This is a genomic window from Aeromicrobium sp. REDSEA-S38_B2 (assembly GCF_001628525.1).
In the GTDB taxonomy this organism is placed as follows: domain Bacteria; phylum Actinomycetota; class Actinomycetes; order Propionibacteriales; family Nocardioidaceae; genus Aeromicrobium; species Aeromicrobium erythreum.
In genome coordinates, this window is record NZ_LUNH01000014.1 from 1 (window position 1) to 48,986 (window position 48,986).

A 48,986-nucleotide genomic window follows, 5' to 3' on the forward strand; every position below is an offset into this window, starting at 1 on the left:
GACAATCGCTGGTCGAGTAGCGCGGAGCCGCGAGGCACGAGCGTGCTCCGGGCGTATGGAGACCATTCCACGCAGACGCCTGGGGGTTGGCCCGCGCTGAGCCGTTGCCGGGTGGTCTCGATACGGCGCCTCGGCGTTCGTTCCTCACGTGCGGCGCCTACTCGACCAGCGGGACCGCCTCGGCCAGCGGGACTCGCTTCGACCAGCGGGACCCGCCTCGACGAGCGGGACTCGCTTCGACCAGCGGGACCTCGCGTGGGGGCCGCGCACGGTGGGGTGGCCTAGGGTGAGGCGCACTGTCGATCGAGGGGGAAGACCGTGGAAGTCGTCCACACCGCCATCGCCATCGTGCTCGTGGTCGGGCTGATCATCTGGGCGAAGGTCGACCCGGTGATCTCGCTCGTGATCGCCTGCCTCTACCTGGGGCTCGCCGCGGGCGTGGGGTTCGAGGGCACGGTCACCGCCATCACCGGCGGGTTCGGCGAGATCATGACGAAGGTCGGGCTCCTCATCGGGTTCGGCGTGCTCATCGGCGCCCTCCTGCACTCGTTGGGCACGTTCCGCAAGCTCGTGCGGGCGCTGCTGTCGGTCGTGGGGGCGAAGCGGCTGCCCTACGCGCTCACCGGCGCCATGTCGACGGTGTTCCCGTCCATCTACGTCGACGTCCAGGTGGTACTCGCCGCGCCGATCGCGCGGTCGTCGGCGCGCCACGTCGGTCCCCGCGGGCTCGCGCACCTGGCCGGCGCGATCGGCACGGGCATCTTCGCGGGCTACGTGTTCGTCGTGCCCGGCCTGGCCGCCGTCACGATCGCGGGGATCCTCGAGATCCCGCTCGGCACGTACATGATCGCGGGCATCGTCCTCGGTCCCGTCACCGCGCTGCTCACCACCTTCCTGTTCGGCCGGCTGCTCCGCCTCGGCTGGTGGAAGCCCGAGACCGACGAGGCGCAGGACGAGCCGCTCGACGGCGACGGCGTGGAGCAGAACACCGCCGGCACCGGTCCTGGCGAGGGCGCGAGCCGCAGCGACGTCGACGTGCCGCTGCCGGTGGCCCTCCTGCCGATCCTCGTGCCCCTGCTGATGATCGCCGGAGGTGCGTTCGCCGACCTCGCCGACGTGACGAACGGGTTCGTCGCGTTCCTCGGCAACCCGAACGTCGCGCTGTTCGTGGGCCTGCTCGGCGCCTACCTGCTCGCGCGTGCCGCGACCGGCGTGGAGCGCACCGACAAGGCGCTCAAGACCGGCTTCCACACGACGGGCGAGATCCTGCTCATCACCGGCATCGGCGGCTCGCTCGGCGCGGTCATCGAGGCGACGGGCCTCGACCAGACCCTCGCGTCGCTGTTCTCGGCCAGCGAGGGTGCTGCCGTGGTCACCAGCATCCTGCTGGCGTGGTTCATCGCCGCGGTGCTGCACCTCGCGATCGGCTCGGTGTCCGTGGCGGCCATCGCGGCGGCCGGCATCATCAGCCCGGTGCTGGGCTCCATCGACGTCGCACCGCTCGCGATCGGCCTGGCCGTCGCGTCGGGGTCGATGTTCGCGCTCACCGTGAACTCGAACTTCTTCTGGATGTTCAAGTCGCTGCTCGGCCTGACGACGAAGGGCGCGCTGAAGACGATGACCCTGGTCACCAGCATGGCCTCGTTGGTGTCGTTGCCGATGGTGCTCGCCGTCGCGTTCCTGGCCTGACGTCAGGGCTCGACGCGGTAGCGACCCTCGAGCGCCATCTCGATCGTCTGGATCCTCGGCAGGTCGAGGCACCGGCTGACGACGCCGAGCACGACCCGGTCGGGCTGCACGTCGACCTCGACGTCGTACCCCGACGGCACCGCGGCGCGCACGGCGTCGGCCAGGCCCGGCGGTGGCGCCGACGCGAGGTCGAGCGTGGCGTCGACGCGGTGCACGACCGCGTCGCTGCCCCGACCCGGGCAGCGCTGGGTGTCGGCCCGGCCGGACAGGGTGTCGTCGGGTGCCAGCGTCACCCGGTCGCCGACGGCGACCAGCGCCGACCGGGCGGCCTCGTCCGCGCGGTCGCGCCACCGTGCGGCTCCGTCGACGTCGACGGACTGCGCGCACCCCGCCGTCAGCAGGGCGAGCGCGGCCAGGGTCGTGCCGAGGCGCCGGGGCGTCACTGCTTCAGGAGCATCGCGGCGCCGAGGGTCTCCTCGGGCACGCCCAGTCCCTCGACGAGCGTGAGCAGGTGCGGGCGCAGCTCGGCGAGCTGCTCGTTGAGCAGCTGCGTGACGGCCTTGGCGCGCTGGTCGGAGATGCGGTTGTGTGCCATGAACCAGGCCAGGTCGTCCTCGATGACGCTCAGTGCGTACACGGTGCACACCTGGCGTAGGAGGTTCGCGGCCTCCTCGTCCTCGCAGCGGGCGATGCCGGCGGTGAACGCCTCGAGCACGACGCGGTCGACGTGCGCGCGACCGCAGCGGATGAGGTGGTCCTGCGCGTCGTTGAAGATGCGGAACGCCTCCTCGCCCTTGGCCTTCGCGGCCCGCTGGAGGCGTCGGGCGGCCGTCTCGATGAGGTGCTGCTCGCGGTCCTCGAACAGGCTCAGCTGCGTGCCGCGGTCGAGCAGGTCGTGCGCGTCGCCGCCGGCGGGTGCCGCGTCGATGAGGCGCTGGATGAGCTGGCTGGCGGCGGTCCGCTCGCGGACCGTGTCGGCAACCGTCTCGGCGACGAACCGGACCATGCCGAACGGGTCGAGCCCGCCGACCTCCTTGGCGTAGGAGGTGAGCAGCTCCTTGCTGAGCAGCTGCAGCATGACGTGGTTGTCGCCCTCGAAGGTCGTGAACACGTCGATGTCGCCGCGCAGGACCGTGAGCCGGTTCTCGGCGAGGTAGCCCGCGCCGCCGCACATCTCGCGCGACTCGTTGATCGCGCGGGACGCGTGCCAGGTCATGATCGCCTTCAGCCCGGCGGCGCGGCCCTCCAGCTCACGCTGCTGCTGCGCGTCGGGCTCGGTGGCGCGCTGCAGCCGGTCCATGCGCGAGACCTGCTGGTTCTGCGCGAAGCGGTACGCGTAGGAGCGGGCGAGCAGCGGCAGCAGACGACGCTGGTGCAGGCGGTAGTCGGCGAGCAGCACCTCCGGCTCGCCGTCCTGGCCGAACTGGCGACGCTGCAGCGCGTAGCGGCCGGCGATGCTGAGCGCGACCTCCGCCGCCGCGAGCGCCGACCCGCCGACGCTGATCCGTCCGCGCACGAGCGTGCCGAGCATGCTGAAGAAGCGTCGGTTCACGTCGTCGATGGGTGAGGAGTAGGTGCCGTCCTCGGCCACGTCGCCGTACTTGTTGAGCAGGTTGACGCGGGGGATGCGCACCTGGTGGAACGCCAGACGTCCGTTGTCGACGCCGCCCAGGCCGCCCTTGTGGCGGTCGTCGCCGACCTCGACGCCCTCGAGCACCTGGCCCTGCTCGTCGCGGAGCGGCACCAGGAAGCAGTGCACGCCGTGGTTCTCGCCGCGGGTGACGAGCTGCGCGTACACCGCGGCCACGGTGGCGTGCGCGGCGGCGTTGCCGATGTAGTCCTTCGTCGCCGACGGCGTGGGGGAGTCGACGACGAACTCCTGCGTCTCGGCGTCGTAGGTGGCGGTCGTCTCGAGGTGCTGGACGTTGCTGCCGTGGCCGATCTCGGTCATCGCGTAGCAGCCGACGAGGTCGAGCTCGATGAGCCGGGGGATCAGGTCGCGGTGCCGCTCGGTGCCGAGGTTCTCGACCGCGCCGCCGAAGAGACCCCACTGCACCCCGGCCTTGACCATGAGCGACAGGTCGAACTGGGCGAGCATCTCGATGCCGGTGACCGCCATGCCGGGGTCACCGCCGCCTCCGTGCTCGGTGCGGAAGCCGGCCGCGGGCACGCCGGTCGGCACGAGGCCGTGCAGCTGGCGCAGGGTGCGCTCGCGTGCGGCGTCGATGTCGAGGTCGAGGTCGTAGGCCAGCTCCATCGCCGCGAGCTCCGTGCGCGACTGCTCGCGCACGTGCCGCCACTTTCCGTCGAGGGCGATGCGGACTTCGTCGGACAGCGTCATGGGCCGAACGCTACTCGCGCTCGGGGGTCCCCGCAGTGCTGTGAGCGAGCCGTCCGCGATCAGGCCGGGGCGACGAAGATCGCGGCTGCGGCGACGTGCCCCAGGTCGCGCTGCGTGCCGTCGAGCTCGACGGCCAGGGTGCCCGCGAAGTCGTGGCGCTCGACGAGCCGCAGCGTCACGCCGAGCGTCATACCGAGGTCGACGAGGTGGCGCAGCAGGGCGGGGTCCTCGTCGGAGACCCGCACGACCCGCAGCCGCGCGGGCGCCTCGACGTCGACGAGGGGGCGTGCGTCGAGGGCGGGCAGGCGGCCGTCCGCGGTCGGGATGGGGTCGCCGTGCGGGTCGAACTCGGGGTGCCCGAGGCGGGCGGAGAGACGCTCGACGAAGTCGTCGCTGACGGCGTGCTCGAGCACCTCGGCCTCGTCGTGCACCTCGTCCCAGGCGTAGCCCAGGTAGTCGACGAGAAAGGTCTCGACGAGGCGGTGACGTCGGACCATCGCGAGCGCGGCCGCGCGGCCGGCGTCGGTGAGGGTGGCGGTGCCGTAGCGCTCGTGGTCGACCAGCCCCGCGGCGGCGAGCTTCTTGAGCGCCTCGGACACGGTCGACGGGGAGACGCCGAACCGCTCGGCGAGCGCCCGCGACGTCACGGGCGAGTCGTCCCACTCCTGGGTGGTCCAGATGACCTTCAGGTAGTCCTGCATCGAGGACGACAGGGCGGAGGCGGGCACCGCTCCAGGGTAGGGGAGGGCGGACGCGTCCCGGGGGCTCACGACCTCCCGCGCGAGTTCGGTCCACCGAACTTGTGTGTTCTGCACCGGGTGGTAGCGTGTCGGGCATGGCGAACATCGCGCACTCCGGCTCCTCGCGGCCGGCCGCTCCGCGGCTCGACGCCGTGCAGCTGCGGCTCCTGCGCTCCGGCCTGGCGCGCACCGTGCTGTTCGTCGGCGGCTTCGTCGCCGTCGTCGCGGTGGGCGGCCAGGTCGGCTGACCCGCCCGTGGTGGTGCGCATAGGGTCGTGGTGCACCCCGACCCGGAGGACCCCATGACCGGATGGACCACGCCCGACCTCTGCGACGACCACCACCCCGACCGTGTGTCGGTCGTGCAGCCCGGGCTTCTGCGCGGCTTCGGTGGACGGGAGGCCTTCGCCGGCCCCGTCGAGACGGTCTCCTGCTTCGAGGACAACTCGCGCGTCAAGGAGCTGGGCGAGCAGCCCGGTGAGGGACGGGTCCTCGTCGTCGACGGCGGCGGCTCGCTGCGCCGGGCCCTCCTCGGCGACCTCATCGCCGCCCGCTACGTCGAGAACGGCTGGGCCGGTCTCGTCATCCACGGCGCCGTGCGCGACGTGGAGGTCCTGCGCGACCTCGACCTCGGTGTCCAGGCCCTGGCGCCCACGCCCGTGCGCACCGAGCGCCGCGGCCTCGGCGACGTCGGCGTCGAGCTGGCCTTCGGGGGCGTCACCGTGCGGCCCGGACAGTGGGTCTACGCCGACGCCACCGGCGTGCTCGTGGCCGAGGGCCGCCTGGACGCGGTGTGAGCGCGGTGCTGGTCGCCCGAGGGGGACCCTTCGCCTGAGATCCCGGTCTCAGCCCTCGCTCCGCGACGGGAGCGGGTGGTACCGTCCGCCTGTCAGTCGACACCATCACTCCACGTGCCTGCCTGCGGGGAAGCCGGTCGAAGTCCGGCGCTGACCCGCAACCGTAGCCCCTGCCGCCCGGCGTCGGGGGGAGCCGGAACACCGCACCGGGCACCCGACCGAATCACGCTGTCGTGGTCGCAGCGGGTCTCCCCCCGAGGGGCGCCCCTGCTCTTTTGCAGCGGGTGAGGACCCCCATGAAGCACCCCCTCCGTCGCGGCATCGTCGCGACCGCCGTCGTCGCCCTCGGCGCCGGCCTCCTGGGCGCCGCCCCGGCCGCCCAGGCCGCTCCGAACTCCTACGCCTACTCCGCGGCGCGGTGGCTGGACGACCAGCTGACCGACGGCGTCGTGCACAACGAGCAGTACGACTTCGACGACCTCGGCCTGACCATCGACGTCTTCCTCGCGCTGCACGACCTCGAGACCCGGACCGCCACGCAGCAGCGCATCGTCGAGGCGCTGGCGTCGAAGGTCGACGAGTACACGACCGGCGGCTCGTTCGCCCCCGACGATCGCTACGCCGGCGCCACGGGCAAGCTCGCCAGCGCGGTCCAGGAGGCGGGCCAGGACGCGACGAGCTTCGGCGGGGTGAACCTGGTCCAGCGCGCCGAGGAGCGCGTGGTCACCGAGGGGACGTCGGCGGGCCGCGCCTCCGACCTGTCGGAGTACGGGGACTTCTCGAACACGATCGGCCAGGCCTGGGTCGTGCGGGCGCTGTCGACGGCGTCGTCGAGCCGCGCGGCGTCGACGGTCGAGTACCTCCTGAAGCAGCAGTGCGCCGACGGTGGGTTCCGGGTGAGCATGGCCGACGAGCAGTGCGGGACGCCTGGTGCCGAGCAGGGCCCGACCGTCGACGCCACCGCCTTCGCCCTCCAGGCCCTGGGGGTCGCGCGCGAGCACGGGATCAGCGGTCTCGACGACGACGTCGCCGAGGCCACCGACTGGCTCCTGCGGACGCAGGCCGCCGACGGCTCCTTCAGCGACGGCGGGACCGCCAACACGAACAGCACGGGCCTGGCGGCCGCGACGCTGCGCGCGGTCGGCCAGGTCGGTCGCGCCGGCGCCGCCGCGTCGTGGATCGTGAGCAAACAGGTCACCGACGCCAAGGCCGAGGACACCGCGCTGGGCAACGAGATCGGCGCGATCGCCTACGACGACGCAGCCCTGCAGACCGGGCTCGAGAAGGGCATCCCGGTCGAGGCGCGTGACCAGTGGATCCGCGCGACGGCACAGGCCGCCGTCGGTGTCGACGCCCAGCTGCCGCCCGCGACGTTCACGGTGACAGCCCCCACGGGCTACGTGGCGGGCGGAAGCACCGTGGCCGTGCGGGCCACCGGTCTCGCCTCCGGCGAGAAGGCTCGGGTGGTCCTGGCGGGCGGAGGCGCCGTCAGCGTCTTCGCGAACGCCGACGGCCTGGCGACGGCCTCGGTGAAGGCCCCGGCGCGGACGGGGACCGTGCGCGCGACGGTCACCGGCTCGCGCAGCAACCGGGTCGGCTCGACGTCGGTGCGCGTGCTCGCCGCGTCGGCCCGCTTCCCGGCGAGCGTCGGCGCGACGTCGGTGAAGGTCAACGGCAAGGTCCGGGTGAACGCCCGCGGCCTCGCGGCCGGCGAGCCGGTGCGCGTCTACTACCGCAGCCGCTACGTGGCGACCGGCACGGCGTCGAGCACGGGACGATTCACGACCGTCATCGGCGTGGGGCCCGCGACCGGACGCAAGACCGTGTTCGTCCGTGGTCTCACCGACACGCGCCAGGGCACGGCCACGCTCACGGTGGTCCGATGACCCGACGGCTCCTGGCCGCGCTGGTCGCCACCCTGCTCGGGGTGGCGACCGGCGCGGTCGTCGTGCAGGCGCCGGCGCAGGCTGCGGCCTGCGCGCAGGGCGACGGGGTGACCGTCGTGGTCGACCCCCACCAGCTCGGCGGCGGCGTGAGCACCACCTGCGTCCCGGGCTCGGGCAGCAAGGCGTCCGCCGCCTTCACCGCGGCCGGTGTCTCGATGCAGCGAGCCGCTCGCGAGCGGGGCTTCGTCTGCCGGGTCAACGCGCTGCCCGCCGACGCCGGCTGCGTGCAGGCGTCGCCCGCCGACGCGTACTGGTCGCTCTGGGTGTCCACCGGCAACGGGTCGTGGAGCTACGCGCAGATCGGGGTCGACGGACTCGACGTCCCGCGGGGCGGCTGGGTCGCGTGGAGCTGGCAGGGCCAGGCGAGCCGCGCGCAACCCGGCGTCTCCCCGGTCGGCGCGGCGGCCGTCCAGCCGTCGGCGCGACCGACCGGCAGCACCGGCGGGTCGCGTGGTCCGAGCAGCTCCGAGGGCCGGGGCGGCTCCGGCGCGTCGGGCGACGGTGGCGCCTCGGCGGGGACCCCGTCGTCCGGTCGTGCGACGGGCTCGTCGAAGGACGCGGAGCAGAAGTCCCGCGACGGCGCCAAGGACGCCGGCGACGACGAGGACGAGAAGCGTGCGCGCGACGACGAGCGCGCGCGACGGACGGCCCCCTCGGCGACGCCGTCGTCGAGTGACGCTGCGAGCGCAGGGATCGGCGACGAGACCCGAGCCACGTCGGCCCACGCCGGCTCGGGTGCACCCGTCGGGACGCTCGTGGCCGTCGGCGTCGTCCTCGCCCTGCTGGGCGCGGCCGGCGTCGTCGCCCGGCGGCGGAGGGACGACCGCTCCTGACCTCCCCGGCGCGCGACCTGCACCCCGGAGCCTGGTGGCTCTGGGCGCTCGGTCTTGCCGCGGCGGCCTCGTTCACGCTCAACCCGTTCGTGCTGGCGGTCGTCGGCGCGGTCGTGTCGGTGGTCGTCGTGGCGCGTCGCGGTGACGCGCCCTGGGCGCTGTCGTACCGGTTCTACGTCTACTTCGCGCTGTTCGTCGTCGTGCTGCGGGTGCTCTACCGGATCGTGCTGGGCGGTGGCGCCGTCGAGGGCGAGACGGTCCTGCTCCACCTGCCCGAGATCCCGCTCCCCGACGTCGCGCGCGGCATCCAGCTGCTCGGCGACGTGACGGCGGTGTCGCTGCTCGGCGCCCTCTACGACGGCATGCGGCTCGGCGCGATCATCCTGTGCGTCGGTGCCGCCAACTCCCTGGCCAACCCCCGACGGCTGCTCGCCGCGGTGCCGCCCGCGTTCTACGAGGTCGGTACCGCTGTGGTGGTCTCGCTGTCGGTGTTCCCGCAGCTCGCGGAGAGCGTGCAGCGCGTGCGTCGGGCGCGCCGGCTGCGGGGCGACGCGAGCCGGGGCGTCCGGTCGCTGCGGCGCGTGGTCGTGCCCGTGCTGGAGGACGCCCTGGAACGGTCCATGACGCTCGCCGCCGGCATGGACGCACGCGGCTACGGCCGCACGGGCGGTGCGACACGGGCGCAGCGGCTCGTCACGGGCGGGCTCATGCTCGGCGGGCTCGGCGCCCTCTGCGTCGGCGCCTACGCCTACCTCGACGGGACCGCACCCCGTGTGCTCGCCGGACCGGTCCTCGTCCTGGGGCTGTTGCTCGCCGCCGCGGCGCTGCGCTCGGCCGGTCGTCGCGTGCGCCGCACCCGCTACCGCCCCGACCGCTGGCGTCCGGCGGAGGTGCTGACCGCGCTGTGCGGCGTCGTCGTCGCGGTGGGCGTCGACCGCGCCTTCGACCTCGACCCGTACGTCGTCGTGCCCGACCTGGGATCATGGCCCACGGTCAGCCTGCCGGTGCTGCTCGTCGTGCTCGTGGGCGTGCTGCCCGCCTTCCTGACGCCACCGCCCTCGACCGACGTCGCGGGCCCGTCCAGCCACGACCCGACCGACGACGACCCGAGCGACCACGACGAGGGGGAGGTGCCCCGTGCTCGAGCTGCGTGACGTGACCTTCTCCTACGACGACGCTGGGCCGACGCTCAAGGACGTCGACCTCGTGCTGCCCGACGGCGAGCTGCACCTGGTGTGCGGTCGCACCGGGTCGGGCAAGTCGACGCTGCTCGGTCTGTTCAACGGGCTGGTCCCGCACTTCAGCGGTGGTCTGCTCGAGGGCGACGTGCTCGTCGACGGCGCCTCGATCATCGGCACGCCGCCCCGCGAGCTCGCCCACCTCGTGGGGTACGTGCCGCAGGACCCGGCGGCGGGCTTCGTCAGCGACGTCGTCGAGGACGAGCTGGCGTACGGCATGGAGCAGCTCGGCCTCGACCCGCAGACCATGCGTCGGCGCGTCGAGGAGACGCTCGACCTGCTCGGCATCGCCGACCTGCGCCGCCGGTCGTTGCGGACGCTGTCGGGCGGCCAGCAGCAGCGGGTCGCGATCGGCGCGGTCCTCACGATGCACCCGCGGATGCTCGTGCTCGACGAGCCGACGTCGGCGCTCGACCCGACCGCGGCCGAGGACGTCCTGGCGACGGTGGCTCGACTCGTGGCCGACGTCGGGCTCGGCGTGGTGGTCGCGGAGCACCGGATGGAGCGCGTGGTGCCGTTCGCGGACCGGCTCGTCGTGGTCGAGCACGGCCACGTCCGCTCGGGCGAGCCGGCCGACGTGCTGCGCGACAGCCCGGTCGCCCCGCCCCTGGTGGAGCTCGGCCGCCTCGCCGGCTGGGACCCGCTGCCGCTCACGGTGCGCGACGCGCGGCGGCGGTCCGCCCCGCTGCGCGAGCGGATCGGTCCCGCACCCGTGCGGGGCCCACGACGTCCCGTGGGGGCACCGGTGCTGCGGGCCGACGGCGTGTGCGTCGACTACCGCCGCCACCGCGCGGTCGACGCCGTCGACCTGACCGTGAGGGCCGGCGAGGTCGTGGCGCTCATGGGACGCAACGGCTCGGGCAAGTCGTCGCTGCTGTGGGCGCTGCAGGGCGGGGTCAAGCGGTCCGCCGGGCGGGTCGCGGTGGGGGCGGAGGCGCTCGACCCCGCCGGACTCGCCCCGGCAGCGGCCCGGGCGCAGGTCGGTCTCGTGCCGCAGACCGCGTCGGACCTGCTCTACCTGGAGAGCGTCGACGAGGAGTGCGCCGCGGCCGACGCGCACACCGACGGGGCCGACGGGCGGTGCCGCGCGCTGCTCGACCGGCTGGCCCCCGGGATCGACGGCGACCAGCACCCGCGCGACCTGAGCGAGGGCCAGCGGCTGTCGCTCGTCCTGGCGATCGTGCTCACCGCGGCTCCGCGGCTGCTGCTGCTCGACGAGCCGACCCGCGGACTCGACTACTCGGCCAAGACCCAGCTCGCCGACATCCTGCACGCGCAGGCGGCCGAGGGCCGAGGCGTGGTGGTGTCGACCCACGACGTGGAGTTCGTGGCGCTCGTCGCCGACGCCGTCGTGGTGATGGCCGAGGGCGAGGTCGTGTCGGCCGGCGACGTCGGCAAGGTGCTGGCGGAGTCCCCGGCGTTCGCACCGCAGACGGCCAAGGTGCTCGGCCCCGGCTGGCTCACGGTCGCCGACGTGGCGGGAGCGACCTCGTGACGTCGCGGCTCACGCCCCGCTCGGCGCTCGTGCTCGGGGTCGCGTCGCTCGCGGGGCTCGTCATGTTCCTGTGGCCGCTGTTCGTGCAGCCGGAAGCAGGGGCGACCCGCGTCGACCAGCCGTTCATCTTCATGGCGCTGCTGCCGATCGTCGTGCTGGTCGTCGTCGCCGAGCTGACCGAGGGCGGCATGGACGCCAAGGCGCTGGCGATGCTGGGCGTGCTGACCGCCGTCAACGCGGCACTGCGCCCGCTCGGAGCCGGCACCGCCGGCATCGAGACCGTCTTCTTCGTGCTCGTCCTCGCCGGCCGGGTCTTCGGCCCCGGGTTCGGGTACGTCCTCGGGTGCACGTCGCTGTTCGCGTCGGCGCTGCTGACGTCGGGCGTGGGGCCCTGGCTGCCCTTCCAGATGATGTGCGCGGCCTGGATCGGCCTGGGCGCGGGGCTGCTCCCGCGACGTGTGACGGGCCGCGCGGAGATCGCGATGCTCGTCGTCTACGCGGTGGTCGTCGCCTATGCGTTCGGCATGCTGATGAACCTGTCGTCGTGGCCGTTCCAGCTGGGGATCGCCGTGCCCGGGTCCGACCGGACGCTGCAGCTCGTGCCCGGCGACCCGGTGGGGGAGAACCTGCACCGCTTCCTGCTCTACAACCTGCTCACGTCGACGTGGGGCTGGGACACGGGACGGGCGATCACCAACGCCCTGCTCGTGGGGATCCTCGGGCCTCCTGTGCTGACGACGCTGCGCCGTGCGGCACGCCGCGCCCGCTACGGACAGCCGGCCGTCGAGGTCGCCGGCCGGTGAGGGTCCGTGGGTCGGCGAGGATGGTGGGCATGCGCTTGTCGTCCCGCCCCGTCCTGGTGCTCGCCGTGCTGCTCGGCGGCCTCCTCGCCCCAGGCGCTCCGGCCTCGGCCTCCGCCAGCACCGACTCCGGCTCGACCGCTGCGTGCACCGCCGAGGACGTCGTGGTCGTCGTCGAGCCGGCCTCGCTCGGTGGTGGGCCCGACGTGCGCTGCGCGACCGGCCTGGCCGCCGACGCCGTCGCGCAGGACGCGTTGGTCGCGGCCGGGCACGACCTGGTGGAGACCAGCGGGTCGACGCCCTTCCTGTGCCGGGTCGACGGCCGGCCCGGGCCCGACGAGGAGCGGTGCGGAGCGTCGCTGTCCGGGTCGGGCTACTGGGCCTTCCTGCTCGCCGACGAGGGAGGCGACTGGACGTTCGCGCAGACCGGGCTGCGCGAGCAGCGCGTGCAGCCGGGGCAGTTCGTGGCCCTGCGCTACCAGCTGCTGGCCGACGGCGAGGACGTGCCGGTGCAGACCCGGCCGACCGCCGAGACACGGGAGCGGACACCGCGCGCGGCGGAGGTCGAGGAGCACGACGCGCTGCGTCCCTCGGGCGCCGAGACCGCGGTGACGGTCGCGCTGGCCCTCGTCCTCCTCGCCGTCGTGGTCGGCATCGTCGTCGTCGCCCGGCGGCGCCGGCCGTGACCGGGCGCCACCGTCGGGTCGGCACACTGGTGCCATGACGGCGACGCGCCAGGGCGACCACACGGTCCGGTTCGACTGGGGACCCACCGGCGGTCTCGCCGTGGGCGAGGGCGCCGACGTCGCGGTCGTCGTCGACGTGCTGTCCTTCACCACCGCCCTCGGGGTGGCCGTCGAGCGCGGCGCCGTGGTGGTGCCGTACCCGGCAGGTCGACCGGACGCCGCCGCGGTGGCCGCCCAGACCGGCGCCGTGCTGGCCCCTGGATCGCGCGGGAGCACGACGCCGACGACACGGTCGTGGCGGTGGTCGCCGCCGGCGAGCGGTGGCCCGACGGGACGTTGCGGCCGGCCGTCGAGGACCTCTGGGGTGCCGGCGCGGTGCTCGCCGCGCTCGAGGACTTCGACTGGCCCGGCCTGTCGCCCGAGGCCGCCCTGGCCGCCGACGCCTACCGGCTCGTGCGGGAGCGGGAGTCGTCGCACCTGCACGCGTGCGCGAGCGGTCTCGAGCTGGTGGCGGCGGGCTGGGAGGCCGACGTCGACGTCGCCGCGCAGGTGGGGTCGAGCAGCGTCGTCCCCGTGCTCAGCGACCGTGGATTCGTCCCAGCGCCATAAAGTCGAAAAGGACTTGGACGTTATTTCTGACTTTCGTCCATAAAGCCTCCGCCCGGTGTCGCGACTTTCGCTGCGGGCGCGATAATCTGCGCCTATGGCAAAAAAGACCGTGGAAAAGTTCTACTCCGACCTGAGCGGTGACGAGATCGACACCCCGTCGCCCACCGTGGCCTTCACCTTCGACGGGGTCGGCTACGAGGTCGACCTCACCGAGGCCGAGCGGCAGACCTTCGCCGACGCCGTGGCGCCCTACGTCGCCGTCGGTCGCCGCGCCGGTCGCGCCTCCGGCCGCAGCAGCTCCTCGCGCCGTTCGTCGTCCTCGTCGTCCGCGTCGTCGGTCGACGCGAAGGCCGTGCGCGAGTGGGCGCAGGAGCAGGGACTCGACGTCCCCGCCCGCGGCCGCGTCCCCTCCTCGCTCATCGAGGCCTACCAGTCCGCGCACTGACCGTCGCCACGACCACGCGGCCGGGTCGGGCTCCTCGAGGAGCCCGACCCGGCCGCGTTCGCGTCGGGCGGCGTCGTCGGGCTCTCAGGCCGTCGGCCGATCGACGTGGCGCTGCGCCATGCTCGACAACGCACCACGGCCCCCCGCAACGAGCGCTGGGGGCCGTGGCACGTGGCGGAGGATCGGGGGCTCCGTCGGTCGCTGGCGCTCCCTCCTCCCCGAATCCGCTAGCCCGGATCAGAGGTCAAGAACCCCTCGGCGTGGCACGCGAACGGAAGAACCCCTCGACATCGAGATGCCGAGGGGTTCTTGACCTCTGCGGAGGATAGGGGACTCCGTCCCTCGCTGGCGCTCGCTCCTCCTCGAATCCGCAACCCTTGATGTCGATCGAAGCCCCTCGGCGCCATCGGGCATGACGAAGCCCCCGGGCTCTGGTGAGCCGAGGGGCTTCGTTCGACGCGGAGGATAGGGGATTCGAACCCCTGAGAGCTTTCACTCAACCCGCTTTCCAAGCGAGCGCACTAGGCCACTATGCGAATCCTCCGCGGACGAGCGTACCGGTCGCATCCCGCGTGGAACGCACCGGGTGCGCCCCCGTATGCTGGGCGCAGCCCCTCGCGTGGCGCTATCTCACCCAACTCCCCCAGGGCCGGAAGGCAGCAAGGGTCAGTGGGCTCTGGCGGGTGCGCGAGGGGTCCTTCACGTCCGCGACCGTCGTCGGCCGGCGCCTGGGTCATCCGTCGGACCGATGTCTCTGCGTTCACGTAGCGATGGCCAAGCGAACGCAGACAGATCCGTCGCCACGGCCCGCACCACGACGCCCCCGACCGCTGTGCGGCCGGGGGCGTCGGGAGTGGGTGCAGATCAGCCGATCGGGTCGACGACGCCGTGGTCGGTCACCGTCGACGCGAGGCGCGCCAGGTGCTCCGAGCCGTCGCCGAGGGTGTGGTCGATCGCGGTGAGCCGGCTCGTGTAGTGGCCCACCGAGTACTCGGCGGTCATGCCGATGCCGCCGTGCAGCTGGATCGCCTCCTGGCCGATGTGCCGGCCGGCGCGCGAGACCTGCAGCTTCGCGCGCGACGCCGCCTCGACGGCTCGCTCGGGCTCGTCCTGCAGCACCAGCGTCGCCCACGTGACCGTGCTGCGGACCAGCTCCGCCGACACGTACAGGTCGGCGGCCCGGAAGGTCAGCGCCTGGAACGTGTTCAGCGTGACGCCGAACTGCTTGCGCGTCTTGAGGTACTCGGTCGTGATGCGCAGGGCGACGTCGATCGCGCCGACCGCCTCGTGGCCGAGCGCGACCTGGCCGCGCGCGACCGCGAGGGCCACCGCGTCGGCCGCGTCGGCCGACGGGTCGCCGAGCGGCGTGGCCGCGGCACCGTCGAACGCCACGCGCGCCGCGCGACCACCGTCGTGCGTGCGGTAGCCGGTGCGCTCCACGCCGTCGGTCGACGGGTCGACGAGGAACACGCCGACGCCGGCGTCGGTGCGGGCCGTGACGACCAGCAGGTCGGCGCGGACGCCGTGCAGCACCGGCTCCTTGACGCCGGACAGCGTCCAGGCGTCACCGGACTGCGTCGCGACGACCGCGTCGGCGATGTCGTGGTGGGCGAAGGAGAGCACGAGCGCTCCCTCGGCGACGCGGCCGATCACGTCGGACCGCTGCTCGGGCGAGCCGAGGTCGGCGACCAGGCCCGCGGCCAGGATCGTCTCGAGGTACGGCTCGGGCGCGAGCACGCGTCCGATCTCCTCGGCGACGATCGAGACCTCCACCGGTCCGGCGCCGAAGCCACCGTCCTCCTCGGCGAACGGCAGGCCCAGCGCGCCGACCTCGGCCAGCTGGCGCCACACGTCCTCGGAGAAGCCCGGGTCGGTCTTGGTGATCTCGCGACGGGTCTCCGTCGAGTCGTAGCTCTTGCTCAGCAGGCCGCGGACGGCGTCGCGCAGCGCGGTCTGCTCGGAGTCGAGGGTGAAGTCCATGGCTGCCTCACAGTCCCAGGATGGTCTTGGCGATGATCTGACGCTGCACCTCGTTGGAGCCGCCGTAGATCGACGCCTTCCGGTAGTTGAGGTACTGCGGGGTGCTGACGCGGGCCCAGTCCGGCACGCCGGAGCCGTCGCTGGCGCCCGACGCGAGCGAGAGCGGCCCGGCCAGGTCGACGTACAGCTCGGTGACGGCCTGCTGCAGCTCCGTGCCGCGCAGCTTCAGCACCGACGAGGCCGGGTGCGGCTTCCCGTCGGCCGAGTGCGCGACGACGCGCAGCGCCGTCAGCTCGAGCGCGAGCAGCTCGTTCTCGAGACCGGCGACGCGCGTGGCGAGCACCGGGTCGCCGGCGATGCGGTCGCCGGCGAGCTCCTTGGCGGCGGCGAGCCAGCGCTTCGTCGACCCGACCGGCGCCACGCCGACGCGCTCGTTGCCGAGCAGGAACTTCGCGTAGTCCCAGCCGCGGTTCTCCTCGCCGACGAGGTTCTCGGCCGGGACGCGGACGTCCTCGAAGAAGACCTCGTTGACCTCGTGGCCGCCGTCGATGAGCTCGATGGGGCGCACCGTCAGACCCGGGGAGGTCATGTCGATCAGCAGGAAGGAGATGCCCTGCTGCCTCTTCGGCGCCTCGGGGTCGGTGCGCACGAGCGTGAAGATCCAGTCGCCGTACTGGCCGAGCGTGGTCCACGTCTTCTGGCCGTTGACGACGTACTCGTCGCCCTCGCGGCGGGCGACGGTGCGCAGCGACGCGAGGTCGGAGCCGGCGTCGGGCTCGGAGAAGCCCTGCGACCACCAGATGTCGAGGTTCGCGGTCGCCGGGAGGAAGCGCTCCTTGACCTCCTGCGAGCCGAACGCGGCGATGACCGGGCCGACCATGGAGGCGTTGAACGCGAGCGGCGCGGGCACGCTGGCGAGCTGCATCTCCTCGTGCCAGATGTGGCGCTGCAGCGGGGTCCAGTCCTTGCCGCCCCACTCGACGGGCCAGTTCGGCACGGCGAGCCCGGCAGCGTTCAGGATCTGCTGCGTCTCGACGATCTGGTCCTTCGTCAGCTCACGGCGGGCCGCGACGGTGTCGCGGATGGACTGCGGGACCTGGGTGGTGAAGAACGTGCGCATCTCCTCGCGGAACGCGGCGTCCTCCTCGGACAGGCGAAGCTTCATGGCAACTCTCCGGTCAGTAAGCGCTTGCTTAGTCAGCACGATACGCCCTGCCCCGTCAGCCTGCCAGGGCCCCACGACGTCGGCCCGGTGAACGGGTCGGGGTCAGCCGCGGCGACCGCGTCCGGTGCGGGCGCGGAGGGGTCCGACCAGACGGGGACCGGCCAGGCGACGCTCCAGTCGGCGGGCCTCGTGGCCGAGCGGCTGCGCGACGTACTGCCCGAGCAGCACGCCGGACGCGAGGGCGATGGCGATGCCCGCCGCCGTGATCATCGGCAGCAGCCCGCTGATGTCCTCGCCCGCGAGGAGCGAGAGCGCCCGGTAGATCGACAGACCGGGCAGCAGCGGGACGATGCAGGAGACCACCACCACGAGCGGCGGCACGCGGAAGTTGCGCGCCATGTAGTAGCCGAGGAAGCCGATCGTGAACGCCGCGACTCCCGCGGCGCCCGGCCGGCCGACGTCGGACTGCGTCACCAGCAGGAAGGCCCCGGACGTCAGCGCCGCCAGCAGGGCGATCGGCGTCACGATGCGCTTCGGGGAGTAGGCCGACACCGCGAACGCCCCGGCGGTGACGCCCGCGCCCAGCATCACACCCGGCAGCTGCCCCAGGCCGGAGGCGCCCGGGTCGATGCTCAGGTCGAGCCCGAGCCACCCGCCCACGTGCAGGCCCGCGGAGACACCGACGATGATGCCGACGGTCGCGATCATCACCTCCATGAGACGCGCGTTGGCCGTGATGGTGAACCCGGTCAGGGCGTCCTGGATCGCGCCGATGAAGCCCAGACCGGCCAGCAGCATGACGATCGCCGCCGTGACCACGACCGACGGGTCGACGGGGGCCGGCGACGCGGCGACGGCCACGGCGATGAGCGTGCCGACGAGTGCGCCGGCGACCTGGGAGTAGAAGAACGGCAGCCGCAGTCGCTCGATCCGGCGCTGCACGACCTCGATGACCGATCCCGCGACCGCGGCCACCGCGAGCACGATCCAGGTGCCGCCCAGCAGCAGCGCGATCCCGGCGCCGGTCACGCCCCAGCTGGCGGTGATCGCCCAGCGGGGGCGCGGGTGGCCGGTCGAGGCGATCCTCAGCACCGACGAGGCCGCCTCGTCACGGTCGATCTCGCCGGCGAGGAGTGCCCGGACCAGCAGGTCGACCGCCGTCAGGTCGGCGTAGTCGACCTCGCGGTGCGTCACGTGCCGCCGCATGACGATGGGCGTGTCGTCGACGCTCTCCTGGTGGCTGAGGGTCAGCGACGTGAACGTGACGTCGACGAGCGTGTGCCGCAGCCCGAGGTGGTGCGTCACCGACGCCATGGTGGCGGTCACGTCGGCCGCGCCGGCCCCGTTCGACAGCAGCAGCTCCCCGATCCTCAGGGCGAGGTCGAGCGTGCGCTGCACGTCCTTGGTGTCGCTCACGGGCACCATGGTGACGGGTGCGGCGCGGCGACGTCGTGGCGGCCACGGCGTCGGCTGCCGTACCCTTCGGCTCTCGGTACTCTCAGGGTCGAGGAGGTCACACCATGTCGGACATCGTGGACGACGGACTGGACGGGCGGCTCGCGGCGATCGCGCAGCAGCTCGCCGCCGAGGACACCCCGGAGAGCACCGCCGACCGGCTCACGACCCTGGCGCTGGAGCTCGTGCGCGGTGCCAGCGACGCGGGTGTCTCGCTCGTGCGGGGCCGGGGCCGCGTGGAGACCGTGGCGCCCACGAGCGACCTCGTCGCGTGGGCCGACGACCTGCAGCACGAGCTGTCCGAGGGTCCCTGCGTCGACGCCCTGCACGCCGACGAGGTCGACGTCCCCGACCTGGCCGCCGACCCGCGCTGGCCGTCGTGGCGCCCGGACGTGGTGGGCAAGGGCGTGCGCTCGATGTTCTGCGTGCAGCTGGCGCTGGCCGACCGCGAGCTCGGCGCCCTCAACCTCTACGCGACCGAGCCCGAGGCCTTCGACGAGGCCGACCGGATCGCCGCCCGCCACCTGGCGAGCCACGCCGCCATCGCCATCGCGTCGGCCCGCGAGCGCAGCACCCTGCAGGAGGCGCTCGCCACCCGCACCGTGATCGGGCAGGCCGAGGGCATCCTCATGGAGCGCTTCGGCGTCGACGCCGACCAGGCCTTCGGCGTGCTCGTGCGCTACTCCCAGCACCGCAACGAGAAGCTGGCGGTCGTCGCGAGCGAGGTCGTGCGCACGCGCACGCTGCCCGACGACGTCTGAGCGCTCACGGACGCGCGAGGTCACGTCGGCTCCGGGCCGTCCCGCTCGTCCGGGGCCTGCTCGGGGAGCTCCCCGTTCTCCACCAGGTGGCGTGCGACGTCGCGCAGCTTGAGGTTGAGGTGCTGCGAGTGCCGCACGAGGACGCCGAACGCGCGCTCCACCGACAGGTCGTAGCGCTCCACGAGCATCCCGATCCCGATGCCGATGAGACGGCGGACAGTCAAGGCACGGGGCAGGCCGTCGCGGTCGAGCGCGACCGCGAGGGCCGACGACGCCACCGTCGCGACCTCGCCGAACGCGGCGACCTCGGCGTCGGAGAACGCGTCGGTGCGGTCGGCGTGCACGGCCAGCACGCCGGGCGGTCGGTGCATCGTCTGCACGGGTGCGACCAGGACGGAGCACACCCCCAGCCCGACCAGCGTGGTCGACCAGGTCGGCCAGCGGGCGTCGAGGGACGTGTCGCGGACGACGACGATGTTCTCGGCGAGGTCGTCGGGGCCAGGGCCTCCGGCGATCCCCAGGGCGACCGACGCCAACGTCGTCGACGTGACGACCAGGTCGTCGACGTCGTGCGGCGTCGCCATGGCGAGGCCACCGTGCGGTGTCCCGGCGGCGGTCGCCGCGAGCGTCACGACGTGACGCGCCAGCTCGGGCGTCGTGGGGGGTCCGTCACGGAGCGGGTCCGGCGGAACGGGGGAGTGGGTCAGGGCGACCACCTCCAGGCGTGCGAGGTCGTCGGCTGCTGCTCAACCGAGGGACAGCGAACCACATGGGTGCGGTGCGTCCCTCGACCGGGTCACTCCTAGTCGATCAGACCCTCCGCGCGGGCCTCCTCCACCAGGCGGCGCACGTTCTCCGTCCGCCCGCAGTCGGCGTCGATCTGCTGGTTGCGCTCCGTCGCGAACGCCTCGCCGAGCCGGGCGAGGACCTCGGGGCCGAGCTCCTCGCGCGCCGGGTTGAGGATCGTCAGCTCCTCCTCGGTGAGGTGGTGGCTGATCAGGCGGGTCAGCTCCTCGACGGCGTCGTCGAACTTCTGGGTGTCGGTCGAGGCGCACTCGAGGACGGCCAGGAGCGCCTCGTTGCCCTCGGCGTGCTCGTGCTCGCCGTGGTCGGCCTCGTGGGCGTCCACGGCGCGCCGCTTCTTCAGCTGCGGGTACACGTGCCGCTCCTCCGCCTCGGCGTGCGCGACGTGCAGGGCCGCGAAGGCCTGGCGGACGGCATCACGGTCCGACGCGGTGCTGCGCAGCTGGCGCAGCAGGTCCTCGAAGCGACGGTGGTCGTCGAGGATCAGGTCGACGACGTCGCCCGAGACGGGCCGGCCCAGGTCGATGGTGGTGTCGATGCTCATGCGGCGAGCGTAGGCACGGGGGAGACCCTGCGCACGTCGGCGCATGGCCGGCGCCGCCCCGGGTACGGCGTGCACATGACCCGTCTCCTGGAGACCGCGCGCGACCGTCCCGGCGTCGTCGTGCTGAGCGTCGACGACGACCGGGACCGCCAGCAGCTGCTCGCCCTCGAGGACGCGCCCGACCGCGACGCCGTGCTCTGCCTGGTGCCGGCCGACGTGGACCCGCCGGCGGACACGCAGGCTGCGTGGCACCGGCTGGCCCGACGGCGGTTCGTGCTGGTCCTGCGACACGACGGCGTGTGGTGCCGTGCGCGACGTCAGGACGTGCCCGACGGCCTCGGCGCGGTGTCGACGGTGGCCCGGTGGGTCGCCCGCCGCACCGAGCCCGGTCTGCGGCTCATGCTGCTCGAGCCCGACGTCGGTGAGTCCGGCGCCGGCGGACCCGCACCCGACGTCCTCGGCCGGTCCGAGATGCATGGCTTCCGGATCCGGGGGAACGTCGAGGTCACGACCTTGACCGAAGGAGTCCGCATGACCCTCGCGCCCGATGCACCCCTGCCCGACCCCGACGTCGAGCCGGTCGAGCCGACCGACCCCGACGACGTGCCCGAGGTCCCCCTCGAGCCGACCCCCGCCCCCGACGAGACAGGTATCCGATGAGCGACGGCTTCCCCGCCCAGCAGCAGGACCCGCCCGGCAGCACCGCGGCGATGGACCCTCGACCCGACCACGGCGAGGAGTCCTACGTCGGCCACGGCAGGCTCGAGGGCAAGGTCGCGCTCGTGACCGGTGGTGACTCCGGCATCGGCCGCGCCGTCGCGATCGCCTACGCCCGCGAGGGCGCCGACGTCGCCTTCACGTACCAGCCCGAGGAGGCCGACGACGCCGCCGAGACCGCGCGGTGGGTCGAGGACGCCGGCCGTCGCGCGCTCGCCGTCGAGGTCGACCTGCGCGATCGTGCGGCGTGCGACGACGTCGTGGCCCGCACGGTCGACGAGCTGGGTGGCCTCGACGTGCTCGTGAACAACGCCGGCTACCAGATGGCGCGCGAGGAGGGCATCGAGGCGATCACCGACGAGAACCTCGACCGGGTCCTCAAGACCAACCTGTACGCCACCTTCTGGCTCACGCGGGCGGCCGTGCCGCACCTGCGCGAGCGTCGCGGGAGCGTCGTGAACAACACGTCGATCCAGGCGTACGAGCCCTCGACGTCGCTGCTGGACTACGCGTCGACGAAGGCCGCGCTCAACAACCTCACGGTCAACCTCGCCGCCGAGCTCGGCGGCGACGGCATCCGCGTGAACGCTGTGGCGCCCGGCCCGATCTGGACCCCGCTGCAGCCCGCCACCCAGCCTCCGGAGAAGCTCGAGCAGTTCGGCTCCGACACCCCGCTCGGTCGCGCCGGGCAGCCCGCCGAGGTCGCGCCGGCCTTCGTGTTCCTGGCCTCCGAGCGCGACGCGAGCTATGTCTCTGGCACCGTGCTCGGGGTGACCGGCGGCAAGCCGGTCTTCTGAGCCGCCACCCACCGAGGAGGACGCCATGCCCGCAGGCAAGGACGCACGCGACGAGCCGTCGCTGAAGAACCCCGAGATGTACGAGGCGCTGCGCGACGACGGCGCCTCGAAGGAGAAGGCGGCGCGGATCTCCAACGCCGCCGCGCGCGACGGCAAGAAGACCGTCGGGAAGCGCGGCGGGGAGTCCGGGTCGTACGAGGACTGGACGGTCGAGGAGCTGAAGGACCGGGCCAAGGAGCTCGGCGTCGAGGGCTACTCCGACCTGCGCAAGGACGACCTCATCGAGAAGCTCCGGAACCACTGACGGCCGACCTCCCCGCACCTACCGCCCGGAAAGGGGCATGGGCTGGGAGGATGGCGTCATGAGCGACGCCGCCCCGGACCCGTCCGCGCCCGAGCCGGCGCAGCCGGGCATCGGCGACCTCACGGCCGGAGCGCTGGTGTTCGGCTCGTCCGCGGCGGTGCTCGTGGTCGAGATCGTGGCGCTGCGGCTCCTCGCTCCCTACCTGGGGCTGACACTGGAGACGTCGACGACCGTCATCGGTCTGGCCCTCGCGGCGATCGCGGCAGGCTCGTGGGCCGGCGGCCGCGCCGCCGACCGCATCGACCCCCGCAGCGCCGTCGCCCCGCTCCTCGGCGTGTCGGGCGTCGTGGTGGCGCTGACGCCGTTCGCCGTCCGCGCGGCTGCCGAGCCGGGCTCGTCGGCGCTGCTGTTCCTGGTCGCGGCCGCGACGATCGTCGTGCCCGGCGCGCTGCTGTCGGCGGTCACGCCGATGGTCACGAAGCTGCTCCTGCACGACCTCGGCGAGACCGGGACCGTCGTGGGCCGACTCTCGGGCATCGGCACCGTCGGTGCCATCGTCGGCACCGTCCTCACCGGGTTCGTGCTCATCTCCCACGTGCGCGTGAGCGCCATCCTCGTCGGCCTCGGCGTGCTCCTCGGCGTCGCCGCCGCGGCGTTCGAGCTGCGTCGACGCGGCCCGGCGGTCGGGCTGCTCGCCGTCGGCGGCGCCCTGCTGGCCGGGGGGACCGCGGGGCTCGTGCCGAGCGGCTGCGAGGTCGAGACCACCTACCACTGCGCGACCGTCGAGGCCGCCGGCAGCAGCACCGGCGGCCGGCTCCTCGTGCTCGACGGCCTGCGGCACTCCTTCGTCGACCTCGACGACCCCACGTACCTCGAGTTCTCCTACACGCGTGCCTACGCGGCGGCGATCGACGCGATGTTCCCGGGCGACGGTCCGCTGAGGGCCCACCACCTGGGCGCCGGCGGCGTGACGATGCCGCGCTGGCTCGCCGCCACCCGGCCGGGCAGCACGAGCGTCGTCTCCGAGATCGACGGCGGCGTGGTCCAGCTCGACCGCGAGGACCTCGGGCTGCGCACCAGCCGGGCCCTGCAGGTGCGTGTGGAGGACGGTCGGCTCGGCATGCGCGACGTCGACGCGGGCAGCCTCGACCTCGTCGTCGGCGACGCGTTCGGCGGAGTCAGCGTGCCGTGGCACCTGACGACCCTCGAGATGCTCGACGAGGTGCACCGTGCCCTGGACGGCGACGGCGTGTACGTGCTCAACCTCATCGACCACGGCCGGCTGCGGCTCGCCCGGGCCGAGGCGCGCACGCTGCAGGAGCGGTGGCCGCACGTCGCCGTGCTCGGCGCGCCGGCCCCCGCCTCCGCCGGCCCCGCCTCGACGAGCAGCCCAGCCTCGGCGGACGAGGTCGAGGGCGGCAACCTCGTGATGGTCGCGTCGGAGCGTCCGCTCGACGTCGACGCCTTGCGCGCCCAGCTCGACCGGCGTCAGGTGGGCTGGACGGTCCTCGCAGGCTCGACGCTCGACCGCTGGGTCGGTGACGCGCCGGTGCTGACCGACGACTACGCGCCGGTCGACCAGCTGCTCACGACGCGCGCGGGCGCCTGACCCGCCGCCCACGCCGTCGGGTGCGGGACCAGGCGCCGACGATCGCCGCGCGCAGCGCCCCGGGGCGGAACGCGTCGCCGCGTCGGACGGGGTCCTGTGGTCGATGGGATCGACGGTGGTCGCTCATGGGGGCCTCCTGAGGTCTCGTCCGACACGTACCCGGTGGCGCCTGCGGCATGCGGACGACCCCGGGCTGTCGGCTCAACCCGGGGACGTCCTGGTGCCAGGCTGTACCCGGCGGGCCGGTCCCGCAGGCCGAAAGGAGCCGTCGTGGCCCTCAGGCGGCGGCTTCGCCCACCTCGCGCCGCAGCCGCGCCAGCAGGTTCGACAGCCGTCTCGACACCTGCATCTGGCTGATGCCGAGCCGGGTCGCGATCTCGCGCTGCGGCAGCTCGTCGACGAACCGCCAGGCGAGCAGACGTCGGTCGTCCTCGCTCAGGTTGTCCCGGAGCGAGCGGACGGTCAGCCAGGCCTCGACGCGGGCGTAGCCGGCGTCGTCGAGCGCACCCGCGCCCAGCTCGTCGTCGATCCGGTCGCTGGTGAAGCAGCTGCTCGCCGCCATCGCCTCACGGACGTCGGCGAGCGGCACGCCGAGGCGGGCGGCGAGGGTCTCGGGCGCGACAGGTCCCGCGCTCGTCTCCCCGGCGATCTGCGCCTGCAGCTCCTGCAGCCGCCGGGGCGGACGCACGCTCCAGGCGAAGTCGCGGAAGTAGCGCTTGATCTCGCCGCGGATCGTGCTCGCGGCGAACGGCGCGAACGCGCCGACGCCGGCGTCGAAGCGTTCGGCGGCCTTCACGAGGGCGAGGCGAGCGACCTGGAGCAGGTCGTCGTCCTCCACGCCGCGGCCGCGGTAGCCGCGGGCCAGTCGTGCGGCGAGGTCGAGGTGCTCGGTGACGAGCGGGTTGCAGTCAGCCATGTCGGTCCCCCCAAGGACGGGTGACGAAGTGGCTGCTGCTGAACCGCCCCCACTGTCACCCCCTGGCGAGCGCGCCGCAACTCGGCGCGGTTCGTCCGGCAGGCGCCGGGGTACGCCGTGGGTCGTGGACACCGCAGCACCGACCCCCGACCAGCCCGCCCCCGCGGCGACGGAACCGAGCACCAGGAGCGTGTCCTTCGGACCGCTGCAGATCCAGGTCGACGGGACCGTCCTCGAGCCGCGGCCGTGGACGTACGCCCAGTCGACGTGGGCCGCCGAGCTCCTCGAGAGCCTGCCGCCCGGCGACGTGCTCGAGCTGTGCGCCGGCGCGGGCCAGATCGGCCTGGGCGCCGTGCACGGCACCGGGCGGCGGCTCGTCATGGTCGACGCGGAGCCGCGGGCCTGTGCGCTCGCCCGGCTCAACGCCGCTCAGGTCGAGGAGGACGTCGAGGTCCGGGAGGGCCGCTTCGACGCCGTGCTCGACCCCGCTGAGCGGTTCGCGCTCGTCGTGGCGGACCCTCCGTGGGTGCCGAGCCAGCGCGTCGCGGAGTTCCCGGAGGACCCGGTGTGGGCGATCGACGGCGGCATCGACGGCCTCGAGGTCGCCCGACGTTGCGTGCGGACGGCATCGCGGCACCTGGCGGCGGACGGCCGCGTGCTGCTGCAGCTGGGCAGCGTCGAGCAGGTGGAGGTGCTCGACCACACGTGCGAGACGTCCGGGCTGGAGGTCCTGGCCGTCCGGGAGGCCGGCGAGGGTGGTTCGCGCGGGGTCCTGGCGCTGCTGGGACCGGAGGCCTGGACGGGTCCGCGTCCGCACGAGGGTTGACGTACGGCCGTTCCCGTGGTGCCGTGGAAGGGAGGTTGAGCCAGCAGCCGCACTCGTACGACGAGAGGCAGCACCATGGATACGACCGACCCTGACGCCCGGACCTGCGAGACGCTCGACGAGGCGGCCCACGCCTCGCCGTTGGAGCGGCTGAGGCTCCAGAACGGCGTCGTCACCGAGTACACCCCGATGGCCCGACGCCTGGCACGGCGCTACCGCGACCGCGGCGTGGAGGCCGACGACCTCGAGCAGGTGGCCCGGCTCGGGCTGGTCAAGGCGGTGCGCCGCTTCGACCCCACCCGACGGTCGTTCGCGGCCTACGCCGTGCCCACCGTCCTGGGCGAGCTGCGGCGCCACTTCCGCGACAAGGCGTGGGCCGTCCGTCCGACGCGCTCCACGCAGGAGCTGCAGAGCGCCGTCAACGCGGCCCGCGACGCCCTGCGCACGGAGCAGCAGCACACGCCGACCGACGACGAGGTGGCGGAGCGCCTGCACGTCAGCCGCGCCGAGGTCCGTGAGGCCGACGCCGCGCACGACGCGTTCGCGCCGCAGTCGCTCGACCGTCCGTCGGCCGTTGACGGCCTGCCGGGGCACGAGCACGTGGGCGCCGAGGACCCTCACCTCGACGCCGTCGAGCGACTGCAGAGCGTCGTCCCGGCGGTCAGGTCGCTCACCGAGGACGACCGTCGGCTGCTGGAGCTGCGGTTCGTCGACGACCTGACGCAGCGCGAGATCGGCGAGCGGCTCGGCATCAGCCAGATGCAGGTGTCGCGGCGGCTCTCGCGGGCGATCGACCAGGTCCGCGACCGCATGGGCGACCTCGACGGCTGAGACGCATGGCGCGTCCCGGTCGGGGAACGCCCTGCGCATGAGCACATCGCAGCACGACCCCGACCGGGACGAGACCCAGGACGACACCGACACCGACACCTCCACCGACGACCGTCGACTGGACGAGAAGCCCTTCGGCGACGACGCGCAGGATCGCCAGGGCGACGACGCCGCCAGCGGCGGGTCCTGACGCGTGACGGTGCCGGGCCCGGGTACGTGGAGGTCATGAGCACCTTCGGCAGCACGCCCCACTCCGGCCCCGGCACCCACGGGAACGCGCCGGTCGACCCCGCGACGTCCCCCGAGACCGAGCCCGACACCGACGAGCCGCCCACCGAGCCGTCGCTGGACGCGTCGGAGCTGGAGGACGACGACGACGAGGACGAGGACGACGACTGAGCGCCGGCCCGAGGGCGGGCATCGGGGCCGTCCGTGGGCCCGGTCGAGGTGTGGACCTGCCGGTTCGCCGGTAGAACCGGATCATGAGCACCTTCGGCGGCACCCCGCAGTCCGGTCCCGGCGCGAGCGAGACGCGTCAGGTCGACCCCCGCACCTACCCCGGCACCGAGCCCGAGGCCGACGCCACGCAGGCGGAGCCGTCCCTCGACGCGTCCGAGCTGGACGACGAGGAGCAGGGCGGCCGCGACGAGGAGTCGTCGGAGTCCTGACGCGGGGTCCCCTGCGGCCCAGGTCGGACGGCGCCCAGGGCGGACGGCGTCAGTGCACGAGCGCCCGCGCGGCAGCCCGGTGGTGCGCCTCGGCGAGCCGGCGGTCCTGCTCGGCGGCCTGCTCGGCCAGCATCTCCAGCTCCTCGCGGTCGAGCGCCGCGTGCACGTCGACCACCGCGAGCAGCGCCTGCCATCCCGCGCGCTTGCCGTTGACGGCCACGCGCATCGCCTCCAGCTCGACGAGATCGGTGAGCGGGGTGCGCTCCGTCCACGACCCGTTCGGCTTGAGCCGGGCGGCGCGCTCGCCCGCGCGCGCCGCGAGCGTCATCAGGGAGGCCTCGCCGACGCCCAGGTCGTCGGCCATGCGGCGCAGGCGCCGACGCTCGTCGAGCAGCTCCTCCTGGATGTCGCGGACGAGGGTGGCCGCGTCGGGGTCGAGCAGCCCGGCCGCGCTGCGACCGAACAGGTCGATGCCGGCGGCCGACCCTGCCAGGTGCGTGTGGACGTGGTGGGCGATCGGGGATCCTCCAGGTACGAGCATGCCCCCCTCGTACCCCGTCGTCCCCGCTCGACGCACCGTCCGGCAGTGCGCTGCGTCGCGTCCGCCCGGGGCGTCGGACTCCGGTCGTCGGGTACGTCCCGCGTGACCCATCCCGACCCGAGGAGGACCCGTGAGAGCAGTGACGTGGCAGGGACGCCGTGACGTGCAGGTGATGGACGTGCCGGACCCCCGCATCGAGGACCCGACCGACGTGGTGCTGAAGGTGAGCAGCACGGGGCTCTGCGGCTCCGACCTGCACCTCTACGAGGTGATGGGTCCGTTCATGCACGCGGGTGACGTGCTCGGCCACGAGACGATGGGCGAGGTCGTCGAGGTCGGGTCAGGGGTCTCGCGGCTCTCGGTCGGCGACCGGGTCGTCGTCCCGTTCCAGATCTCGTGCGGCGACTGTTTCATGTGCCGTCGTGGCCTGCAGACGCAGTGCGAGACGACGCAGGTCCGCTCCTCCGGCATGGGCGCGGCCCTGTTCGGCTACAGCGAGCTGTACGGCAGCGTCCCGGGCGGGCAGGCGGAGTACCTGCGCGTCCCGCACGCCGAGTACGGCGCGATCACGGTGGGTCCCGACCTGCCCGACGAGCGCTACGTCTACCTCTCCGACGTCATGCCGACGGCGTGGCAGGCGGTGCGCTACGCCGACGTCCACGAGGGCGACACGCTCGTCGTCGTGGGCCTCGGGCCGATCGGCGACATGGCCTCGCGGCTCGCGCTGCACCACGGCGTCCGCGTGATCGGTGTCGACCTCGTGCCCGAGCGTCTCGAGCGCGCCCGTGCCCGCGGGGTGGAGGTGCTGCACGTGGAGCAGGACGACGTCGCGGCCGCGGTGCTCGAGGCGACGTCAGGACGCGGTGCGGACGGCGTCGTCGACGCGGTGGGCATGGAGGCGCACGGCTCGCCCGGCCCGTCGGCGCTGCAGAAGGCGGCCGGGCTGCTGCCCGACGGTCTCGCGAAGCAGGTCATGACGTCGGCGAGCGTCGACCGGCTCGCGGCGCTGCACCTCGCCACCCAGCTCGTGCGACGGGGCGGGACGGTCTCGCTCTCCGGCGTGTACGCCGGCACGCACGACCCGATGCCGATGCAGCAGCTGTTCGACCGGCAGGTGACCCTGCGCATGGGACAGGCGAACGTGAAGCGCTGGGTCGACGACCTGCTCCCGCTGGCCGAGCGCTCGGACGACCCGCTCGGGCTCGAGGGCTTCGCGACGCACCGTCCGTCGCTCGAGGACGCCCCTGAGGCCTACAGCGCCTTCCAGAAGAAGCAGGACGGCACCGTCAAGGTCGTCTTCAAGCCCTGACCCCACCCCACCTTCTGGACACGTCCGGGGGTTGCGGGGCGTCGGAGCGCCCCGCAACCGTCCAGGAGTGTCAGACGAGGCGCTTGTGGGTGCCGTCGCACCACGGCAGGCGGGTCGACGCCTCGCAGCGGCAGAGGGCCACGACGGGACGGCGCGCCAGGCTCGCGACGCCCTCGGGGTCCACCACGACGTCGACCCCACGCACCAGCGCCGGGCCCTGGGCCGCCGCCCGACGGAGCGCCTCGCGCCGAGCCTCCTTGCGCGACGGCCCGTCCGCGCTCATGCCGGCACCGCCGTCGGCACGAGGCGCTCGGCGCACCGGTCCTCCAGGTCCACGCACACGAACGCCCCGAAGAGCACCTCGCGCTCCAGCGCGGGGTCGCCCTCGGTCGCGAGGTCGCAGATCCGACGGGCCAGGTGCTCGTGCACCGCGTCCGCCTCGACGTGCTCGTCGTAGTACCGCCACACCGGCTCCGCGAACCCGAGCCTCTGCAGCCCGCGCACCATGTCGGCGCTGGGCAGCGCGCTGGTCGCCTCGAAGGCCGCCAGGTGGCCGAGCGCGGCGTGGACGAGACGACGGTTGAGGCACAGCAGCGAGATCGCGTTGTTGAGCGTGAGCGTCTCCTCGTCGGCGTCGTCCACGTACGCGCCGTAGCCGGGGTCGAGCCCGGCCGCCTCGAGGGCCTGGGCGAACAGGTGCTGGTGGACCAGGTCCGGTTCACCGTCGCCGAGCTCGTCGTACTGGAGCTCGGTCAGGGCGGCCTTCGCGGCGGGACGCAGCCGCGGCAGCAGGAAGCACTGCGGGTCCGCCTCCTTGAGGTGGTACACGCTGCGCTGCACCAGGATCCGCTCCACGTCCTCGACGGTGGCCCGCTCCCGCACGAACCGGGCGACGCCGGGCGCCTGCGTGTCGGCCGAGACGAGCTCCTCGACGGTGCCCGGGACGGTCGCCTCCGCGAACCGTCGCCGCAGCCACGCCTCGAGGTCGCGCGACAGCCGGTTCCGCACCCGCAGGACGTCGGGCGACCACTCCAGGTCGGGATCGACACCGTCGAACCCGCGGTAGGCCAGCTCGTGCAGCGTCCACAGCGCGAGCGCGTGGTCGCGCGACGTCGGGTCGGGCGCGTCGGGCAGCTCGGGCAGGGGCGTGCCGGACTCCAGGTGGTCGTGCACGGCCCGGCTCACCGGACCGCACGGCGTGGGGATCCTCATGCACCGCACGTACCCCGGGTACGGGTCGGCGACACGTCCGCGCGGCCGAGGCGGTTCGGACCACCGGGAACGGGTACGACTCCAGTGGGTGACGCGGTCCCGGTGCCCGCCTCGCGCAGTGCGGGTGCCGGGCCGCGCCGCCCCGAGCGCCACCACCGTCGCGCGAGCCGTGGCCGGACGGACCGGTGGCCGTCGGCCCGCGGGACGCGGCCGCGTGTCCTAGGCTCTCCTCGGCGAGATGCCGGGGGAGCACGAGGAGGCACGATGACCGACTGGCGGCCCGACGTCCTGGGCGACGGCTACGAGCAGCTCACGTACGCGCTGGGCGACGACCCGGACGGGCAGGGCGAGGTCTTCGCCACGCTCGTGCGACGCACCTGGACCGAGGCGGAGCCCGCGCGCCGAGCCGTCCTGTACGTGCACGGCTTCAGCGACTACTTCTTCCAGACCGCGATGGCCGACTTCTTCGCCGAGCGCGGCTTCGCCTTCTACGCACTCGACCTGCGCAAGTGCGGCCGGTCGCGGCGCGAGGGCCAGACGGCCCACCACGTGACCGACCTCGCGCACTACGACGTCGAGCTCGACCGCGCCCTCGCCACGGTGCGCGCGGAGGTGCCGGACGGCCCCGTGCTGTTGTCGGCGCACTCCACCGGCGGCCTGGTGCTCCCGCTGTGGTTGGACCGCCTGAACCGGCGTCCGGGGGGCTCGAAGGGCGCGGGCATCAGCGGTCTCGTGCTGAACAGCCCGTGGTTCGACCTGCAGGGCAAGCCCTGGATGCGCGAGGTCGGCACGGTCGTGATCCGCGGGATCGGCCGGGTCAAGCCGTTCGACGTCATGAAGCTGCCGTTCACCGACGCGTACGGCAGCAGCCTGCACGTCGGCGCCCACGGGGAGTGGGACTACGACGTCGCGCTGAAGCCGCTCAACGGGTTCGAGGTCACCTTCGGCTGGCTCGGCGCCGTGCGGGCCGGCCAGGCGCGTCTGCACCGCGGGCTCGACGTCGGCGTCCCGTCGCTCGTGCTGCGCTCGGACAAGAGCCGCTTCGCGCGGTCGTGGTCGGAGGAGGTCGACCGCGCCGACGCCGTGCTCGACGTCAAGCAGATCGCCCGCTGGGCCGGCTGCCTCGGCGACGCGGTCACGTCGCTGCCGGTCCCGGACGCCCGGCACGACGTGTTCCTGTCGTTGAAGGAGCCGCGCGAGGCCGCCTACGAGGCGGTCGACACCTGGTTGCGCACGAGCTCGCTGATCTGACCGGCGCGCCCCGGCGCGGTGGGGTACACCTGGACCGTGACCGCCATGCCCATGTTCCCGCTCGGGACCGTCCTGCTCCCGGGAGGCCTGCTGCCCCTGCGGCTGTTCGAGCCGCGCTACCTGGCGCTGCTCGCCGACGTCCTCGCCGACGACGAGCCCGAGATCGGGTTCGTGCTGATCGAGCGCGGGGTCGAGACGGGCGGCGGGGACTCCCGGTTCTCGACCGCGACGGTGGGCCGCGTGGTGCAGGTCGAGCCGCGCCAGCAGGAGATGGGCCTGGTGGCCGTGGGCGGACGGCGGGTCGAGGTCGAGGGCTGGCTGCCCGAGGACCCGTACCCGCGGGCCAAGGTGCGTGAGCTGCCGCCGCTGGAGCTCGACGTCGACCTGGTCGCGGTCGCCGAGGTGCACGAGCGCGCCACGACCGCGGCGGTGCGGCTCGGCGCGATGCCGCCCGAGCCGCCGCCGCACGACCTCGAGGCGGCCTGCTGGCACCTTGCGGACGGCTGCCCGATGGGCCCCTACGACCGGCTCGGCCTGCTGCGGGCGACGTCGGCGAGCGCCCTGCTGGCAGCGGTCGACGACGCCTACGAGCAGGCCGTCGCGCTGCACGAGGCCTTCGGCTCCGGCGGCTGACCGCACGCCGTGACCCGTGTCGGGCGGCGCGGCTAGGCTCGGGGCCGTGGATGCCCCTCTCGCCCTCTACCGCCGGTACCGTCCCGAGACGTTCGCCGAGGTGATCGGGCAGGAGCACGTCACCGACCCGCTCCGCCACGCGCTGGCCGCCAACCGGGTCAACCACGCGTACCTGTTCTCCGGCCCGCGTGGCTGCGGCAAGACCACCAGCGCCCGCATCCTGGCGCGCGCCCTGAACTGCGAGCAGGCGCCGGTCTCCGACCCGTGCGGGGAGTGCCAGAGCTGCCGCGACCTCGCGCGCGGCGGCCCGGGCAGCGTCGACGTCATCGAGATCGACGCCGCGAGCCACGGTGGCGTCGACGACGCCCGCGACCTGCGCGAGCGCGCGTTCTTCGCGCCGATCAGCAGCCGGTACAAGGTCTACATCATCGACGAGGCGCACATGGTGAGCCCGCAGGGCTTCAACGCGCTGCTCAAGCTCGTCGAGGAGCCGCCGCCGCACCTGAAGTTCATCTTCGCCACCACCGAGCCCGACAAGGTGATCGGCACCATCCGGTCCCGTACGCACCACTACCCGTTCCGGCTGGTCCCGCCGAAGGCGCTCGGCGACTACCTGAACCAGCTGTGCGAGGCCGAGGGCGTGCGCCTCGAGCCGGCCGCGCTCCCGCTCGTGGTCCGCGCTGGTGCCGGCTCGGTGCGCGACACCCTCAGCGTCCTCGACCAGCTGCTGGGCGGGGCCGGGCCGGAGGGCGTCACCTACGACCTCGCCGTGCAGCTGCTGGGGTACACCCCCGACTCGCTGCTCGACGAGGCCGTCGGGGCGTTCGGTGCGTCCGACGGCGCCACGGTGTTCGGCGTCGTCGACAAGATCATCGAGTCAGGGCAGGACCCGCGGCGCTTCGCCGAGGACCTGCTGCAGCGGCTGCGCGACCTCGTCGTGCTGCGGGCCGTGCCCGACGCGCTCGTCACCGGTCTGCTCGACGTGCCGGGCGACCGGGCCGAGCGGCTGCAGGGGCAGGCCACGTCGTTCGGCCCGGCCGACCTGACGCGTATGGCCGACATCGTCAACGCGGCGCTCACCGAGTTCCGCGGTGCGACCGCGCCGCGTCTGCTGCTCGAGCTCATGTGCGCGCGCATCCTGGTGCCGGCCTCCGACGCGTCGGGCGTGGTCGCCCGGGTCGACCGGCTCGAGAAGCGGCTCTCCATGGGTGGCGTACCGGCCGACCAGGTGCCGGTCGACACCCGTCCCGCGCCGGCGCCCAGCGTCGCGGCAGCGCCCCCCGCGCCCCAGTCGTCGGCGCCTCAGGCTTCTGCGGCCCAGCCGTCCAGCCCGCGCGAGGCGGCCCTGCGGCAGGCCGGCGCAGCGGCGTCGGCACCTGTCGCGGAGCCCGACGACGTCCCCGAGCCGCCGGACCTGCCGCCGTGGGACGTCGAGGAGCAGGTCGGGCGGTCTGCGCCTCCCGAGGACGCCGCGCCGACCCTGTCGGCGCCCGAGCCTCCGACGCAGCCCCAGCCCCAGCAGCCGCAGCCCCACCAGCCGCCGTCCCCGCAGCCCCAGACGCAGCAGCCTCGGCACCGTCCTGAGCCCCCGGCCCAGCAGTCGGCCCCGGCGGCGCCTGCGGCGGGGGGCATGGGGGTGGCCGACGTGCGCCGGCTCTGGCCCGAGGTGCTCGAGGTCATCAAGGGGCTGCGCCGCTTCACCTGGATCATGCTGAGCCAGAACGCGCAGGTGCAGGCGCTCGACGGCCAGACGTTGACGATCGCGCTGGTCAACGCTGGTGCGCGCGACTCGTTCGTCGCGAGCGGGTCGGCCGAGTACGTGCAGCAGGCGCTGCAGCAGGTCATCGGCGTGCAGTGGCGGATCGAGGCGATCGTCGACCCGTCGGTCGACCCGCGCGCGGCCAGCACGCCGCAGCCCTCGGCGCCCGCGGCCCAGCAGGCCGCCCCGGCGCCGTCGGGGCAGGGTCGTGGCGTGGGCGCACCCGAGGCGGTCCGGCAGGCCATGCGCGAGCCCGGCTCGGTGGCACCGCCGGAGGATCCCGACCTCGCGGCGCACCCCGACGACCCGGTCGTCGACCAGGGCGCCGACCCCGAGCAGCTCCTCTCGCGGGAGCTGGGTGCGCGGGTGATCGATGAGATCGACCACGGCTGATCCCGGCGGGGGTGCCGGGCCCCGGGCGGCGGACGGCGCAGCCGGGGGTGCCGGTGCGGCCGTGACGGTGCACCGGCGGCGCCTCGGGCTCGAAGAGGGTCCGCTGGAGGTGCTGCGACGCTTCCGCGGCCGCGACCGTCCGGTGGCGCTGGTCGGTGCGTGGCACCAGGGCGACGCGCTGGTGGCCTGCGACCCCGTGCGGGTGCTCGACCCCGAGGTCGACGACCCGTTCGACCTGTCGCTGCCCGAGGTCGCGCTCGGGGCGTCGTCCGACGGGGCGGCCGGCTTCGGGGGTGGCTGGATCGGGCTGTGGGGGTACCGCCTCGGCGGGCGGCTGGAGCGGGTGCCACCGGCTCGTGCCCGCCCCGTCGAGCAGCCCGACGCGCGGCTGGCGTTCTACGCGTGGGTGCTGCGACGCAGCCGCGGCACGTGGTGGCTGGAGTGGCTGGGCGACGTCGACGTCGCGCCGGTGCTGGCGGCGCTCGAGGGTCCCGCGCCGGGGCCCGTCGCGCACGACGTCGGCCCGCTGCGGCTGGTGGCGTCGCCCGAGGAGCACGTGGCGGCGGTCGCGCGGGCCGTCGAGCACGTGCACGCGGGCGACCTCTTCCAGGTGAACCTCTGCGCGCGTCTGGAGGGCGACGTGCAGGGTCACCCGGTCGACGTCTTCTGTGCAGGGGCACAGCTCCTCCGCCCGGCCTACGGCGCGTTCGTGGGTGGCCCGGCCGGCAGCGGCGAGGGCGTCGCGTCGTTCTCGCCGGAGCTCTTCCTGCGCCGCACGGGCCATGAGGTGCTGACGTCGCCGATCAAGGGCACCGCGCCGCGCGGCGTCGGGCCGCAGGACGACGCCGCGGCGGCCGAGACGCTCGCGGCCTCGGCGAAGGACCGTGCCGAGAACGTCATGATCGTCGACCTGATGCGCAACGACCTCGGCCGGGTGTGCGCGCCGGGCAGCGTGCGGGTGCCCGCCCTCGTCCGGCCGGAGCGGCACGCCGTGTGGCAGCTGGTCTCCGACGTCGTGGGCCGCCTCGCGCCCGACGTCGACGACGCCGACCTGTGGCGGGCCACGTTCCCCCCGGGGTCGGTCACGGGTGCGCCGAAGGTGCGCGCGATGGAGGTGGCGGCGGAGCTCGAGGCGACCGGGCGGGAGGCGTACACGGGCGCGATCGGCCACGTGAGCCCGCTCGCCGGTCTCGAGGCGAACGTCGTCATCCGCACCCTGGAGATGGCGCGGGGGCGGGCGTGGCTCGGCGTGGGAGGCGGCATCGTGGCCGACTCCGACCCGCAGGCCGAGCTGGCCGAGGTGTTCGTGAAGGCGCGTCCGGTGGTCGAGGCCGTCGGTGGCACCCTCGTCGACGACGTCCCGCGTCCCGCGCCCGCGGTCTCGGCGCCGCACCGGTCGGCGGGCGACTGGTCCGCCGACGTGGGTCGCGGCGTGTTCACCACCCTGCTCGTGGACGACGGGCGGGCCGTCGACGTCGCGTCGCACCTGGCCCGTCTCGACGCCAGCGTCCGCGCCGTCTACGGCAGCAGCGTCCGGGAGGGGCTCGACGACGCGGTGGCGCGGCGGGCGGCGAGCCTTCCGCCCGGCCGGCACCGTCTGCGGGTCGAGGCGGTGCCGCTCGAGCCGCCGGGCGACGCCGACGACCACGCCGTGCCGGTGCGGGTCCGGCTCGTCGACGCCCCGCTGGCGCCCGCACCCGCGTCGTGGCGGCTCGTGCCGCGCGAGGTCCCGGGGGGATGGGGCAGCCACAAGTGGGTCGACCGTGGCCCGCTCGAGCCTCCGGCCGGGGCCGACGAGCTGCTGCTGGTCGACGTCGACGGCTCGGTGCTGGAGGGTGGCCGCACCTCGGTGTTCTGCGTGCTCGACGACGGCGTGCACACCCCGCCGCTCGACGGCCGGGTGCTGCCCGGCACCCAGCGCGCCCGGGTGGTCGACGCCCTCCTGCGCGCCGGGGTGCCGTTGCGCCAGCGTCGGCTCACGCGCTCCGACCTCGTGGCGGCGTCGGAGGTCTTCGTCACGAACGCCCTGCGCGGGGTCGTGCCGGTGCACGAGGTCGAGGGGGTCGGCACCTGGTCCGCCCCCGGCCCCCTCACCACCCTCCTCTCCACCTCGCTCGCCTCCCCCCACCCCCCTGACCGTGACGTCTCCGGGCCCGAACCCGGGTTCTCGCCCCGCGAACGTCACGGTCAGCGGGGGAGGGGGCGGGCGGCGCGGGTGCTGTTCGTCGACAACTACGACTCGTTCGTGTTCAACCTCGTGCAGTACGTGCGCGAGCTCGGCGCCGATGCCGACGTCGTCCGCAACGACGAGGTCGGTGTCGAGCAGCTCCTCGCCGCGCGGTCGGCGGGGGACCTGACCCACGTGGTGCTGTCGCCGGGGCCCGGCGCACCTTCGGACGCGGGTATCAGCGTCGACGTCGTCCGCCGGCTCGGCCCCACGACGCCGCTGCTCGGCGTGTGCCTCGGGCACCAGGCGATCGCCGAGGCCTACGGGGCGCGCGTGGTCCGCGCACCCCAGGTGGTGCACGGCAAGCCGTCGTTGGTCCACCACGACGGGCTCGGCCTGCACGCCGGGCTGCCCACGCCCCTCGTCGTGGCCCGGTACCACTCGCTGGTGGCCGAGGAGGCCAGCCTGCCGACGGACCTCGTCGTCACGAGCCGCACCGCGTCGGGCGTGGTGATGGGGCTGCGGCACGCGACCCACCCGGTCGAGGGCGTGCAGTGGCACCCCGAGTCGATCCTGACCAGCCACGGGCACGACCTGCTCGCCACCTTTCTCGACGCCTGAGGTCGGCGTCGGCCGCGATCGCCTCCGCGTGGCAGCATCGGAGCCATGGACCTGACCCTCACCGACGAGCAGGCCGGATTCCGCGCCCTGGCCCGCGACTTCCTCGATCGGGAGGTCGTGCCGCACCGGGCCGCGTGGGACCGCGCGGAGTCCGTCGACCTCGCGATCATCCCGAGGCTCGGCGAGATCGGGTTCTTCGGCCTGACCATCCCCGAGGAGTACGGCGGCGTCGGCGGCGACTACCTCACCTACGTCCTCGCGGCGGAGGAGTTGGGCCGCGCCGACTCCGCGATCCGCGGCATCGTCTCGGTCTCCTCCGGGCTGTTCGGCACGTCCGTCCTGCGGCACGGTACCGAGGGGCAGAAGCAGCGCTGGCTGCCCGACATCGCGGCCGGCCGGATCCTCGGCTGCTTCGGGCTCACCGAGCCCGGCCACGGCTCCGACGCCGGCAACCTGCGCACCCGCGCCCGCCGCGACGGTGACGACTGGGTGATCGACGGCTCCAAGGTGTTCATCACCAACGGCACCTGGGCCGACGTCGCCCTCGTCTTCGCCCGCACCAGCGACGACGGCCCGCGCGGCGTCTCGGCGTTCCTCGTGCCGACCGACACGCCCGGCTTCGAGGCGACGGAGATCAAGGGCAAGCTCGGCCTGCGCGGCCAGGCCACCGCGGCGCTGTCGTTCGACGGCGTCCGCGTGCCCGCCGACGCGCTGCTCGGCGAGGTGGGCCAGGGCTTCAAGATCGCGATGCAGACGCTCGACAAGGGCCGGGTGACGATCGCGGCGAGCTGCGTCGGCATCGTCCAGGGCTGCCTCGAGGAGACCGTCGCGTACACCGGCCAGCGGGAGCAGTTCGGCCAGCCGATCGCGTCGTACCAGCTCGTGCAGGAGATGATCGCCGACATGAGCGTCGACGCCGACGCGGCGCGGCTGCTCACCTGGCGGGCCGCCGATCTCATGCAGCGCGGCGAGCCGTTCGGGACGGCGGCGTCGAAGGCCAAGCTGTTCGCGTCGGAGGCGGCGGTTCGGGCGGCGAACCTCGCCGTGCAGGCGTTCGGCGGGTACGGCTTCATCGACGAGTACCCGGTGCAGAAGTACCTGCGCGACGCCCGGGTGATGACGCTCTACGAGGGCACCAGCCAGGTGCAGAAGCTCTTGATCGGGCGGGCCGAGACGGGGATCAACGCGTTCGTCTGACGCGGTCGCGACCGCGCGCCGGACGCCGTCGTCGCGCCGTCGGGCCTAGACTTGCTCCTTGTGTACGACGGAGTGATCCAGGACCTCATCGACGAGCTCGGGCAGCTGCCCGGGGTCGGTCCGAAGAGCGCCCAGCGGATCGCCTTCCACCTGCTCGACGCCGACCCCGCCGACGTCCGTCGTCTGGCGCAGGTCCTCGTGGAGGTCAAGGACAAGGTGCACTTCTGCGCCGTGTGCGGGAACGTCACGGTCGACGTCGAGTGCCGCATCTGCTCCGACCCGCGCCGCGACGCCACCGTGCTGTGCGTGGTGGAGGAGAGCAAGGACGTCGTCGCGATCGAGCGGACCCGCGAGTTCCGCGGCCGCTACCACGTGCTCGGCGGGGCGATCAGCCCGATCGCCGGCGTCGGGCCCGACCAGCTGCGCATCCGCGAGCTGCTCGGGCGTCTGCAGGACGGCACGGTCACCGAGGTGATCATCGCCACCGACCCGAACCTCGAGGGCGAGGCCACGGCCACCTACCTCATCCGGATGCTCAGCACGCTGGGCCTGCGGGTCAGCAAGCTCGCGAGCGGCCTGCCCGTCGGCGGCGACCTCGAGTACGCCGACGAGCTGACGCTCGGCCGCGCGTTCGAGGGCCGCACCGCCATCGCCGGCTGACGCGGGGTCAGGCTCGACCGGCCAGCAGCTCCTCCTGGTCGGCCGCCACGGCGCGCACGACGCGGATCCAGAGCACGCCGGCCACCACCCAGGCGACGGTCGAGACGGCGGCGAAGGCCGGGAGGTCGCCCACCCCGGTCGACTCGAGATCCGTCGGCACGAGGAGGGACTCCACGCCGCTCGCGACGTTCGCGACGATGAACGCGCCCCACCACCAGCCGACGCGGGACCCGGACGACGGGTGGTGCGACCGGACCCGGAGGACGTCGCGCACCACCTGGAAGGGGAACCAGAGGCTCACCACCGGCACGAGCCACCCGCCCCAGACCCAGCCACGGCTGCGAGCGTGCGGCGACGTCGGCGAGAGCAGCTCGACGTTCCTGCGCGCCCGCCACAGCCACAGGCAGGTGACGACGAAGGCGCCGAGCAGCACGAGGTAGCCGACGAGGTCGACGACCTCGTACGGCGTGAAGAACTCCTCGGGCGACCGGCCGGCCGCGGCGCCCGACGTCCACTGGTCCTCGGCGTCGCGTGCCAGCCAGTACCGGGGGAGCATGAGGGCCGCGTAGAGCGCGGCGAAGCCCGTCGTCAGCGCCGTGAGGACGCCCAGCGGCTCGGGAGTGCCGAGCGAGGCACTCGCGGCCGCGGGCACCGGGGAGGCCGGCGCGCCGGACGGCGGCTCGGGCGCGCGGCCCCAGCCCTCGGGGACGTCGTCCTCGGACGGGAAACGAGGGTAGGGCGTCGGGTCGGACATCGGTCTCCTGGCGGTCGTCTGGAGGCCCCGACGCTAGTGCACGGAGGCGCCCGGGGAACGAGAACCTGACGAACCACTGACGGACGACTGACGTGTTGCTGAGAACCGCTCCCGGTTCTTTCTCGCCGTCGTCGCGGTGCCCTAGCGTGTCGGTCGTGAACGTGCTGACGCTGGTGCTGCTGGTGCCCTTCACGGCCTCCGTCGTCGTGCTGATCCTGCTGCTCGGCGCCGCCACGGGGACCCTGTGGTTCCCGCTGGAGGACAAGAGCTGGTACCCCGACGTCGCGTTTGGGCCCCCGGCCCTGCTCGACGGGCGCTGGTGGACGGTCGTCACCGGCTCGCTCTACGCGCTCAAGCCGCTGCAGTACGTCGCCATCCTCACGTTCTTCGTCCTTCCGGTCAGCCTCTGCGAGTGGCGGCTCGGCACGCGGCGCACGGCCGCCGTGGTCGTCGTCTTCCAGGCGATCGGCGTGATCGGCGGTGGCTACCTGATGGTGGCGCTGTCGTCCTGGACCGACTGGGGCTGGGCGCAGCGCACCGCGCAGGACCTCGACGTCGGCTTCAGCGCGGGCGCGCTCGCGGCAGCCATGGTCGTCTCGGCCGACCTGCGCCGACCCTGGCGGGGGCGGGTCCGGCTCGGCGTCCTCGGCTACGTGCTCACGTCGCTGACCTTCCTCGGCTACCTCTACGACGTCGAGCACCTGGTGGCCGTGCTGCTCGGCCTCTGGGTGGGCCCCTGGATCGTCGGCCGCCGTCCGTCGCGGACGGTGGCGGAGTGGCTGCGACCCGGATTCACGCGCCGCGACCTGCGGATGCTCACCGGCGGCTCGTTCCTCTGGGGCGCGATCATCGCCGTCATCGGCCAGGTCGCCGACCGCGACGGACCCTTCGGCCCCATCGGCGGCGACCCCGAGTCGTGGTGGTGGGTCCTTGCGGTGGTGGCGGTCGACCTGCTCATCGCGTGGGGCCTCGTGCGCGGTCGCCGCACGTGGTGGATGCTCGCCCTCGTCCTGACCTCCATCAGCTGGTTGCTCGGCGCCGCGACCGCCGCCGTCATCGTGTCCGGCGGCACCTCGAACTCCGGCCTCGTCTGGATCTCCCTGCTGTTCGACACCGCCCAGCTGGCGGCGCTCCTGCTCGGGCGCAGCGCGTTCCGCAACCCCGGCCGGCGCGGCCTGCGCCGGGTGGGCCCCGACCGGGTCGGCGCGCTGCCCACCGACGCCGACCGCGAGCGGGCCCGCGAGCTGCTCCAGCGGCACGGCTCGTCGAACCGTCTGGCCTGGATGACCACCTGGCCGGAGAACCGCTGGTGGTTCACCGACGACGCCGTGGTCGCCTACCAGCAGTCGATGGGGGTCACGATCGGTCTGTGCGACCCGGTGGGTCCCGACCCCCTGCACGTCGCCGAGCGGTTCATCGGCGCCCGCGCGCGACGCCGGCACGCTGCCATGCCTGTTCAGCTGCAGCAGCGCCGTGGCGCGCTGGGCCCAGGACCAGGGCTGGATCGCCGTGCAGGTCGCGGAGGAGGCGATCGTCGACCTGCCCGAGCTCGAGTTCGTCGGCAAGAAGTGGCAGGACGTCCGCTCGGCGTTCAACCAGGCGGGCAAGCACGACGTCGAGACCCGGTTGATGCGGCTGGCGGACGCGCCGCGCGGCATCCGCACCCAGCTGCGGGCGATCTCCGACGAGTGGGTGCGCGACAAGGGTCTGCCGGAGATGGGCTTCACGCTCGGCGGTCTGGAGGAGGCCGAGGACCCCGACGTGTGGATCAACGTCGCGGTCGACGCGGACATGACGGTGCACGGCGTCACGAGCTGGATGCCGATCCCCGGCCCCGACGGGCAGGTCCGCGGCTGGACGCTCGACCTCATGCGTCGCCTCCCCGGCGGCTTCCGCTACACGATGGAGCTCCTCATCGCGTCGGCCTGCCGCGAGTTCAAGGAGCAGGGCTACGAGGTCGTCTCCCTCTCCGGTGCGCCGCTCGCGCACGCCGGCGCGGGCGACAGCGTCGTCGACCGCTCCGTCATCGACGACGTGCTCACGCGGGCCGGCGACGTGCTCGAGCCGTACTACGGGTTCCAGTCGCTGCAGGCGTTCAAGGCCAAGTTCCAGCCGCGGTACGAGCCGCTGTTCCTCGTCGTCGCCGACGAGGCCGCGCTGCCGCGGGTGGGGATCGCGGTCGGGCGCGCCTACCTCGCGGACGCGACGCTCGGACAGCTGCTGGCGCTCACCCGCGGGCACTGAGCGGTACGTGCCTGCCGGGGAACGCCGGTAGACTCACCGAGTGGAGCTGGAGCTGCGGCACCTTCGGGTCGTGTGTGCCATCGCTGACGCCGGGAGCGTCACGAAGGCCGCTGCCGAGCTGGGTGTCGCCCAGCCGGCGCTGACCGCCCAGCTGAGCCGGATCGAGCGGGCCCTCGGCGGCCCGTTGTTCGACCGGGACCACCGCGGTGTCCGGCCCACGTCGCTCGGCGAGCTGGTCATCGCCCGGGCCCGCATGCTGCTGCCCGCCATGACCGGCCTGCTCGACGACGCGACCCGGCTCGCCGACCCTGCCCGCGGCGCGAGCATCCCCGACCACCTGTCCATCGGGTCGTCGTCGCCGGCCGTCCTGGCCCCGCTGATCCAGCGGCTCGAGCAGCGTCACCCCGACCTGCGGGTCTCGACGACGGCCTCGTGGTCGGCCGACGAGCTCGCGCGGGCCCTGGCCGACGGCCGCCTCGACTACGCCGTCATCGGCATCTGCGGCGGCGATGTCGCGCCCGACGACCGCGCCATCACGTGGCGCACGTTCTCCGTCGACCCCGTCTTCGTGATGCTGCCCGAGGACCACGGCGCCGCCGACGCCGCCGAGGTGCCCCTCGGTGCCCTCGCCGGCGAGGCGTGGGCGGCCACCCCGGGCGACGGCTGCTTCCAGGAGTGCTTCGCCGCGGCCTGCGCCCGCGAGGGCTTCGCGCCACGCAGCCTCTACGTGGCCGACGCGGCGAGCTGCATCGAGCTGGTCTCCTCGGGCACGGCCGTGGCGCTCTGCCAGCCCACGCGGGTGCTGCCGGGTCTCGTCACGAAGCCGGTCGCCGACGCGCCGCTGCGCTGGCGCCACCTCGTGGGCTGGCGCACCGACTCGGTGGGCGCCGACTTCGCCGACGAGCTGCTCCTGACGGTGCGCATGGCGCACAACGACCTGGTGTCGCGCAGCCCCGTCTACGCCGCCTGGCTGGAGCAGAACCCGGGCTTCGGCGAGCAGCACGACCCAGGCATCACGCCCGCGGTATGACTCTTCCGGTATGACCCTCCAGGCCTGATCCGCCAGTAGGTTTCTGCACAACCCCTCGGGGGGGCTGCGGAGGCAGGACCGCCTCCGGACGACAGCGTGGGGCGTGGCGGCGAGCCGTCCGTTCCGCAGGAACGGCGGCCCGGGTGATCCCCGGTCCGCCACGACACAGGAGATCGAACCGTGAACACTCCCAAGCGAACCCTCTTCGGCTCGCTGGCCGCTGCCGCCGTGCTCGCCACGGCCTTCGGCCCGCAGGCCATCGCCGCCCCGTCGCAGGACGACGGCGCCGCCAGCTCGAAGGTGGGCATGCTCGGCGCGATGCAGCGCGACCTCGGCCTCACGAAGACCCAGGCCACCGACCGCCTCGCCTCCGAGGCCAAGGCCGCCAAGGTCGACAAGACGCTCGAGAAGAGCCTCGGTGCCGACTACGCCGGCTCCTGGTACGACGCGAAGGCCGGCACGCTCGTCGTCGCCGTCACCGACGCCTCCCAGGCCGGTGCCGTCAAGGCCCAGGGCGCCCAGGTGCGCACCGTCGAGCGCTCGGCCGCCGAGCTCGACGGCTACATGAAGGACCTGAACGCGAAGCAGGCCTCCGCGCCGAGCACCGTCGCCGGCTGGTACGTCGATCCCGCCGCGAACAAGGTCGTCATCCCGGCGGGCGACACCGCCGCCGCCGCGTCGTTCGCCAAGAAGGCCGGCGTCCCGACGTCCGCGATCGAGGTCGAGCGCTCGGCCGAGCAGCCGAAGCCGCTCTACCAGGGTGGCGACGCCTACTACATCACCAACGCGCGCTGCTCGATCGGCTTCGCGGTCAACGGCGGCTTCGTGACGGCCGGTCACTGCGGCTCGCAGGGCGCCGCGACCCAGAACCCCAGCGGCACGTTCGCCGGGTCCAGCTTCCCCGGCAACGACTACGCGTGGGTGCGCTCCTCGGCCACCATCACCGGCACGGTGAACAACTACAGCGGCGGCAGCGTCGCGGTCCGCGGCTCGCAGGACGCGGCCGTCGGCTCGTCGATCTGCCGGTCCGGCTCCACCACCGGCTGGCACTGCGGCACCATCCAGGCCCGCAACTCCACGGTGAACTACGCGCAGGGCTCGGTCTACGGCCTCATCCGCACCAGCGTGTGCGCGGAGCCGGGCGACTCGGGCGGATCGGCCATCACCGGCAACCAGGCGCAGGGCGTCACCTCCGGTGGCTCCGGCAACTGCTCCTCGGGCGGCACGACCTACTTCCAGCCGGTCAACGAGATCCTCAGCGCCTACGGCCTGACGCTCAAGACCTCCTGATCGAGGACACCGCGCGCGGCGCGGGCCCGGTACCGGTCTCTCGGGACGGTGCCGGGTCCGTGCCGCGTCGGTGTGTCCGGCCGATCTCGTCGTCCCGGGACAGGAACGACGGTGGAGGGCCGTGCCGGCCGACCTATAGGATGACGACGTTGCCCGGTCAGCGTCGCCCTGGCACGGTCCCACCAAACCCCCGCACCGCAAGGACATCCGTCGTGGGCATTGTCGTCCAGAAGTACGGTGGCTCCTCCGTCGCCGACGCCACGAGCGTCAAGAGAGTCGCCCAGCGCATCGTCGCCACCAAGAAGGCCGGCCACGACGTCGTCGTGGTCGTCTCGGCCATGGGCGACACGACCGACGAGCTGATCGACCTCGCCAACGAGGTCTCCCCGCTGCCCCCCGCCCGCGAGCTCGACATGCTGCTGACCGCCGGCGAGCGCATCTCCATGGCGGTCCTCGCCATGGCCATCGGCAACCTCGGCCAGGAGGCCCGCTCGTTCACCGGCTCCCAGGCCGGTGTCATCACCGACGCCGAGCACGGCAAGGCCAAGATCATCGACGTCACGCCCGGACGGATCGAGAAGGCGATCGCCGAGGGCGCGATCGCGATCGTCGCCGGCTTCCAGGGCGTCTCGCAGACGACGAAGGACATCACGACGCTCGGTCGCGGCGGCTCCGACACGACGGCCGTCGCGCTCGCCGCCGCGCTGCACGCCGACGTCTGCGAGATCTACTCCGACGTCGACGGCATCTTCACCGCCGACCCGCGGATCGTCCCCGACGCGCGCCAGATCCCGCAGATCTCCTACGAGGAGACGCTCGAGATGGCGGCGAACGGCGCGAAGATCCTGCACCTGCGCTGCGTCGAGTACGCGCGCCGCAACGACATGCCCATCCACGTCCGCTCGTCGTTCTCCGACAAGCCCGGCACGTGGGTCCTCAAGGCCGAGGACGTCACGAAGGACCCCACCATGGAACAAGCCATCATCTCCGGCGTCGCCCACGACCGCTCCGAGGCGAAGATCACCGTCGTCGGCGTCCCCGACCAGGTCGGGTACGCCGCCGCGATCCTCAAGGCGCTCGGCGACGCGCAGATCAACATCGACATGATCGTGCAGAACGTCTCGGCTGCCGCGACCGCGCTGACCGACATCTCCTTCACGCTGCCGCGCGCCGACGGCCAGACGGCCATGACCGCGCTCGCGCGGCTCAAGGACCAGGTCGGGTTCGAGCGGCTCCAGTACGACGACAGCGTCGGCAAGGTGTCGATCATCGGCGCCGGCATGCGCTCGGCCCCCGGCATCACCGCCCGCTTCTTCCAGGCACTGGCCGACGCGAACGTCAACATCGCCATGATCTCCACGTCCGAGATCCGCATCTCCGTCGTCGTCGCCGAGAGCCAGGTCGAGAACGCGGTCCGCGCCGCCCACTCGGCCTTCGACCTCGGCACCGACGAGGTCGAGGCGGTCGTGTACGGGGGGACCGGACGATGAGCCGCACCGCCAGTATCGGCATCGTGGGTGCCACCGGCCAGGTGGGCGTCGCGATGCGCCAGATCCTCGAGGAGCGCAGCTTCCCCGCCGACCAGGTGCGCTTCTTCGCCTCGGCGCGCTCCGCGGGCACCGTCCTGCCGTTCGCGGGCCGCGAGATCACCGTCGAGGACGCAGCGACCGCCGACCCCACCGGGCTCGACATCGCGCTCTTCTCCGCCGGCGCGACCACCTCGCGCGCGCACGCGCAGCGCTTCGCCGACGCCGGCGTGACCGTCGTCGACAACAGCTCCGCGTTCCGCAAGGACCCTGCCATCCCGCTCGTCGTCAGCGAGGTGAACCCGCACGCCATCCCCGACGGCGACGGGCCCGGGGGTCGCGGCATCATCGCCAACCCCAACTGCACCACCATGGCCGCGATGCCGGTGCTCAAGCCGCTGCACGACGAGGCCGGGCTCGTCCGGCTCGTCGTCAGCAGCTACCAGGCCGTGTCGGGCTCCGGCGTCGCCGGCGTCCGCGAGCTGCACGGCCAGGCGCAGGCCGTGGTCGAGAAGGCCGACGCGCTCGCCTACGACGGCACGGCCGTCGCCTTCCCCGACCCCGACGTCTACGTCGCGCCGATCGCGTTCAACGTGCTGCCCATGGCGGGCAGCGTCGTCGACGACGGCAGCAACGAGACCGACGAGGAGCAGAAGCTGCGCAACGAGTCGCGCAAGATCCTCGAGGTCCCCGACCTGCGCGTCGCCGGCACCTGCGTGCGCGTGCCCGTCTTCACCGGCCACTCGCTCAGCATCCACGCCGAGTTCGACCGCGACCTCACGCCCGAGCGCGCCACCGAGATCCTCGCCGGTGCGCCCGGCGTGCAGCTCGTCGACGTGCCCACGCCGCTCCAGGCCGCCGGCACCGACCCGAGCCTCGTCGGACGCATCCGCGCCGACCAGTCGGCGCCCGAGGGCAAGGGCCTCGTGCTCTTCGTCAGCGGCGACAACCTGCGCAAGGGCGCGGCGCTCAACACGGTGCAGATCGCCGAGCTCCTCCTCGGCTGAGGTGGGTCCGTGCGACTCGGCTGGGTCCGGCGGAGGAGAGCTCGGGGGCACATCGCCGAGCTCCTCCTCGGCTGAGGTGGGCGCGAAGGCCGGCGTCACGGTCCGCGCGCGGCGCGACGGCGACGCCGAGCGGCTCGTCGAGCTCCTGGCGCGGACCCATGCCCTCGACGCCTACCCCGTGCGCGGGTCGCTGGTCGGCTGGGCGTTCCTCGCCGGCGACGTCGAGCGCGCCTGGGTGGCGGAGGTGGACGGCCGGGTCGAGGGGCACGTGTGCGTCCTCGCCGGCCCCGACGGGCCGGTCCTGTCGCGGCTGTTCGTGAACCCGGACGCGCGCGGCGCTGGCGTCGGGTCGGTGCTCCTCGACGCGGTCGACGCGTGGGCCGACGAGCGAGGGCTCGCGCTCAGGCTCGTCGTCCTCGACCAGGACGCCGCCGCCCGCCGGCTGTACGAGCAGCGTGGCTGGCAGCACGTCGGCAGCGAACCGGCCGCCTGGCTCGGTGGCACCGGGGGGCTGCTCGTTGTTGCTCAGGTCGAACTTGTCGAACGCGCGGGCCGTGCCCTTCGTGGTCAGGAAGAGGACACCGAAGGCCTGGTTCTCGTCGCAGCCCTCGAAAGCGTAGGCGGAGAGCACGGTCGCCGGCGTGTAGCCGCGCTCGTAGAGGCTGTCGATGGCCGCGACCGTCTCCTGGTTGTTCTCCTTCACCGCGTCGGAGCGCAGCTGCTTGAGCGTGATGCTCTCGCCATCGAGAGGCTCGCCGAGCTTCTTCGCGACGGTGCCGATGGTGTCGCCCTTGCTGGGCGTGTCGCCGAGGACGACGGACTCGAAGCCGGCCGGGGTGGCGCACTTCGTGGTGTAGACGGGCTTGACGGTCAGCGTCTGGCGCAGGCTCTTCTGGCGCGTCGGGCCGAGCTTGCCCTTGCTGTCGCGCACGCGGTACTTGACCACGGTCGACACGTTGTAGGTCACGGACAGGGCGGTGCGCTTGAGCGTGGCCGACTTCTGGTTGCGGACGACGGCCTTGCCGTCGAGGCTGACGTTCAGGAGCGAGGAGGAGACGCGCACGTTCTTCGACACCGACACCGACGGCTTGATGGTGACGGTGGTGCCGATCTCGCCGGGGGCGGGGTTGGCGATCTTCTTGACGGAGACGACGGTCGCGGCCTGAGCCGGGGCGACGAGGCCGAGGGTCGAGCCGACGCCGACGGCGGCAGCCAGCAGGAGCGGGGTGAGCTTGCGCAAGGGGATGTCCGTTCACGAGTGCGGTCGGGAGTGACCGCAGGCTGCTACAGCCTAGGGGCGGATCCGCAACTCGAGACACATTTCGGAAAAGATTGTCGGTTCCATGGACATCAGCGTCGCAGCGCGGCGCGGATCGCCTCGGCCAGCTGCGCGGCGGACGTGCCGAAGTGCCGGGCGCCGACGGTGAACCCCGGATCGGCGTCCGACTCGACGCTGACCGTGTTGCGGGCGGCCGGGGTGCCCTGACCCACCTGGACCTGCGCCCGCGTCGTCGGGCAGGCGAGGCGCTGCCGTCCGCGGTGCAGCGTGACGACGTCGCCGTCGACCTGCAGGCTCTGCCGGTTGCGCCCGCGGACGACGACGAACCACACCCACGCCGCCCCGGCCCACAGCACGAGGAAGAGCAGGGGTGTCGGACGACGGCTCGTGCCGCCGTCGAGCACGGCGGGGCTCGACAGCGCCCCCGTCATGGTGACGGCCGCGAGGGTGAGCAGCACCGCCGCCGCGACGGCGAGCCGCGCTGGCGCCGCGTCGAGCTCCGCCCCGTGGACCTCAAGGCCGGCCGGCACCTGCAGCTGACGGCGTACGACGCGACGCAGGCGCACACCAGCAACCACCTCTTCGGCGACGAGCCGGCCGCCGGCCCGGCGGCCGAGGCCCTGGACGCGCTGCTCTTCGACGAGCCGTTCGGCAACTGGCACGTCGAGACCACCACGCACACCCATCAGCTGCGGGTGACCAAGAAGGGCGAGGGGCTGCTGCACTCGGCGGCCCGCAAGGAGGCCGTGCAGGCCGAGCGCGGGCATGACCGCGACAAGGAGCGGCTGCTGGAGGAGTCCGACCCGGTGTTCCGGGCGCTCGGGCTCACCGACGCCCAGGGCCGGGTCAAGCCCAGCCGGCAGGCCAAGCTGCGCCAGGTCGAGGAGTTCCTGCGCCAGCTGGACGCGGCGCTCTCCGACGCCCGCTCGCGGGGTGCGCTGCGCCGGCCGACGCCGGAGGAGCCGCTGCGCGTGGTCGACCTCGGCTGCGGCAACGCCTACCTCACCTTCGCCGCCCACCGCTTCCTCACCCACGTCCGCGGCCTGCCGGTGCACCTGGTCGGGGCCGACGTGAAGCAGCAGTCGGCCGACCACAACGGCGAGGTCGCCGCCTCGCT

Annotated in this window: 47 protein-coding genes, 1 tRNA gene, 1 other RNA gene and 3 pseudogenes; 37 read left to right on the forward strand and 15 right to left on the reverse strand. The window is 73.6% G+C overall.

From position 1 onward, the window contains the following. Positions 1–318: 318 nt before the first annotated feature. Positions 319–1,689, forward strand: a complete 1,371-nt coding sequence (locus A6Q81_RS02885) for a GntP family permease (protein ID WP_286689467.1) — start codon at positions 319–321, stop codon at positions 1,687–1,689. A gap of 2 nt (positions 1,690–1,691) precedes the next feature. Here the strand turns inward: A6Q81_RS02885 and A6Q81_RS02890 are convergent, their stop codons facing one another. From A6Q81_RS02890 to A6Q81_RS02900, 3 genes are read right to left on the reverse strand one after another with little or no spacing between them, the layout of a single operon-like run. After that, positions 1,692–2,132 (reverse strand): hypothetical protein, encoded by a 441-nt coding sequence (locus A6Q81_RS02890; RefSeq protein ID WP_286689468.1) that lies wholly within the window; start codon positions 2,130–2,132, stop codon positions 1,692–1,694. Then, the gene (locus A6Q81_RS02895) at positions 2,129–4,030 is read right to left on the reverse strand and encodes an acyl-CoA dehydrogenase family protein (RefSeq protein WP_286689469.1); all 1,902 of its coding nucleotides are present in this window, start codon (positions 4,028–4,030) and stop codon (positions 2,129–2,131) included. Before A6Q81_RS02895 ends, A6Q81_RS02890 begins: the two co-directional genes overlap by 4 nt. Positions 4,031–4,089: 59 nt before the next feature. Next, the gene (locus A6Q81_RS02900; RefSeq protein ID WP_286689470.1) at positions 4,090–4,758 is read right to left on the reverse strand and encodes a metal-dependent transcriptional regulator; all 669 of its coding nucleotides are present in this window, start codon (positions 4,756–4,758) and stop codon (positions 4,090–4,092) included. Positions 4,759–4,865: 107 nt separating this feature from the next. Between A6Q81_RS02900 and A6Q81_RS02905 the strand changes: the two genes are divergently transcribed. From A6Q81_RS02905 to A6Q81_RS02950, 10 genes are all read left to right on the forward strand, one after another. Further along, positions 4,866–5,018 (forward strand): hypothetical protein, encoded by a 153-nt coding sequence (locus A6Q81_RS02905; RefSeq protein ID WP_286689471.1) that lies wholly within the window; start codon positions 4,866–4,868, stop codon positions 5,016–5,018. Positions 5,019–5,072: 54 nt separating this feature from the next. Then, on the forward strand, positions 5,073–5,567 hold the full coding sequence (rraA, locus tag A6Q81_RS02910; protein WP_286689472.1) for a ribonuclease E activity regulator RraA: 495 nt from the start codon (positions 5,073–5,075) through the stop codon (positions 5,565–5,567). A 296-nt stretch (positions 5,568–5,863) separates the two neighbouring features. After that, complete coding sequence (locus tag A6Q81_RS02915; protein WP_286689473.1) at positions 5,864–7,453, forward strand: prenyltransferase/squalene oxidase repeat-containing protein; 1,590 nt, start codon at positions 5,864–5,866, stop codon at positions 7,451–7,453. Then, a complete protein-coding gene (locus tag A6Q81_RS02920; RefSeq protein ID WP_286689474.1) occupies positions 7,450–8,346 on the forward strand; it encodes a hypothetical protein in 897 nt (298 codons plus the stop codon). The genes A6Q81_RS02915 and A6Q81_RS02920 overlap by 4 nt, the downstream gene beginning before the upstream one ends. Beyond that, a complete protein-coding gene (locus A6Q81_RS02925) occupies positions 8,343–9,500 on the forward strand; it encodes a CbiQ family ECF transporter T component (protein ID WP_286689509.1) in 1,158 nt (385 codons plus the stop codon). The genes A6Q81_RS02920 and A6Q81_RS02925 overlap by 4 nt, the downstream gene beginning before the upstream one ends. Further along, positions 9,484–11,079 (forward strand): ABC transporter ATP-binding protein, encoded by a 1,596-nt coding sequence (locus A6Q81_RS02930; RefSeq protein ID WP_286689475.1) that lies wholly within the window; start codon positions 9,484–9,486, stop codon positions 11,077–11,079. The genes A6Q81_RS02925 and A6Q81_RS02930 overlap by 17 nt, the downstream gene beginning before the upstream one ends. Further along, positions 11,076–11,882: an ECF transporter S component gene (locus A6Q81_RS02935; protein ID WP_286689476.1), complete on the forward strand. Its 807-nt coding sequence runs from the start codon at positions 11,076–11,078 to the stop codon at positions 11,880–11,882. Before A6Q81_RS02930 ends, A6Q81_RS02935 begins: the two co-directional genes overlap by 4 nt. Before the next feature lie 29 nt (positions 11,883–11,911). Further along, entirely contained in the window at positions 11,912–12,565 is a 654-nt protein-coding gene (locus A6Q81_RS02940; RefSeq protein ID WP_286689477.1) for a hypothetical protein, read from the forward strand. 294 nt (positions 12,566–12,859) lie between these two features. Further along, positions 12,860–13,174, forward strand: a complete 315-nt coding sequence (locus A6Q81_RS02945) for a 2-phosphosulfolactate phosphatase (RefSeq protein WP_286689478.1) — start codon at positions 12,860–12,862, stop codon at positions 13,172–13,174. Between the two features lie 94 nt (positions 13,175–13,268). After that, positions 13,269–13,619 carry a histone-like nucleoid-structuring protein Lsr2 gene (locus A6Q81_RS02950; protein ID WP_286689479.1) on the forward strand — a complete coding sequence of 117 codons (351 nt, stop codon included), beginning with the start codon at positions 13,269–13,271 and terminating at the stop codon, positions 13,617–13,619. Between the two features lie 459 nt (positions 13,620–14,078). Here A6Q81_RS02950 and A6Q81_RS02955 read toward each other — a convergent pair. Further along, positions 14,079–14,163: transfer RNA gene (locus A6Q81_RS02955), tRNA-Ser, on the reverse strand. Between the two features lie 62 nt (positions 14,164–14,225). Here A6Q81_RS02955 and ffs point away from each other — a divergent pair. After that, positions 14,226–14,322: signal recognition particle sRNA small type (gene ffs / locus A6Q81_RS02960), an RNA gene on the forward strand. A gap of 161 nt (positions 14,323–14,483) precedes the next feature. Here ffs and A6Q81_RS02965 read toward each other — a convergent pair. The 3 genes from A6Q81_RS02965 to A6Q81_RS02975 form a co-directional block, all read right to left on the reverse strand. Beyond that, positions 14,484–15,599 (reverse strand): acyl-CoA dehydrogenase family protein, encoded by a 1,116-nt coding sequence (locus A6Q81_RS02965; protein ID WP_286689480.1) that lies wholly within the window; start codon positions 15,597–15,599, stop codon positions 14,484–14,486. 7 nt (positions 15,600–15,606) lie between these two features. After that, positions 15,607–16,764 carry an acyl-CoA dehydrogenase family protein gene (locus A6Q81_RS02970; protein ID WP_286689481.1) on the reverse strand — a complete coding sequence of 386 codons (1,158 nt, stop codon included), beginning with the start codon at positions 16,762–16,764 and terminating at the stop codon, positions 15,607–15,609. Between the two features lie 102 nt (positions 16,765–16,866). Further along, positions 16,867–18,189 carry a threonine/serine exporter family protein gene (locus A6Q81_RS02975; RefSeq protein ID WP_286689482.1) on the reverse strand — a complete coding sequence of 441 codons (1,323 nt, stop codon included), beginning with the start codon at positions 18,187–18,189 and terminating at the stop codon, positions 16,867–16,869. Positions 18,190–18,284: 95 nt separating this feature from the next. Between A6Q81_RS02975 and A6Q81_RS02980 the strand changes: the two genes are divergently transcribed. Continuing rightward, complete coding sequence (locus A6Q81_RS02980; RefSeq protein WP_286689483.1) at positions 18,285–18,980, forward strand: GAF and ANTAR domain-containing protein; 696 nt, start codon at positions 18,285–18,287, stop codon at positions 18,978–18,980. Positions 18,981–19,000: 20 nt separating this feature from the next. Here A6Q81_RS02980 and A6Q81_RS02985 read toward each other — a convergent pair whose 3' ends face one another. Beyond that, entirely contained in the window at positions 19,001–19,696 is a 696-nt protein-coding gene (locus A6Q81_RS02985; RefSeq protein WP_353681405.1) for a GAF and ANTAR domain-containing protein, read from the reverse strand. 86 nt (positions 19,697–19,782) lie between these two features. Further along, positions 19,783–20,328 carry a hemerythrin domain-containing protein gene (locus tag A6Q81_RS02990; protein WP_286689485.1) on the reverse strand — a complete coding sequence of 182 codons (546 nt, stop codon included), beginning with the start codon at positions 20,326–20,328 and terminating at the stop codon, positions 19,783–19,785. Positions 20,329–20,403: 75 nt separating this feature from the next. On the opposite strand from A6Q81_RS02990, the gene A6Q81_RS02995 reads away from it, so the two are divergent. The 4 genes from A6Q81_RS02995 to A6Q81_RS03010 are packed head-to-tail and all read left to right on the forward strand — an operon-like array spanning position 20,404 to position 23,755. Further along, positions 20,404–20,988 (forward strand): hypothetical protein, encoded by a 585-nt coding sequence (locus tag A6Q81_RS02995; protein ID WP_286689486.1) that lies wholly within the window; start codon positions 20,404–20,406, stop codon positions 20,986–20,988. Next, a complete protein-coding gene (locus A6Q81_RS03000) occupies positions 20,985–21,842 on the forward strand; it encodes a glucose 1-dehydrogenase (RefSeq protein ID WP_286689487.1) in 858 nt (285 codons plus the stop codon). The genes A6Q81_RS02995 and A6Q81_RS03000 overlap by 4 nt, the downstream gene beginning before the upstream one ends. Before the next feature lie 25 nt (positions 21,843–21,867). Further along, positions 21,868–22,146 (forward strand): DUF7218 family protein, encoded by a 279-nt coding sequence (locus A6Q81_RS03005; protein ID WP_286689488.1) that lies wholly within the window; start codon positions 21,868–21,870, stop codon positions 22,144–22,146. Between the two features lie 58 nt (positions 22,147–22,204). Beyond that, the gene (locus A6Q81_RS03010; RefSeq protein ID WP_286689489.1) at positions 22,205–23,755 is read left to right on the forward strand and encodes a fused MFS/spermidine synthase; all 1,551 of its coding nucleotides are present in this window, start codon (positions 22,205–22,207) and stop codon (positions 23,753–23,755) included. Between the two features lie 277 nt (positions 23,756–24,032). Here the strand turns inward: A6Q81_RS03010 and A6Q81_RS03015 are convergent, their stop codons facing one another. Continuing rightward, on the reverse strand, positions 24,033–24,671 hold the full coding sequence (locus A6Q81_RS03015; protein ID WP_286689490.1) for a sigma-70 family RNA polymerase sigma factor: 639 nt from the start codon (positions 24,669–24,671) through the stop codon (positions 24,033–24,035). A gap of 190 nt (positions 24,672–24,861) precedes the next feature. Here A6Q81_RS03015 and A6Q81_RS03020 point away from each other — a divergent pair, with 190 nt between their 5' ends. The 5 genes from A6Q81_RS03020 to A6Q81_RS03040 all read left to right on the forward strand — a co-directional run bounded on the left by A6Q81_RS03020 (position 24,862) and on the right by A6Q81_RS03040 (position 26,996). Continuing rightward, complete coding sequence (locus A6Q81_RS03020; RefSeq protein ID WP_286689491.1) at positions 24,862–25,497, forward strand: methyltransferase; 636 nt, start codon at positions 24,862–24,864, stop codon at positions 25,495–25,497. A 75-nt stretch (positions 25,498–25,572) separates the two neighbouring features. After that, positions 25,573–26,328, forward strand: coding sequence for a sigma-70 family RNA polymerase sigma factor (locus A6Q81_RS03025; protein ID WP_286689492.1), 756 nt, complete (start codon positions 25,573–25,575; stop codon positions 26,326–26,328). Positions 26,329–26,365: 37 nt separating this feature from the next. Continuing rightward, on the forward strand, positions 26,366–26,518 hold the full coding sequence (locus tag A6Q81_RS03030; protein WP_286689493.1) for a hypothetical protein: 153 nt from the start codon (positions 26,366–26,368) through the stop codon (positions 26,516–26,518). A gap of 35 nt (positions 26,519–26,553) precedes the next feature. Further along, positions 26,554–26,727 (forward strand): hypothetical protein, encoded by a 174-nt coding sequence (locus tag A6Q81_RS03035; protein WP_286689494.1) that lies wholly within the window; start codon positions 26,554–26,556, stop codon positions 26,725–26,727. Positions 26,728–26,810: 83 nt separating this feature from the next. After that, a complete protein-coding gene (locus A6Q81_RS03040) occupies positions 26,811–26,996 on the forward strand; it encodes a hypothetical protein (RefSeq protein WP_286689495.1) in 186 nt (61 codons plus the stop codon). 49 nt (positions 26,997–27,045) lie between these two features. Here A6Q81_RS03040 and A6Q81_RS03045 read toward each other — a convergent pair whose 3' ends face one another. Then, positions 27,046–27,537, reverse strand: coding sequence for a hypothetical protein (locus A6Q81_RS03045; RefSeq protein WP_286689496.1), 492 nt, complete (start codon positions 27,535–27,537; stop codon positions 27,046–27,048). Positions 27,538–27,667: 130 nt separating this feature from the next. Here A6Q81_RS03045 and A6Q81_RS03050 point away from each other — a divergent pair, with 130 nt between their 5' ends. After that, positions 27,668–28,846: an alcohol dehydrogenase catalytic domain-containing protein gene (locus A6Q81_RS03050; RefSeq protein ID WP_286689497.1), complete on the forward strand. Its 1,179-nt coding sequence runs from the start codon at positions 27,668–27,670 to the stop codon at positions 28,844–28,846. A 70-nt stretch (positions 28,847–28,916) separates the two neighbouring features. Here the strand turns inward: A6Q81_RS03050 and A6Q81_RS03055 are convergent, their stop codons facing one another. Both A6Q81_RS03055 and A6Q81_RS03060 read right to left on the reverse strand, forming a co-directional pair. Continuing rightward, complete coding sequence (locus tag A6Q81_RS03055) at positions 28,917–29,129, reverse strand: CDGSH iron-sulfur domain-containing protein (RefSeq protein WP_286689498.1); 213 nt, start codon at positions 29,127–29,129, stop codon at positions 28,917–28,919. Next, on the reverse strand, positions 29,126–30,058 hold the full coding sequence (locus tag A6Q81_RS03060) for an iron-containing redox enzyme family protein (protein ID WP_286689499.1): 933 nt from the start codon (positions 30,056–30,058) through the stop codon (positions 29,126–29,128). The genes A6Q81_RS03055 and A6Q81_RS03060 overlap by 4 nt, the downstream gene beginning before the upstream one ends. Before the next feature lie 264 nt (positions 30,059–30,322). Between A6Q81_RS03060 and A6Q81_RS03065 the strand changes: the two genes are divergently transcribed. Genes A6Q81_RS03065 through recR form a run of 6 tightly spaced genes read left to right on the forward strand, consistent with a single transcriptional unit; the run spans position 30,323 to position 38,739 of the window. Further along, complete coding sequence (locus A6Q81_RS03065; RefSeq protein WP_067853718.1) at positions 30,323–31,309, forward strand: alpha/beta hydrolase; 987 nt, start codon at positions 30,323–30,325, stop codon at positions 31,307–31,309. Positions 31,310–31,354: 45 nt separating this feature from the next. After that, positions 31,355–31,942, forward strand: coding sequence for an LON peptidase substrate-binding domain-containing protein (locus A6Q81_RS03070; RefSeq protein WP_236749855.1), 588 nt, complete (start codon positions 31,355–31,357; stop codon positions 31,940–31,942). Positions 31,943–31,988: 46 nt separating this feature from the next. Further along, entirely contained in the window at positions 31,989–34,094 is a 2,106-nt protein-coding gene (locus tag A6Q81_RS03075; protein ID WP_286689500.1) for a DNA polymerase III subunit gamma and tau, read from the forward strand. Beyond that, complete coding sequence (locus A6Q81_RS03080) at positions 34,075–36,882, forward strand: chorismate-binding protein (protein WP_286689501.1); 2,808 nt, start codon at positions 34,075–34,077, stop codon at positions 36,880–36,882. Before A6Q81_RS03075 ends, A6Q81_RS03080 begins: the two co-directional genes overlap by 20 nt. Positions 36,883–36,927: 45 nt before the next feature. Beyond that, complete coding sequence (locus tag A6Q81_RS03085) at positions 36,928–38,079, forward strand: acyl-CoA dehydrogenase family protein (protein WP_286689502.1); 1,152 nt, start codon at positions 36,928–36,930, stop codon at positions 38,077–38,079. Positions 38,080–38,139: 60 nt separating this feature from the next. Further along, entirely contained in the window at positions 38,140–38,739 is a 600-nt protein-coding gene (recR, locus tag A6Q81_RS03090; protein WP_067853732.1) for a recombination mediator RecR, read from the forward strand. Between the two features lie 7 nt (positions 38,740–38,746). Here the strand turns inward: recR and A6Q81_RS03095 are convergent, their stop codons facing one another. After that, positions 38,747–39,493, reverse strand: coding sequence for a DUF4328 domain-containing protein (locus A6Q81_RS03095; RefSeq protein ID WP_286689503.1), 747 nt, complete (start codon positions 39,491–39,493; stop codon positions 38,747–38,749). 995 nt (positions 39,494–40,488) lie between these two features. Between A6Q81_RS03095 and A6Q81_RS17170 the strand changes: the two are divergent. From A6Q81_RS17170 to A6Q81_RS17175, 7 genes and pseudogenes are all read left to right on the forward strand, one after another. Beyond that, positions 40,489–40,905, forward strand: a pseudogene (locus A6Q81_RS17170) (phosphatidylglycerol lysyltransferase domain-containing protein); the annotation flags it as partial. Between the two features lie 25 nt (positions 40,906–40,930). Further along, a pseudogene (locus A6Q81_RS03100) lies at positions 40,931–41,737 on the forward strand (bifunctional lysylphosphatidylglycerol flippase/synthetase MprF); the annotation flags it as partial. Between the two features lie 40 nt (positions 41,738–41,777). Then, positions 41,778–42,767, forward strand: coding sequence for a LysR family transcriptional regulator (locus A6Q81_RS03105; RefSeq protein WP_067853741.1), 990 nt, complete (start codon positions 41,778–41,780; stop codon positions 42,765–42,767). Positions 42,768–42,947: 180 nt separating this feature from the next. Further along, entirely contained in the window at positions 42,948–44,057 is a 1,110-nt protein-coding gene (locus A6Q81_RS03110; RefSeq protein WP_286689504.1) for a S1 family peptidase, read from the forward strand. A 212-nt stretch (positions 44,058–44,269) separates the two neighbouring features. Continuing rightward, positions 44,270–45,547 carry an aspartate kinase gene (locus tag A6Q81_RS03115; protein ID WP_067853748.1) on the forward strand — a complete coding sequence of 426 codons (1,278 nt, stop codon included), beginning with the start codon at positions 44,270–44,272 and terminating at the stop codon, positions 45,545–45,547. Continuing rightward, positions 45,544–46,590: an aspartate-semialdehyde dehydrogenase gene (locus A6Q81_RS03120; protein ID WP_286689505.1), complete on the forward strand. Its 1,047-nt coding sequence runs from the start codon at positions 45,544–45,546 to the stop codon at positions 46,588–46,590. The genes A6Q81_RS03115 and A6Q81_RS03120 overlap by 4 nt, the downstream gene beginning before the upstream one ends. Positions 46,591–46,858: 268 nt before the next feature. Further along, positions 46,859–47,011: pseudogene (locus A6Q81_RS17175) on the forward strand (GNAT family N-acetyltransferase); the annotation flags it as partial. A 929-nt stretch (positions 47,012–47,940) separates the two neighbouring features. On the opposite strand, the gene A6Q81_RS03130 reads toward A6Q81_RS17175, so the two are convergent. Beyond that, entirely contained in the window at positions 47,941–48,399 is a 459-nt protein-coding gene (locus tag A6Q81_RS03130; protein ID WP_286689507.1) for a hypothetical protein, read from the reverse strand. Between A6Q81_RS03130 and A6Q81_RS03135 the strand changes: the two genes are divergently transcribed. Beyond that, positions 48,376–48,986, forward strand: a 611-nt coding sequence (locus tag A6Q81_RS03135; protein WP_286689508.1) for a methyltransferase, incomplete at its 3' end; no start/stop codon positions are given. The genes A6Q81_RS03130 and A6Q81_RS03135 overlap by 24 nt on opposite strands.

Bases quoted from the DNA above. Each gene is read 5' to 3' on its own strand.
- A6Q81_RS03120 (WP_286689505.1), top strand. From the start codon at position 45,544: ATGAGCCGCACCGCCAGTATCGGCATCGTGGGTGCCACCGGCCAGGTG.
- A6Q81_RS03030 (WP_286689493.1), top strand. From the start codon at position 26,366: ATGAGCACATCGCAGCACGACCCCGACCGGGACGAGACCCAGGACGAC.
- A6Q81_RS03080 (WP_286689501.1), top strand. From the start codon at position 34,075: ATGAGATCGACCACGGCTGATCCCGGCGGGGGTGCCGGGCCCCGGGCG.
- A6Q81_RS02995 (WP_286689486.1), top strand. From the start codon at position 20,404: ATGACCCGTCTCCTGGAGACCGCGCGCGACCGTCCCGGCGTCGTCGTG.
- A6Q81_RS03045 (WP_286689496.1), bottom strand. From the start codon at position 27,537: ATGCTCGTACCTGGAGGATCCCCGATCGCCCACCACGTCCACACGCAC.
- A6Q81_RS02980 (WP_286689483.1), top strand. From the start codon at position 18,285: ATGTCGGACATCGTGGACGACGGACTGGACGGGCGGCTCGCGGCGATC.
- A6Q81_RS02975 (WP_286689482.1), bottom strand. From the start codon at position 18,189: ATGGTGCCCGTGAGCGACACCAAGGACGTGCAGCGCACGCTCGACCTC.
- A6Q81_RS03095 (WP_286689503.1), bottom strand. From the start codon at position 39,493: ATGTCCGACCCGACGCCCTACCCTCGTTTCCCGTCCGAGGACGACGTC.
- A6Q81_RS03085 (WP_286689502.1), top strand. From the start codon at position 36,928: ATGGACCTGACCCTCACCGACGAGCAGGCCGGATTCCGCGCCCTGGCC.
- A6Q81_RS02990 (WP_286689485.1), bottom strand. From the start codon at position 20,328: ATGAGCATCGACACCACCATCGACCTGGGCCGGCCCGTCTCGGGCGAC.
- A6Q81_RS02970 (WP_286689481.1), bottom strand. From the start codon at position 16,764: ATGAAGCTTCGCCTGTCCGAGGAGGACGCCGCGTTCCGCGAGGAGATG.
- A6Q81_RS03015 (WP_286689490.1), bottom strand. From the start codon at position 24,671: ATGGCTGACTGCAACCCGCTCGTCACCGAGCACCTCGACCTCGCCGCA.
- A6Q81_RS03025 (WP_286689492.1), top strand. From the start codon at position 25,573: ATGGATACGACCGACCCTGACGCCCGGACCTGCGAGACGCTCGACGAG.
- A6Q81_RS02905 (WP_286689471.1), top strand. From the start codon at position 4,866: ATGGCGAACATCGCGCACTCCGGCTCCTCGCGGCCGGCCGCTCCGCGG.
- A6Q81_RS03010 (WP_286689489.1), top strand. From the start codon at position 22,205: ATGAGCGACGCCGCCCCGGACCCGTCCGCGCCCGAGCCGGCGCAGCCG.
- A6Q81_RS02895 (WP_286689469.1), bottom strand. From the start codon at position 4,030: ATGACGCTGTCCGACGAAGTCCGCATCGCCCTCGACGGAAAGTGGCGG.
- A6Q81_RS02965 (WP_286689480.1), bottom strand. From the start codon at position 15,599: ATGGACTTCACCCTCGACTCCGAGCAGACCGCGCTGCGCGACGCCGTC.
- rraA (WP_286689472.1), top strand. From the start codon at position 5,073: ATGACCGGATGGACCACGCCCGACCTCTGCGACGACCACCACCCCGAC.
- A6Q81_RS03040 (WP_286689495.1), top strand. From the start codon at position 26,811: ATGAGCACCTTCGGCGGCACCCCGCAGTCCGGTCCCGGCGCGAGCGAG.
- A6Q81_RS03060 (WP_286689499.1), bottom strand. From the start codon at position 30,058: ATGAGGATCCCCACGCCGTGCGGTCCGGTGAGCCGGGCCGTGCACGAC.
- A6Q81_RS03070 (WP_236749855.1), top strand. From the start codon at position 31,355: ATGCCCATGTTCCCGCTCGGGACCGTCCTGCTCCCGGGAGGCCTGCTG.
- A6Q81_RS03035 (WP_286689494.1), top strand. From the start codon at position 26,554: ATGAGCACCTTCGGCAGCACGCCCCACTCCGGCCCCGGCACCCACGGG.
- A6Q81_RS03005 (WP_286689488.1), top strand. From the start codon at position 21,868: ATGCCCGCAGGCAAGGACGCACGCGACGAGCCGTCGCTGAAGAACCCC.
- A6Q81_RS03065 (WP_067853718.1), top strand. From the start codon at position 30,323: ATGACCGACTGGCGGCCCGACGTCCTGGGCGACGGCTACGAGCAGCTC.
- A6Q81_RS03000 (WP_286689487.1), top strand. From the start codon at position 20,985: ATGAGCGACGGCTTCCCCGCCCAGCAGCAGGACCCGCCCGGCAGCACC.
- A6Q81_RS02915 (WP_286689473.1), top strand. From the start codon at position 5,864: ATGAAGCACCCCCTCCGTCGCGGCATCGTCGCGACCGCCGTCGTCGCC.
- A6Q81_RS02950 (WP_286689479.1), top strand. From the start codon at position 13,269: ATGGCAAAAAAGACCGTGGAAAAGTTCTACTCCGACCTGAGCGGTGAC.
- A6Q81_RS03055 (WP_286689498.1), bottom strand. From the start codon at position 29,129: ATGAGCGCGGACGGGCCGTCGCGCAAGGAGGCTCGGCGCGAGGCGCTC.
- A6Q81_RS02940 (WP_286689477.1), top strand. From the start codon at position 11,912: ATGCGCTTGTCGTCCCGCCCCGTCCTGGTGCTCGCCGTGCTGCTCGGC.
- A6Q81_RS02920 (WP_286689474.1), top strand. From the start codon at position 7,450: ATGACCCGACGGCTCCTGGCCGCGCTGGTCGCCACCCTGCTCGGGGTG.